This is a genomic window from Pseudogemmobacter bohemicus, from assembly GCF_003290025.1.
In the GTDB taxonomy this organism is placed as follows: domain Bacteria; phylum Pseudomonadota; class Alphaproteobacteria; order Rhodobacterales; family Rhodobacteraceae; genus Pseudogemmobacter; species Pseudogemmobacter bohemicus.
Genome location: NZ_QNHG01000006.1, coordinates 66,260 through 123,542, shown reverse-complemented (window position 1 = coordinate 123,542; position 57,283 = coordinate 66,260). Strand labels below are relative to the sequence as shown.

Sequence of the window (57,283 nt, the reverse complement as noted above, 5' to 3'; positions counted from 1 at the left end):
CCATCGGCGCGGCGGGCGGATCTGATTGCCGGGAGGGGGAGGAGAGACCATGGAACAGGACCAGATCCGTTTCCGCTATCTGATCGAGACGCCGGATGATCCCGAGCGGATGGCGGTGAAGATCGCGACTGATCAGTCGACCGGCACTTTCACCGACCTGCCGGGCGAGACGGCGGATGTGAAGGCGCGCTGCGCTGCGCGGGTGGTCTCGGTGACCGGGCTGGAACCGGCCGCCGCGCCGGCCTGGCCCACGGATACACCCGGCCCGTTCCGCCGTGCCGAAGTGGTGATCGACTTTCCGCTGGAAAGCATCGGCACTGATTTTGCCTCGCTTCAGACCATCGGCATCAACGCGCTTTACGCGACGCGCGGCCTTACGGCTGCGCGGCTTCTGGATATCGAATTGCCTTCGGCTTACGCCGTGCATCCCGGCCCGCAATTCGGGGTGGAGGGGTCTTACCGGCTTTGCGGTCTCGATTTTCCGGCGAAAGCGCCGATCATCGCCTCGATCATTAAACCGTCGCTGGGGCTATTGCCCGAAGAGGTCGCGGGGATGGTGCGCACGCTGTGCGAGGCCGGGGTCGATTTCATCAAGGATGACGAGAAGCTGACCTCGCCCGCCTATTCGCCCTTTGACGACCGGGTGGCGGCGATCATGCGGGTGATCGACGATCATGCGCAGAAGACCGGCAAGAGGGTGCTCTATGCCTTTGGCCTGTCCTCGGCCGACCCGGAGGAGATGGTTCGCCGGCATGATGTGGTGGTGAACCATGGCGGCCAGGCAGCGGTGGTGAATATCAATTCCATCGGCTATGGCGGCATGACGTTTTTGCGCCGCCGGTCAAACCTGGCGCTGCATGCGCATCGGAATGGCTGGGATCTGATGACCCGTCATCCGGCGATTGGCATGGCCTTTCGCCCCTACCAGAAAATCTGGCGCCTGCTGGGGGTCGATCAGTTCCAGATCAACGGCATCGCCGCGAAATACTGGGAGCCGGATGAGAGCTTCCTGCGCAGCTTCGCCGATATGGCCGAGCCGATTTTCTCGCCCGGAGACCGCGCGCTGCCGGTTTGTGGATCGGGGCAATGGGGCGGCCAGGCGACGGCGACATATCAGGGCACCGGCGGCGCGCTGGATCTGATGTATCTCGGCGGCGGCGGCATCCATGGCCATCCGATGGGCGCGGCGGGCGGTGTGCGTGCCATCCGCCAGGCCTGGGAGGCGGCGGCATCGGGCATTGCTCTGGAGGTTCATGCGAAGACGCATCCCGAGCTGGCAGCTTCGCTTGCCAAATTCGGGGGCAAATGATGGGTCTCGATTTTGCCTGGTATGGCGATGATTTCACCGGCGCGGCCGCGACGATGGAGGCGCTGGCCTTTGGCGGCCTGCCCGCCATGCTGTTTCTCGAAACGCCGACGGCTGCGCAACTGGCGCGGTTTCCCGGGCTGCGCGGTGTCGGTGTCGCCTCGACCGCGCGGACAGAAAGCCCGGACTGGATGCGGCTCAATCTGCCCGGGGCGTTCCGGGCGCTGGCGGCGCTTCGGCCGCGGGTGATCCATTACAAGGTGTGCTCCACCCTCGATTCCGCGCCGCATATCGGCAGCATCGGGGCGGCGCTTGAGATCGGGCTGGAGCTGTTCCGGAACCCCTGGGTGCCCATCGTGATCGCGGCGCCGCAGATGCGGCGGTATCAGGCCTTTGGCCATCTTTTCGCCGGGGCAGGGGGGGCGGTTTATCGGCTTGACCTGCATCCGGTGATGGCGCGTCATCCGGTGACGCCGATGGACGAGGCGGATGTTGCGCTGCATCTGTCGCGCCAGACCGATGTGGCGATTGGCTGCCTGACGCTGGAGGATTACGCCTCGGGCGCGGATGCGGCGCTGGCGCGGCTGTTGGCCCTGGGCGCAAGGGCGGTGACGCTGGACGAGATGGATCCAGGTTCCGAGGTCGAGGCCGGGCGGTTGATCTGGCAGGCGTCAGAACATGAACTCTTGTTCACAATTGGGTCGCAGGGCGTGGAATATGCGGTGCTCCGGCATCTGGTGGCCTCGGGTCAGCATGTCCTGCCACCGCCGCCGCCTGGAAGGGGACGGGCGCCGGCGCCGGTCCTGGTGGTCTCGGGCTCGGTCTCGCCGATCACGGCGGCTCAGATCGGCTGGGCACGGGGCCATGGCTTTACCACTTTCGCGCTGGATGCGGCGGCTTTGTGCCGGGGCGAAGATGTGGTGACGCCTTTGCGGGCCGTGGCGCTGGCGGCGTTGAATGCCGGGCAGGATGTGCTGATCCACACTGCCGAGGGGCCGGAGGATCCGGGCGTGGCGGCTTTGGCGCGCGCGCTGGCCGAGACCGGCCGCGATCCGGCGGCGTTCAACCAGCAGATCGGTGAGACACTGGGGCGCCTGCTGGCCGATCTGACCCGCGCGGCAGGGCTGAAACGGGTGGTGATCTCGGGGGGTGATACCTCCGGCCATGCCACGCGGCAGATGGGGATCTTCGCGCTTGAGGCGCTGGCGCCGACCATTCCGGGCGCCTCGCTGGCGCGCGCCCATGCGGTGGGCGATTTCGACGGGCTGGAAATCGCGCTGAAAGGCGGCCAGATGGGCAGCGAGGATTATTTCGGCTGGATCCGCGACGGGGGCGGCGCGCGCCCGTGAATACGGGCGCGGCAATCGTTCGGGAGGGCGGTCAGGCGGGCACTTTCAGCCATTCCCGCGCGGCGGAAGAGCGCTGGATGGTCTCCACCAGGGTCTGGATCCGGAGACCGGCACGGAAGCCGAAGGGCTCGGGAATGTCTCCGGCAATGGCGCGGATATAGCCCTCGACCTCGATGGCTTTCAGATCATTGAAGCCGAGCTGATGGCCGGGCGCCACGCAAAAACGCCCGTATGGCGCGTGATCGGGGGCCGCCTCGATCCGGCGGAAGCCACGGCGGCCGGGGGCGTCATCGGTCGAATAAAAATGCAGCTCGCTGAAGCGCTCCTGGCTGAAGGCAAGGGCGCCTTTGGTGCCGTAAACCTCGAAATCATGCTGCATCTTGCGCCCTGTTGCGATCCAGTTCCCTTCGATGGAGCCTTGCGCGCCGCTGGCAAAACGCAGGAAGGCGCGGCCTACATCGTCGACCTCGACCTTGCGGCTGCCGCCCTTGCCATCGGGACGGGACGGGATCAGCGTCAGGCAATCGCCCATCACCTCGGTGATCGGGCCAAGCAGGAATTCGGCAGTGGCGAGCGCATGGCTGCCGATATCGGCCAGCGCGCCGCCGCCTGCCGGGTCATGGCGGAAGGTCCAGGCTCCATTGGGATCGGCCATGTAATCCTCGGCATGGAGGCCGCGATAGCCACGGATCTCGCCCAGCTCGCCCGCCGCGATCATGTCGCGCGCCAGCCGCAGCATCGGGTTGCACAGATAGTTGAAGCCGACCTGCGTTTTCACCCCGGCCTTCTCGGCCGCCAGCGTCATCTCCAGCGCGTCAGCGGCCAGCGGCGCCAGCGGCTTTTCACAATACACATGTTTCCCGGCCGCAATCGCTGCCAGCGACATTTCCTTATGCAGCGCATTCGGCGCGGTGATCGAGATCAGGTCGATTTCGGGGTTCTTCACCAGGTCGCGCCAGTCGGTGGTGGCATGGGCAAAGCCCAGCTCGCGCGCGGCGCGTTGGGCGGCCTCGGGCGTTACATCGGCGAGGGTGTGGAGTTCGAGGTCATAGGGCAGTTCGAACACTTTCGGCGCCGAGGTGAAGCCGAAGACATGGGCCTTGCCCATGAAGCCGGTGCCGATCAGGCCGATCCGGAGCTTTGGTTTTCCGGTAGATTGGTTAGCTGGCATGGGCGAAATCCCGGTTGACGATGAGATGCGGGTCGATCTGGCCCGCAAGGAAATTGACCGCGTTCTCGACAGAGGAAACCGCCATCCGTGCCGCGCATTCGGCGGTGAGGCCGGCAATATGCGGCGAAAGCACCGCATTCGGGAGGTCGAAAAGCGGGATATGGCGGGCGGGCGGCTCTTCGGCAAAGACATCCAGTCCCGCAGCCCCGATCTGGCCCGAGACCAGCGCTGCGGTCAGAGCCTCTTCATCAACCACGCCGCCGCGCGCGGTATTGGCGAGGATGACGCCGGGCTTCATCAGCGCGATCTCGGCGGCGCCCAGTGTCGGGCGCTCGGATTTCGGCACATGGATCGAGATGCAATCGGCCCAGGCGAGGGCCTCGGCCAGGTCCTTCGCCTCGGCCACCGGCCCCTGGGGCCAGCCATTGCGCGACAGCCAGGGGTCATGCGCGCGGATCTTCATATCAAACCCGGCGGCCATTTTCGCCAGCCGCTGACCCGTGCGGCCAAAGCCGATGATCAGCAGGTTCTTGTCGGAAATCTCCTGCGCCTCAAGCTGGTTGCGCCAGTTCCACTCGCCCGGCTCGCGCACGGCGCGGTCAGCCAGCAGCACGCGCTTGGCGCCGGCCAGAAGCTGCATCATCGCATGTTCGGCAACCGAGACCGAGTTCACATCGCCCACGATGGTCAACGCGATGCCGCGCGTATTCAGCGCGTTCAGATCAACGGAATCATAGCCGACGCCATGGCGCGAGACGACTTTCAGCTTTTCCGCCTTTGCAATTGTCGCGGCGGAAAGTGGCTGCGTGCGGATCACCAGACCATCGGCCTTGTGGATCAGCGGCGCGTAGGAGGGTTCCGAGACCTCTTCGACATAGTCGATGGTGAAGCCTTTGGTTTGCAGCTCATCGAGCAGCGCGGTGCCGGAAGGGTGCAGCTTTCCGGCGATCAGGAGATGCGGCATCAATAGCCCCCTTTCGGGCTGGCAGGGGCGGGGGCGGCGCCGGTCAGCTCGCGCCATTTTGCGACCGAGGCCGAGGCGGCGGCGGCCAGCAGGCGGGAATCGCCCCCGACGGTGGTGAGGTCGAACCCCCACTGAATGGCGCGGGCGGCGTAATCGGGGGTGCCGCAATGGATGCAGGCGCGGATGTCGTTTGCCTTGCAGACGGCCAGGATGTGCCGGATCAGCTCGATCAGTTCGGGCTCCTCACGGTCAAAGCCGATGGGATGGCGGGTGCCGGTGGTGCCAAGTGTCAGATCGGCCGGGCCGATATAGATGCCGTCAAGCCCGGGTGTGGCGGCGATTTCCTCAAGATTGTCGACGCCGCTTTGCGTTTCGATCATCGCCAGCGCCAGCACTTCGTCATTGGCCGCGGCGCCATAGCCGCCATAGGCCACCGCCGCGCGGGTCGGGCCGTAGCTGCGTTGCCCATGCGGCGGATAGCGGGTGTAGCTGACGAATTCGGCGGCCTCAGTGGCGGAGTTCACCATCGGGCAGATGATGCCCTGGGCGCCGGCATCCAGCGCTTTCATAATCGCGCCCGGCTCGCGCCAGGGCACGCGGACCATCGGCGTCACCCCCGAGGCGCGCATTGCCTGCAGCATCGGCAGCACGGCAGTGTAGTCCAGCGCGCCATGCTGGGCGTCGATGGTGATGCTGTCATAGCCCTGCGCCGCCATGATCTCGGCGGTGAAGGGGTTGCCGATCGAGAGCCAGCCATTGATGGCGGCGCGCCCGTTGGCCCATTGTTGTTTCAGCCGGTTGGTGAACATGCCGGTTCCTCTTTGAGCGCGATCTGGTCAGAACAGGGAATAGTCAGAACAGGATTTGGGCGAGTTTGGTGTCGAGATAGTCCTGGATGCCCTCAGAGCCGCCCTCGCGACCCATGCCGGAATGGTTGGTGCCGCCGAAGGGCGCCTCGGAGGCTGCGAGCGCAAAGCTGTTGATCCCGACCATGCCGGATTTCAGCGCTGCGGTGACGCGGCGGGCGCGCTCGGGTGAGCGGGTGAAGGCATAGGCCGAAAGCCCCATATCCGAGGCATTGGCGCGGGCGAGAACCTCGTCCTCAGTCGAGAACCGGGTGATCGCGGCGATGGGGCCGAAGTTTTCCTCGGCAAAGACCCGCATGTCATCGGTGACTTCGGTGAGGATGGTCGGCTCGTAGAAATGGCCGGTGTTGAGATGGGCTGGGCGGCGACCGCCGTGTTTCAGCGTCGCGCCGGCGGCCAGCGCATCGGCGACGATGGCTTCGATTTCCGCCAGCCGCCCGGCATTGATCAGCGGGCCCATGCCGGTTTCGGGGTCAAGCCCGTCTCCCACCCGGATCTTCGCCGCGCGGGCGGTGAAGCCCTCGACAAAGGCGTCATGCAGGCTTTCATGCACGAAGAAACGGTCGGCGGTGACGCAGACCTGGCCCGCATTGGCGTATTTTGTGGCCACCGACAGATCCAGCGCGGCCTCAAGATCGGCATCATCGAAGATGATCAGGGGCGCATTGCCTCCGAGCTCCATCGAGACCTTTTTCACGGTTTCCGCCGCGTCGCGGATCATCTGCTGACCCACGCGGGTGGAGCCGGTCAGCGAGACCTTGCGCACCCGTTTATCGGCCATGATCGGCGCATAGGTGTCTGCGGTCGACCCCACCACCAGCCCGACCGAACCATCGGGCAGACCGGCGGCGCGCAGGCAGTCGACGATCACCATCGCAACGCCCGGTGTCTGCGACGAGGGCCGCAGCACCACCGGACAGCCCGCAGCCAGCGCCGGCGCCAGCTTGCGCGCGGGCAGGGCGGCGGGGAAATTCCAGGCGGTGAAGGCGCCGACCACTCCGACTGGTTCATGCGTGATCTCGAACCGCCCGCCGGGCACCCGGCTGTCGACGATGCGGCCATAGATCCGGCGGGCCTCTTCGGCATACCAGCGGAACTGGTCGCAGGCGAGCACCCATTCCCTTCCGGCCTGGGCGATGGGTTTGCCGGTTTCAAGGCTGATCATTCGCGCGCCTTCGTCAGTGCGGCGGATCATCTCATCCGCTGCACGGTGCAGCGCATCGGCCCGGGCGAACCCTCCGATGGCGCGCAGCGCTGCCTGAGCGGCCGCCGCCTGATCCAGCGCCGCGCGGGTCTGCGCTGCGGAGGCCAGCGCCACCTTGCCCAGCGAGGCGCCGGTGACCGGAGAATACACGTCTCCCGCAGCGGCGCCGGAGATCCAGCTGCCGCCCGAGAAAAGGCCGAAATTGTCGTACATGGGTTACCCGATGTCCTTCGTGAGGATGGTGCGGCCCTCGGCCACGGATCTGATCGCGGCTTCGGCCAGGATCAGCGCCTGGCGGCCGTCTTCGAATGTCATCGGCGGCGTGGTGCCGTTCTCGACCGCATCGACAAAGGCGCCGATCTCGGCGGCGAAGGCGTCGTCATAGCGTTCGATGAAGAAGTTCAGGAGCGGCGGGGCGGCTTCGGTGAAGTCGGCGCCGAAGAGACGCACTCTGGTCATGGCGTGGTTTTCCGAGATCGCCATGCCTTTCGAGCCGAATGCCTCGACCCGCTGGTCATAGCCGTAAACCGCGCGGCGCGAATTGTTGATGATCGCCTGCTTGCCCGATGCCGTTTTCAGCACCACGGTGACGGTGTCGTAATCACCCAGCTTCTCCATCAGGCCGGGCTTTACCAGCCGCGAGCCGGTGGCGGAAACCTCGGTCACATCTTCGCCCAGCATGAAGCGCGCCATGTCGAAATCATGGATGGTCATGTCGCGGAAAATGCCGCCCGAAACCTCCATATAGGCGTCAGGCGCCATATCGGGGTCGCGCGAGGTGATGATGACCTGGTGCAGATCACCGATCTGGCCCGAGGCGATGGCGGATTGCACACCGGCATGGCCTTTATCCATCCGGCGCACGAAACCGAGCATGATCGGAACGGAAGTGCCTTTGATCTTTGCGGCACAGGCATTGACGCGGGCCAGCGACAGATCAATCGGCTTTTCGCAAAGCGCAGGCTTGCCGGCGGCGACACAGGCCTCGATCAGATCGGCATGGGTCGCGGTTGAGGAAGCAATAAGAATGGCATCGACCTCTTTCGAGGCGATCAGCGCCTCGGCCGAGTCAAAGCGGGTGACACCCAGCTTTTCGGCCACTTCGGCCGCAGAAGGCGTATGAATATCATACACACCGGCCAGCGCCGCACGCGGATGCGCGGCAATGTTTTCGGCATGCATACGGCCAATTCGGCCAGTGCCGATCACTGCAACCCTGAGCATTGAGTCTCCTCCCCAACTTTGTTGCAATAATCATTGCTACGATGTTGCATTGTCAATATGCATTCCGTAAGCATTGAGAAAAGATACATCCGCAGGAGGAGGCGAGATGACCGGATCCACTATGCGCCTGACTATGGCGCAGGCCCTTGTTCGTTACCTTTGCAACCAGTTCACCGAGATTGACGGCGAGCGTGTTCCGCTTTTCGCCGGTGTTTTCGGCATTTTCGGCCATGGCAATGTGACCTGTCTGTCCGAAGCGCTTGAGACGGTGCAGGATCAGCTTCCGACCTGGCGCGGCCAGAATGAGCAGTCGATGGCGCTGGCTGCGATTGGATTCGCCAAGGCCAAACAGCGCCGTCAGATCATGGTTGCGGCAACCTCGATCGGGCCGGGTGCGGCCAATATGATCACCGCCGCCGGTGTGGCGATGGCGAACCGGCTGCCGGTGCTGCTGATCGCGGGTGATACATTCGCGAACCGTATCCCGGACCCGGTGTTGCAACAGGTCGAGCATTACAACAATCCCTCGATCACCGTGAATGACGCGTTCAAGCCGGTGGTGCGCTACTGGGATCGCATTGTTCTGCCGGAACAAATCATCCAGTCGCTGCCCCAGGCCGTAGCGGTGATGCTGGACCCGGCCGATTGCGGGCCTGCTTTCATCGGTCTGGCACAGGACACCCAGGAGGTGGCCTATGACTACCCGGAGGTCTTCTTCGAACCGAAGGTCTGGAAGATCCCGCGCCCGCGCCCGGACCGCGATTCGGTGGCCGCTGCTGTCGAGGTGCTGAAGGGCGCGAAGCTGCCGCTGATCATCTCGGGCGGTGGGGTGCGCTATAGCCGTGCCGAACAGGCGCTGGCCGATTTCGCCGCCAAACGCGGCATTCCTGTCGTTGAGACCGTGGCGGGCAAGGGGGCTTTTACCCATGACCATCCGGTGCATGTGGGGCCGGTCGGCATCCTTGGCTCGACCTCGGCCAATGAGCTGGCGCGGGAGGCGGATGTCATCCTCGCCATCGGCACCCGGTTGCAGGATTTCACCACCGGCTCCTGGACGGCGTTTTCAAAGTCGGCACAGTTCATCTCGCTGAATGCGGCGCGGTTCGATGCGATCAAGCACCGGGCGCTCTCGGTTGTGGGCGATGCGAAGGAGGGCATTCTGGAGCTCGACGCGGCGCTTGGCAGCTGGAAGGCCGATGCAGCCCTGCTGCCGCGCGGCAAGAAGCTCTTTGCGGAATGGAACAAACTGCTTGACGGCTTGCAGGCGCCGACCGACGCGGCGGTGCCGTCTTATCAGCAGGTCGTCAATGTGGTGAACCAGTCGGCGCGTCCGGGCGATACGCTGGTCACCGCCGCTGGCGGTCTGCCGGGCGAGGTGGTCAAAGGCTGGCGTGTCAAAGACCCGCATACTTTTGACTGTGAGTTCGGTTTTTCCTGCATGGGGTACGAGATCCCGGCGGGCTGGGGCGCGGCGATGGCGCAGGAAGGCCCGGGGGGAACCGGCGGCACGCCCATCGTGATGCTGGGCGACGGCACCTATATGATGGGGAATTCGGACATCTATTCGGCGGCGCTGACCGGCCATAAGATGATCGTGATCGTCTGCGACAATGGCGGTTACGCCGTGATCAACCGGCTGCAACAGGCCAAGGGTGTGCCGGGCTTCAACAACCTGTTGAAAGACTGCCGCATCCGCGACCGCAACAATCCGCTGCATGTCGATTTCGTCGCTCATGCCAAAGCCATGGGTGCGGCGGCGAAACATGTCGAAAGCCTCAAAGATCTGCCCGCAGCCCTGGAATGGGCCCAGGCCCAGGACGGCGTGACGGTCTTGTCGATTGTCACCGACGCCTGGACCTGGACGCCGGGCGATGCCGACTGGGATGTCGGCGTGCCCGAGGTCTCCAGTTTTGAATCGGTCCGCACCGCGCGGGCCAATCAGGAAAAAATCCGCAAACAACAGCGTATCGGGGTGTGATGCGATGAAGGCCAAACTTGGAATTGCCCCCATCGCCTGGTGGAATGACGACCTGGCGGAGCTCTCGGATGATGTGAGCCTTGAGGAATGTCTGCGCCAGGCCTCGGTCGCCGGGTTTACGGGCATGGAAACCGGCCGTCGTTTCCCGATGGATATGGCGGAGCTTGGGCCCATCCTGGACCGCTTCGGCATCTCGGTCTGTGGTGGCTGGTTCTCGGGTCTGCTGGTCGATGGCGATATCGAGGTCGAGAAGGACCGGATCGCCGAACAGATGGCGTTCTTCATCGCCGCAAGCGCTCCTTGCATCGTCTATGGTGAGACTGCGCGCTCGATCCAGGGCGTGCGCTCGGCGCCGCTTTCGAGCAAGGCGAAGCTGACCGAATCCGAAATGGCCGCTTACGGCCGCAAGATGAGCGATTTCGCGGACTGGTGCGCCAAACAGGGGATGCCGATCTCTTATCACCACCATATGGCGGCGGTGGTCGAGACCGAAGCAGAGATTGATCTCTTCCTGAAACATTCCTCGGTGCCGCTCTTGTTTGATGCCGGTCACCTCGCCTTCGCCGGCGGCGATCTGATGCGGGTGATCGAGAACCACCATGCGCGCTTCACCCATGTCCATACGAAAGACATCCGGCAATCGGTGATCGACGGGCTGGACCGCAGATCGGAAAGCTTCCTTGATGCGGTGATCAAGGGCGCTTTCACCGTGCCGGGCGATGGCTCGCTGAACTTTGAGGCTATCGTGAAAGCGCTGGCGGCAAAGGGCTATGAGGGCTGGTTCGTGGTCGAGGCCGAGCAGGATCCGAAGGTGTCCCCGCCGCTGGAAATGGCGGTGAAGGGCCATAAAGAGCTGATGCGCGTCATGGCTTCTGCCGGTTATGAGGTGGCGAAATGAACCGGATCGACGGGAAAGTCGCGATTGTCACCGGCGGCACCCAGGGGCTCGGCGCTGCGATTGCCCGGCTCTTTGCCGAGGCCGGCGCGGCGGGGATCGTGATCGTCGGGCGCGGCGAGGAAAAGGGCCGCGCGGTCGCGAAGTCGATTTTCGAGGCGACCGGCGTGCCGGTGGAGCTGGTACTGGCCGATCTGGGCAAGACCGAAGATGTCGCAAAGATCGTCCCGGCGGCGGATAAGCGGTTCGGGCGGGTCGATATCCTCGTGAATGCGGCGGGCCTCACGGATCGCGGCAATATGCTGAACACCTCGCCGGAATTGTTTGACCGCATGATCGCGGTCAATACCCGCGCGCCGTTCTTCCTGATCCAGGATGCGGCAAAGGTGATGATCCGTGAAGGCATCGAAGGCCGCGTGGTCAATATCGGCTCGATGTCGGGCCTGGCGGGGCAGCCCTTCCTTGCGCCCTATTCGACCTCGAAAGGCGCGCTCTCGACGCTGACGCGGCATGCGGGTTTCGCGCTGATGCGGCATAAAATCCATATCAACCAGCTCGATATCGGCTGGATGAATTCGGACCATGAGCGGAAACTGGTTCTGTCGGAAACCGGCGACCCGGATTTCATCGACCGGGCGGCGGCCGGGAAACCCTTTGGTCGCATTCTCGACCCGAAAGAAGTCGCGCGCGCGGTTTTGTGGATGGCATCCGACGATGGCGGCATGATGACCGGCGCGGTGATCCCCTTCGACCAGTCGGTCTATGGCGGCTATGACGACGCGCCGGTTCCGGCGGCGAAGCTGGGGGCGTGAGCCATGCGCACCATCAAGGGGCCGGGGGTCTTCCTCGCGCAATTCGCCGCTGACGAGGCGCCCTATAACACGCTTCCCGGGCTTGCGGCCTGGGCGGCGGAGAAGGGCTTCAAAGGCGTGCAGATCCCGACCTGGGAGACGCGGCTGATCGATATGGAAAAGGCCGCGACCTCGGATGCGTATCGCGACGAGATCAAGGGCCTCCTCGCCGATCACGGGCTGGAGATCACCGAGTTTGCCTCGCATATCACCGGCCAGCTGGTGGCGGCGCATCCGGCGCATGACGGGGTGCTGGATGCTTTTGCGCCAGCCCATGTGCGCGGCAATCCGGGCAAGCGCCGCGCCTGGGCCGAGGAACAGCTGCGGTTTGCGGCAAGGGCCTCGCAGCGGTTCGGGATCGACCGGCATGTGACCTTTTCGGGCGCGCTTTTGTGGCCCTATCTCTACCCCTATCCGCAATGGCCCGAGGGGCTGGTCGACGAGGGGTTTGACGAGCTTGCCCGCCGCTGGACGCCGATCCTGAATGATTTCGACGCGCATGGGGTCGATGTCTGCTATGAAATCCACCCGATGGAAGACCTGCATGACGGGCATTCCTGGGAGTATTTCCTTGGCAAGGTGAACAATCATCCCCGCGCCAGTCTGATGTATGATCCGAGCCACCTGGTCCTGCAGGGCATGGATTATCTCGCCTTCATCGACCATTACCATGACCGCATCCGCACCTTCCATGTGAAGGATGCCGAGTTCCGACCCGATGGCAAATCGGGTGCCTATGGCGGCTATATGCCATGGTCGAAACGCGCCGGGCGCTTCCGCAGCCCGGGCGATGGTCAGGTCGATTTCGGCGCCATTTTCACAAAGCTCTCGACTTACGGCTTTGACGGCTGGGCGGTGCTGGAATGGGAATGCTTTATCAAAAACCCCGAAGACGGCGCACGCGAGGGCGCGCAATTCATCAAAGACCATATCATCCGCGTCTCGGACCGGGCTTTCGATGATTTCGTGAAATCCGGCGCGGGTCGGACAGCCAACCGGGCGATGCTCGGGCTGGAGGAATGATGCGGCAGTTGCGACTGGGGATGATCGGCGGCGGCGAGGGGGCCTATATCGGCAATATCCACCGCCTGGCGGCGCGGCTGGATGGGGCCTGGACCCTGGTGGCGGGCGCGTTTGATGCGGATCCGGCAAAGGGGCGGGTCTTCGCCCTGTCGCAGGGCATCGCGGAAGATCGCAGCTATGGCACATATCAGGAGCTGATCGCAGGGGAACTTGCGCGCGAGGACCGCGTCGATGCGGTGGCGATCTGCACGCCCAATTTCACCCATTATCCGATGGCGAAGGCACTGATCGAGGCCGGCATTGCGGTGATCTGTGAAAAGCCGCTGACCGCCACGCTGGAGGAGGCGCTGGCTCTGGCGGAGCTGGCAAAGGCGCGCGGGGTTTTCGTCGGCGTCACCTATACCTATTCGGGCTATCCGATGGTGCATGAAGCCCGCGCCCGTGTGGCGGCGGGTGAGATCGGCGCGGTCAGGACGGTGCAGGTCGAATATCCGCTGGAATGGATGGCGACCGCGATCGAGGGGCAGGGCAATCAACAGGCCGCCTGGCGCACCGACCCGAAGAAAAACGGCCGTGGCGGCTCTGTCGGGGATATCGGCACCCATGCCTATCACCTTGCGGGCTTTGTCACCGGGCTGAGGCTGCAATCGCTGACAGCCGACCTTGCGACATTTGTGAACGGTCGTTCGCTTGATGACAATGCCCATGTGATGCTGCGCTATGAGGGCGGGGCGCGTGGGCTTTTATGGTCAAGCCAGGTCGCCATCGGCAATTCCAACGGGGTCAGGATCCGGGTCTTTGGCGGCAAGGGCTCGCTCGCCTGGTATCAGGAACAGCCCAATGAGCTGATCCTGACGCCGCTGGAGGGGCGCGTTCAGACGATCAAACGCGGCGCCGGCGATCTCTCCCCGGCGGCGAAGGCCAGGACCCGCACGCCTCCGGGTCATCCCGAGGGCTATCTGGAGGCCTTCGCGAACCTTTATCTGGGTTTTGCCGAGGTGATCCGGGCACGGGCCGAAACCCGCCAGCCCGGACCCATCGGCCAGGATCTGCCGCTGATTCAGGACGGGGTGAAGGGTGTCGCCTTTGTCGAGGCGGTTGTCGACAGCCATGAGGCGGCGGATCAGCCCTGGATCACACCCGTCGCTGTCTGAGACCATGAGGTAACCCCGGGGGAGGGGATTTGTGCGATGACGAAGAAACTGGATCTGGTGACCATCGGTCGCTCTTCGATTGACCTCTACGGCGCCCAGGTGGGCGGGCGGCTGGAGGATATGGGCTCGTTCCAGAAATATGTTGGCGGCTCGCCCACCAATATGGCGGTGGGGACGGCCCGGCTGGGGCTGAGACCGGCGCTGATCACCCGGGTTGGGGATGAGCATATGGGCCGCTTCATCCGCGAGGAACTGGCGCGCGAAGGCGTCGATGTCTCGGGTGTGAAGACCGATCCGGAGCGGCTGACGGCGCTGGTTCTGCTGGGGATCCGCGACGAGCATCAGTTCCCGCTGATCTTCTACCGCGAGAATTGCGCCGATATGGCGCTGTGCGAGGAGGATATCGACGAGGCGCTGATCGCCGATACCCGCGCGGTTGTCGCGACCGGCACGCATCTCTCGCATCCCCGCACCGAAGCGGCGGTGCTGAAGGCGCTGACCCTGGCGCGAAAGCATGGTGCGCGGACGGCGCTGGATATCGACTACCGCCCGAACCTCTGGGGCGTGGCCGGTCATGGCGACGGGGAAAGCCGTTTCGTTGAAAGCGCCGAGGTGACGGCAAAGCTGCAGACGACGCTGCATCTGTTCGACCTGATCGTCGGCACCGAAGAGGAATTCCACATCGCCGGCGGCTCGACCGATACGATCACGGCGCTTCGCGCGGTGCGGGCGGTCAGCCGCGCCACGCTGGTCTGCAAACGCGGCGCGGCGGGGGCGGTGGCCTTTACCGGCGCGGTGCCGGACAGTCTTGATGAGGGCGAGACCGGCCCGGGCTTCCCGATCGAGGTCTTCAACGTGCTGGGCGCCGGTGACGGGTTCATGTCGGGCCTGCTGAAAGGCTGGCTCGATGATGAGGCCTGGCCGAAAGCGCTGGAATATGCCAATGCCTGCGGGGCTTTCGCGGTGTCGCGCCATGGCTGCGCCCCGGCCTATCCTTCGCTGGCCGAGCTGGAGTTTTTCCTGAAACGGGGCGTGCAGCGCCCCGATCTGAGGAACGACCAGGCGCTGGATCAGATCCACTGGTCGACCAATCGCCGCGCGCTCAGGGGCGAGACGCGGGGCAATCCCTGGAAAGACATCCGCGTTTTCGCCTTTGACCACCGGATGCAGCTGGAACAGATGGAGGGCGCCACGCCGGCGAAGATCGGCGCCTTCAAGGCGCTGTGCCTCGATGCCGCGCGCGCGGTTCAGGCGGATCGCCCGGGCTATGGGATCCTGTGCGACAATCGGCTGGGCAAGACTGCGCTGCAGGCGGCGGCGGGGTCGGGCCTCTGGATCGGGCGGCCGGTGGAATGGCCGGGTTCGCGCCCGCTGACGCTGGAACCCGAGATCGGGCCGGATTTCGGCGGTCTTGATGAATGGCCACTGGATCATGTGGTCAAGGTTCTGTGCTTCTGTCACCCGGATGACGACGCCGCCACCTGGTCGGCGCAGGAGGCGGTCGTGCAGCGCCTCTTTGCGGCGGCCCGCCGCAACCGGCTGGAATTCCTGCTGGAAGTGATCCCCTCAAAAGTCGCGCCGGTCGATGACATGACCACCGCGACGATCATCCGCCGCTTTTACGACCTTGGCATTTATCCCGACTGGTGGAAGCTGGAACCGATGAAGACCGCTGCCGCCTGGAAGAACGCCGTCGCCGCCATCGGGGAAAACGATCCGAATACGCGCGGCATCGTGATCCTTGGCCTTGATGCGCCCGAGGCCGAGCTGGCGGCCAGCTTCCGCGTCGCCGCCGCCGAGCCGCTGGTCAGGGGCTTTGCGGTCGGTCGCTCGATCTTTGGCGATGTGGCGCGGGGCTGGATGACCGGTAAAACGGATGATCAGGGCGCGATCCGCGAAATGGTGGCGCGCTATGGCCGCCTGTGCGACATCTGGGATCAGGCCCGCCGCGACAGCGCCGGCTGATCCTCCGCCCCCATGCCGCCCTCGTGCCAGTGACAGGAGCCGTATCCATGAGCCATTTGCAACTGAAACCCTTTGGCACCACCGGCAAGGTGCATCAGGTCACCCCCGCCTCGGCCGGCTGGCGCTATGTCGGCTTCTCGCTCTACCGGCTCAGGCCGGGTGAGGTGGCGGCTGAGGTCACCGGCAGCGATGAGGTGATCCTTGTCATGGTCGAGGGCAAGGCGGCTTTCACCGCTGCCGGCCAGGACTGGGGGAGCCTTGGCGAGCGGATGAATGTGTTCGAAAAGACACCGCCGCACAGCCTTTATGTGCCGCCAGGGCATGACTGGCGGGCAGAGGCAGAGACCGCCTGCACCATCGCGGTCTGTGCGGCGCCGGGCAAAGGCAATTACCCGGCGCGCCGCCTTGGCCCCGATGGCATCACCCTGACCGAGCGTGGTTCGGGCGGCAATCTGCGGCTGGTGAACAATATCGCGATGGAGATGCATGACGTCTGCGACAGTCTCCTGGTCACCGAGGTCTATACGCCTGCGGGCAACTGGTCTTCCTATCCCAGCCACCGCCATGACGAGGATGATTTCCCCCGCATCACCTATCTCGAAGAGACCTATTACCACCGTCTGAACCCCGGTGATGGGTTCGCCTTTCAGCGCGTCTATACGGATGACGGGCTGTTTGATGAGGTGATGGCGGTGAAGGATGGCGATGTGGTGCTGGTGCCGCGCGGGCATCACCCCTGCGGCGCGCCTTACGGGTTCGAGCTTTACTACCTCAACGTCATGGCAGGCCCGCGCCGCAACTGGCGCTTTGTCGCGGACCCGGCGGTCGAATTCCTGATGAAGTGATGCCCAGGGATTGATCTGGCCCTGAACCCCGCCCATGTCGGATGGGTGTAAGGCAAGGGGGGCAGGGTGGAATTCGTTATCGGCGAGATCGCGGATTTTCTGTGGAGGAGGATCCGGCGGCCGCGTTTGCTCCGCTATGCGCTGGCGGCTCTGTTCATCGGTCTCGGCCTGGTCATTGGCGTTGCAAATCTGGCGCCGATGGTGATGGGGATGCTGTCTTTGTAACCACCGGGGCGGGCATGCAAACGGGCGCAGCATCCGCTGCGCCCGTTGCCGTTTTCCGGCTGCCCGCCCGGAAGGGCGCTTAGTAAGGGCTGTCGGGGAAGTAATATTCCGCCGCGTTCTCGGCAGTGATCAGCGGGCTGTCCAGCGTATAGACGCCATGCACCGGCGATTGCACCGCATAGCGCGCGGCGGTGACCGAGATGGCCGGGATGATCAGCGTCGGCGGGTAGAAGATATCGGCGTCGATCAGCGCGTCGCCATCCATGATCTGCTTGATCACCCGGTTCATGCCCGAGCCGCCCAGCAGCTTCATGCCCTCGGCGCGACCGGCCTGTTCGATGGCGGCCCTGGCGCCAAGCGCTGCGTCATCATCACCGGCCCAGACCCCGTCGATCTGGGGAAAACGGGTCAGGAAGTCCTGCATCACCTCGAAGCCCTTATCGGGGTTCCAGTTGGCATATTGCATATCGAGCACTTCGATCCCCGAGCCTTCCAGGGCGGCGTTGAACGCGTCGATGCGGATATTGTCGATGGCGGTCGGGATGCCGCGCATGACGACGATCTTGCCGCCATTGGGAAGCTTCGCCTTGAAGTAATTGGCGGCGATGGTGCCGTATTGCGGGTTGTTGCCGCCGACATAAAGGTCTTCGACGCCCTCTTCCGACAGGCCGCGATCCACGGCGGTGATGAAGATGCCGCGTGCCTTGGCGGCTTTGACCGGCTCGGTCAGCGGGTCGCTTTCCATCGGCAGGATCACCAGTGCGTTGATGCCCTGGGCGATCAGGTCTTCGACATTGTTGACCTGGGCCTGAACGTCGCCGGCGGTGGTCACCACGAAATCAAGCTGCGGGAAGGCTTCGCCAAGCTGTTTCACCGTGCGCTCGGTATGGTAGTTCAGACCGCCGGTCCAGCCATGGGTGGCGGCAGGAATCGCGATGCCGATTTTCGCGACTTTTTCCTGCGCGCGGGCGGGAACGGCGGCCAGCGGCAGCGCCATGCCGGCGGCCGATGCCACCAGCATATTGCGGCGGGAAAGTTGGGCTTTCATTGGGTTTCTCCTCCGGTTGAAAATCAGGTATTGCCGCGTCTGCGCTGCAAGAGGACGGCGATGACGATGATGGTGCCCTGGAAGGCGCCGTTCAGATGCGGGCTGAAATAAGAGGTGAGGTTGAGGATATTGGCCACGAGGCCAAGGATCAGCACACCCACCACCGTGCCCCAGACGCGGCCATAGCCGCCTGCCAGCGCCGTGCCGCCGATGATGACGGCGGCAATCGCCTCCAGCTCCCACAGGATGCCGGTCGAGGGGGTGACGGCGCCAAGGCGCGGCACATAGATCAGCGTCGCAAGCCCGACACAGGCGCCCTGCAGCACATAGGTCGCAAGCCGCACGCCGTTCACGGGAATGGCGGAATAACGCGAGACATCGGGGTTCGAGCCGATGGCGGTGACATGGCGGCCAAAGCGCATCCGGGTCATCACGAACTCGCCCAAAGCCGCCAGCACTGCGAAGATGATCACCGGCACCGGGATCCCCAGCACCGCGCCATAGTAAAGCCCGCGTCCGACATCCCTCAGCGCGAAATCAAGCGAGATCGAGCCGCCATCCGACATCCAGGTCACCAGAGAGCGCATGATTCCCATCGTGCCCAGCGTGACGATGAAGGCCTCGATCCGGGCGAAGACAACCAGCGAGCCGTTGACCAGCCCGGCAAGCATCCCGATCAGCAGTGCCAGTGTCATGCCGGTGACCAGCGCCGCCATTGGCGACATATAGGCCAGCAGCCAGTTCATCCCCATGATGCCCAGCCCCGCCACCAGCGCCGCCATGGCGCCGACCGAGAGGTCAAGCCCCCGTGCGGTGATCACGAACGTTGCGCCGATGGCGATGATCCCGATGATCGAGGAGCGGGTCAGCACGTTCAGCACATTCTCACTGGTCAGAAACGTATCGCTTGAGACCGCGCCAAGGATCACCAGCAGGATCAGCGCGATCAGCGGCCCGAGCTGGCCAATCCTCTGGCGGGCCGAAATGCCGGCGGGTGCGAGGGTTGCGTCGCTCATGCGGGGATTTCCTTTTCAGATGCTGGGGTAAGGCCCAGACCCAGGCGCAGGATCTCGGCCTCGGTGACCTGGCCGGTTTCGGGCTGGCGGATCACTCCGGCGATGCTGCCGCGATCCATAACGATGATGCGATGCGCCAGGCCGATCAGTTCGGGGAGTTCCGACGAGATGACGACGACCGCGCGGCCCTCGGCTGCAAGGCTGGCGATCAGGCGGTAGATCTGTGCTTTGGCGCCGATATCGACGCCGCGGGTGGGTTCATCCAGGATGACGATACCCGGGTTGCTGGCCAGTGTTTTGGCCAGCAGCAGTTTCTGCTGGTTGCCGCCCGAGAGCCGGCCGGCCGGGATCAGCGGATTGGCCGAGCGGATGTCGAAAGTCTCGCGCGCTTTGGCATAGCGCGCGCGTTCGCCGCCCGGATCCAGAAGCGGCCCGCCCGAAAGCGCGCCCAGTGTCAGATCGGCATTGAGGATCTGGCTGGCCTCGAGCAATAGGCCCCGGCTTTTGCGGTCCTCGGTCAGATAGGCGATGCCTTTCGCCCAGGCCTCACGGCTGCGGGGCAGGGGGCGGGTCTCGCCACGAAGGGTAAAGCGCGCGGCCTGGGCCGGGCGCAGGCCGACAAGGCCCTCGAACATCTCGGTGCGCCCCGAGCCGACCAGCCCCGCGACGCCGAGGATCTCGCCCGGATGCAGCGCGAAGCCGGCATCTTTTACCGGGGCGCCGATCTCGCGCGGGACGTTCAGACCCGTGACCTCCAGCACCGGGGCGGCGGCGGCGGGCGCGACGCGCGGCACGAAGAGGTCGGACATTTCGCGCCCGACCATCGCGGTGGCGATGTCATGTTCCGAGACTTCGGCGGTGGGGCGGTCCATGGTGATCAGCCCGTCGCGCAGGACGGTGACGCGGTCGGCGATCTCGCGCACCTCGTCCAGCCGGTGCGAGGTGAAGATCACCGCGCCGCCCGCCGCGCGGAAAGCGCGGATGCGGTCGAAAAGCGCGGCGGTTTCCTCGCGGCCCAGCACGGCGGTGGGTTCATCCATCAACAAAAGGCCAGGCGCAGTGCCGAAAGCCTTAGCAAGTTCAACCACCTGCCAGCTGGCCACCGGCAGGTCGCGCATCTGCGCCTCGGGATGGATCGCGGATCGAAGGAGCCGCAAAGCCGCCGCCGCCTGGTCGCGCATCTTCCTGCGATCCACCACGCCGAACCGGCCCGGCTCGCGCCCGAGATGGATATTCTCGGCGACATTCATATCGGGGATCAGCGCGAATTCCTGATGGACGAGGGTGATGCCCATCGATTCAGTGCGGTGGAGATCGGCGGGAACCGCCGCACCCTGCCAGTGAACCGTCCCCGAACCGGGCGCCTGATAGCCGCCGATGATCCGCATGAGGGTGGACTTGCCAGCCCCGTTCTCGCCGGCCAGCGCCACGACCTCGCCCGGCCGCACGCCCAGGTCGATGCCGGCCAAAACGCGGTTCGGCCCATAAAAATGCGTGACGCCGCGGATTTCCAGCCCGCTGCCGCTGGCAGAATGCTGCATCTTCCCCCCTTTATCCCGACCCCCGAACGGGCCGCAGCAGACCGGCCCTGCCCGGGGGTGCCGGGCAGGCTTCGCTCGCGCATGAGGCAGCCCCCATGCGCAAAAGATCGGTCTTTGGTGCGGTCCCCCCTCGGGTATCCCGGAGGCTGCGACTTCCCCGTGCGCAGCGATCCCGAATGCAACAGCCATAACAAGATCTGGCGGGAATGCAATATGAATTGCCAATGTACCCGTATGGCAATATCTCATTGCGGTCCGGGGCAGGGTCTGCCCGCCCCGGACCGCAGATCAGAGGCCGAGGCCAGCGCGGAAGGCCGCCAGTTCGGTCTCGCTGTCGGAAACCGAGTGCTGCGGGCCGGGATAGGCGCCGCTGCGCACATCCGCGACGAATTCGCGAAACGCGCCGATACGCTCTTGCTGCAACCGTGCGAATTCGGCGGCGAAGGTGCGATAGGTCTTCGCATGGCGCGGCTGATGGCCGCTGGTATAGCCCAGCACATCCTCGGCAAAGAGATATTGCGCATCCGCCCAGGGGCCGGCGCCCATGCCCAGCATGATCAGCGGCGTGTTCTCGCAGAGGATGCGGGCGACCCCGGAAGGGACGACCTCCAGCTCGGCGCCGAAACAGCCGATTTCCTCAAGCCGTTTGACATGATCCCAGAGGGCGCGGGCGCTGTCGGCGGTCTTGCCCACGGCGCGGAAACCGCCGGTCCAGGTCGCCTGAGACGGGATCAGCCCGACATGCGCCACCACCGGCACCCGGTTGTCGCAGAGCGCCTTCTGGATCTGCAATGAGGCCGCGCAGTAAAAGCAGTCGCCGCCGAGCCGGGTGAAGTGGAACGCCGCGCGCAGATAGTCCTCGGGCGTGACCAGAGTGCCGGCGGGGCCATAGGGCAGGCCGATCTGCACGAAGCAATCACCGGCGGCCTCGCGCATTTCGGGGGTGAAATACTGCCCCTCGATCGACAGCAGATCCACCCCGGCACTGGCGGCGGCGGCGGCCTCGTCGGGTGTGGTGACGAAAAGCATCGAGAGCCTGCGGCCTGCGGTCTTCATCGCGCGGATATCGGCCACGGTGGGCCTTGAGTTCTTATGGACCATGATGCCCTCCTTAACCGATCAGGATCTCGACCTGGCCGTTCTCGATCCGGGTCTGATAGGTGGCGAGGTTCTTGCAGGCCGGCAGCCGCACCGCCTCGCCATTGCGGTAATCGAACTGGCCGTTATGTTTCGGGCATTCGACGACGTAATCCATCACCAGCCCGTCAGCGAGATGGATCGCCTCATGGGTGCAAAAGCCGTCGGTGCAGAAATAGTCATCATCGGGGCTGCGATAGATCGCATAGCTGCGACCGCCATGATCCCAGCGGATCAGGTCTTCATTGTCGATATCATCAGCGGAACAGGCGGCAATCCAGGGCATGGCTTCTCCTCCGAAGGTCTCTGGCTGGCGGGTGGGGCAAGCGGGCGGGTTGCGGGATTATGATGCGGGATTATTCGGCGGCGACCGGGCGCAGCGCGTTGTCATAGCCCGCAATGCCGGGCGTGGGTGCGCCGGGCTCCAGATCGCCATGATATTCGGCGCGGTAGGGCTGGGCGGTCGGCGGCAGCTGGCGCTTGACGAACCAGTCGGGGTTTCTGAACTGGCGGATCAGCGTCGGAATGATCTCACGGTAAGCCGAGAGGATCGAGGGATGCGCCGGCGGCATGTCATGCTTCACCAGCTCATGCATCCGGGGCAGGGCATGCCAGGGCACCATCGGGAACATATGGTGTTCGACATGGAAATTCATGTTCCAGTAGATGAAGCGCGAGATGCGGTTCATATAGACGGTGCGCGAATTCAGCCGGTGGTCGAGCACGTTTTCCGCCAGCCCCAGATGCTGCATGTAGCCGGTCATCACCATATGCCAGCTGCCAAAGAGGATCGGCAGGCCCACCAGCATTAAGGGCAGGATCGACTGCATCCAGAGGGCCAGCGCAAGGGTGGCCAGATAGCTCAGCCCCCAGATGCGGGCGACCAGGAAGGCGCGTTTGCGCTCGGGCTCGGGTACGAAGGATTTCGTGGTTTCGGGCATATAGCCGGCGATCAGTTGCAGCGTGGTCTTTGCGTTGCCCCAGAGCTCGAATATCCCGAAGAAATTGAGGATCAGGCGGGCGACGACAGCCGGGCGCATGGCGATGATCTCGGGGTCATGGCCGACGATGATGGTGTCGGTATGGTGGCGGGTATGGCTCCAGCGCCAGGTCACCGGGTTCCGCATCATGCAAAAACAGGCGATCTGATAGAGGGCATCATTCATCCAGCGGGTTTTGAACGCGGTGCCATGGCCGCATTCATGCCAGCGCGAATCCATCGCCGAGCCGTAAAGCACGCCGTAAACCAGCCAGAAAGGCGCCGACCACCAGGAAGGCCAGAGCCAGATGCCCATGGAAGCCGAGGCGATCATCACCCCGAAAAGGATGATCGTGTCGCGGATCGCCGGCCGGTCCGAGCGCTGCATCAGCTCTTTCATCACCTTGCGCGGCAGATCGGTGTGATACCACTGGGCCGAGACCAGGCCGATCTCTTCGGCCAGTTTCGCATCCCGCCCGAGCAATGCGTAATCGCGGTTCGTATGGCTCATCTCGCTGGTTCCTCTCCTGTCACGACCGGCGCAACTGAGACTGTCCTGGCGGTTGAACCGGGGATCGCGCAATGAAAATTGCAGTTTTAAGATTTCGTTTATTGCAATTCACATCAGAATGCTGATGGTGATTGATGGAAAATGATGGAATGACGCCATGCGCCGCCGTGTGACGATCAGCGATCTGGCCGAGGCTGCCGGGGTCTCCACCGCCACGGTGGACCGGGTGCTGAACGGGCGCAGCACGGTTCGGCGCGCAACCGCGATCCATGTGCTGGAGGTCGCGCGCGAGATGGGTTTCCACGCCGCGCCTTTGCTGGAAAAGCGGCTGACCGGCGAGCGGGAAAACCTGACCATCGGCCTCGTGCTTCTATCGACCGAGCCGGAATTCTATCACAAATTTCAGGCTGAGGCCGAGGCGGCGGCCCAGGCGGAAAGCGGCATGCGGCTCAGGGTGCTGACCGAATATGCCGCCAATTCCAGCCCCGCCGCCACCGTGGCTGCGCTGGAACGGCTGGCGCCAAAGGTGCAGGCCATCGGCCTTGTCGCGGTGGACCATCCGAGGGTGAGCGAGGCGGTTTCCGGCCTGCATGCGCGGGGCATTCCGGTGATCGCGCTCTTGTCCGATCTCGCCCAGGGGGTGCGCCATGCCTATCTGGGGGTCAATAATCTCAAGGTTGGACGGGTGGCGGCTTCGATGCTGGCGCGAGCGATTCCGAAAGGGGCGGGTGGCGCGCTGGCGTTGTTTGTCGGCGGCCAGCTCTGGCATGGGCATGAGCTGCGCGAGACCGGATTTCGCAGCTATATCAGGCGTGAGCGGCCGGATCTGGTGCTGCTCGATACCCAGGTCAATCTGGATACCGACGATCTGACCTATGAGGCGGCGATTGCGCTGATGGCGCGGCATCCGGGGCTGCGCGGCATTTATTGCTGCGGCGGCGGGCGCAATGGCGTGATCCGAGCCATAAGGGAAGAGCGCCGCCAGGGGGCGGTCGATGTCATCGCCAATGAGCTGACCGAGACGACGCGGCGGGCGCTGGCCGATGGCATCGTCTCGCTGGTGATCGACACACCGGTGCGCGAGATCTGCGAGGCGCTGTTCGGCCTTGCGCGTGTGGCGGTGAAGGAGAGGGCAGGGCCGGGGGATGTGGCCAATATGCCGGCGGCTGGCGGGCCGGTATCGGCGAGAACAGCGTCGGGCGGGCCAGCGATGAGTGGGCCAGCGACGGGCGGACCGGGCCAGGTCTTTCTGCCGATGCGGCTGATCCTGCCGGAAAGCCTGTGATCGAATCAACCGGGAAGACTGCCGTGCTGCCGTGTCCTGCAAGGATCATTGCAGAAATGCAATCGCAGCCGGTCACGCTGTCTGCGCGCTGCCTCCGGGTGCCCGGTCATCGAAAGCTGAATGAATTTAATGGATTAATCCGGAACCAGCGCCGTTTCAGCCCGTCGGTGCCCCGCCGGCAGCGGCCGGGGATGCCGGAAATTCTGAATTAAAGGTTGACTCGCTGTAATTTCTGCAATCAATATTGCCAAAGTAATCAGGCTGCAATTTTCCTGAGGCAGACAGTCGGCATCGCGGGGAGGACGCGGGGCCGGGCTTGTCCACTCATGTCATGCGGCCCGATCCGACAGACCCGACGATGAAGGGAGAGCATCGTGAAGGATTTGGTCACCCAGATCAGTCTTGAAGAGTTCCGCGCCCAGGTTGAGACCGTGACCACCCTGGCGCAATGTCCCTCGGCCATTGCCATCGAGAAGAATATCCCGGTCTATGACGGGGCAAAGGTCAGTGCTGCGATTTCGCAGGAATGGGCCGATGTGATCGGCAAGGGCGCCGGTGTCTTCGTTGTCAAAAATGCCTTTACCGACAAGGGTGCGATTGATGTGGCCTCGGACGCGTTCCGTGCCATCATCGCCCATGAGCGCGCCACCGGCGTCGCTGCGGGCGACCATTTCGCCAAAGCCGGCGCCAATGACCGGATCTGGAACAGCCTGCAAAAGCTCTGCCTGCATGATCCGGCGGTCTATGCGCGCTATATGGCGAACCCGGTGATTGATATTGCCTGCCGTGCCTGGCTGGGGCCGGGCTATCAGATTGCGACCCAGGTGAACCAGGTCCGCCCCGGCGGCAAAGCACAGGCGCCGCATCGCGATTATCATCTCGGCTTCATGTCGCCTGAACAGATGGCCGAATACCCGGACCATATCCACGCAACCGGCCCGACGCTGATCCTGCAAGGGGGCGTGGCGCATTGCGATATGCCGGTCGAGAGCGGCACGACCAAGCTCCTGCCGCATTCGCAGCGTTTCCTGCAGGGCTATATCGCCGCCACCCGCCCCGAATTCCGCGAGTATTTCGAAGAGGCCTGTGTTCAGCTGCCGCTGGAAAAGGGCGATGCGATCTTCTTCAGCCCGGCTTTGTTCCATGCGGCGGGGGAGAATAAGACCAAAGATGTGGTGCGGATGGTGAACCTGATCCAGACCGCCAGCGCTTTCGCGCGGCATATGGAGGCGATCGACCGCAGCGCGATGTGCCGCGCCGTTTTCCCGCATCTCGCCGCGCTGAGCCCCGAGGGCCGCCATGCGGTGATCGCGGCGACCGCGGATGGCTATCCGTTCCCGACCAATCTCGACACCGATCCGCCGATTGGCGGCCTTGCGCCCGCGACGCAGCAGGATCTGCTGGCGCAAGCCGTGGCCGAGGGCTGGGATCCGGCGAAACTGGATGCCGCGCTGGATGCGCAGGAGGCGAAACGCCGCCCGTAACACCCCGCCAGAACAGAATCCGCCATGGCTTCCGGCGGTCAGACAGGGAAGCCGCAAAGGGAGGACTATCATAATGAAATCAATGCTGAGATCGGTCGCCATCGGGGCCGTCCTTGCCGTGACCGCGATGGTCAGCACGGCGAAAGCGGAAGGCGAGCAATTCGTCTGGATCAGCCACGGCCCGGACAGCGACAGCTGGTTCAACGTGATCAAGAACGCCATCAAGGTCACCAATGAACAGATGGGCGTGAACACCGAATACCGCAATCCCGCGACCGGCGATCTCGCCGATATGGCGCGGATCGTGCAGCAGGCCGCGGCTGCCGATGTCGACGGCATCATCGTCACCATCGCCGATTACAATGTGCTGGAAGGCCCGATCAAGGACGCCATCGCCAAAGGGATCCCGGTCGTCACCGTGAACTCTGGCACCGTCGAGGAAAGCAAGAAGCTCGGCGCGCTGCTTCATGTCGGCCAGCCGGAATATGAGGCGGGCCTCGGTGCCGGTGAGCGCGCGAAAGAGGCGGGGATCACCTCGTTCCTTTGCGTCAACCATTACATCACCAACCCGCAATCCGTAGAGCGCTGCCGTGGTTTCGCCGATGGCATCGGCCAGGAGCTGGGCAGCCAGATGATCGACTCCGGCATGGACCCGTCCGAAGTCGCGAATAAGGTCAAGGCCTATCTGACCGCGAACCCCGATACCGGCGCGATCCTGACCCTTGGCCCGAACTCGGCCGAACCCTCGATCCGCGCGGTCAAGGAACTGGGTCTCGACGGCGAGATCTATTTCGGCACCTTTGACCTTTCCGCAGAAATCTCTGCCGGGATCAAGGATGGCACCATCAATTTCGCCATCGACCAGCAGCCCTTCCTGCAAGGCTCGGTGCCGATCCAGGTTCTGACCGCCTATGTCCGCTATGGCGTGGCGCCGTCGAACTCGGTTTTCACCGGCCCGGGCTTTGTCACCAAAGACAATATCGACTTCGTCGAATCTCTGGCGGGCGAATATCGCTGATCCCGTCCTGACCCGTTGCTGACATGTTTCGGGGGCCGGGAGGTCCAACCCTCCCGGCCCGCCTTACCTGTGGGGATTTTCATATGACCGACGCAGCCAGTGCTGCCACCGACGAGCGCGTCAAAACCGTCTCGCCCTGGCGCCGCGCGCTGATCCGGCCCGAACTGGGCGGCATCTGCGGCACCATCCTTGTCTTCCTTCTGTTCGGCGCGATTGCCGGTGATTCCGGTATGTTCAAGGCCGAAGGCATTATGAACTGGACCGTGGTTTCCGCGCAGTTCATGATCATCGCGGTCGGCGCCTGCCTGTTGATGATTGCAGGCGAGTTCGACCTTTCGACCGGCTCAATGATCGGCTTTTCGGGCACGGTCATGGCGATCCTTTCTGTGCATATGGGCTGGCCGCTCTGGGCGGCGATCCTGTTCACCTTTGTATTCTGCATGCTGATCGGCGCGCTGAATGGCTGGCTGGTGGTGAAAACCGGGCTGCCCTCTTTCATCGTGACGCTGGCCTTCCTGTTCATCCTGCGCGGGCTGACGATCTGGGGCTCGGTCTATTTCACCCGTCAGACCATCATTGGCGGCGTGGCCGAGAAAGCCCAGGGCGACTGGCTGGCGCCGGTCTTTGGCGGCAAGATCCTGACCGGCTTTTTCACCTGGATGGGCGAGAATGGCTGGATTGCCACCTTCACCCGGGGCTCGCGGGCAGGTCAGCCGGTGGTTGACGGGATCCCGATGCTGATCGTCTGGGCGCTGCTTCTGGTGGTGCTGGGCCATCTGCTGCTGACCCGCACCAAATTCGGCAACTGGATCTTTGCAGCTGGCGGCGACGCCCAGGCCGCGCGCTATGTCGGTGTGCCGGTGAACCGGGTGAAGATCTCGATGTTCATGTTCTCGGCCTTCTGTGCCACCGTGTTCGCCACCGCCCAGGTGGTGGAGTTCGGCTCGGCTGCAGCGGATCGCGGGATGCTGAAAGAATTCGAAGCGATCATCTGTGTGGTGATCGGGGGTGCGCTTCTGACCGGCGGCTATGGTTCGGTGATCGGGGCGGCGCTTGGCGCGGTGATCTTCGGGGTGGTGCAACAGGGCCTGTTCTTTGCCAATGCCGAAAGCTCGCTGTTCCGGGTCTTCCTTGGCGCCATCCTTTTGATTGCCGTGATTATGAACACCTATATCCGCCGCATCATCACGGGAGAACGCTGATGACGACTCCGATCGTGGAAATGCGCGATATCAGGAAGCATTTCGGCCATGTTATCGCGCTGAACGGGGTGTCCTTTGATGTCCGGCCCGGGGAGTGCCATTGCCTGCTGGGCGATAACGGTGCCGGGAAATCGACCTTCATCAAGACGATGTCGGGGGTACACCGGCCCAGCTCGGGGCAGATGGTGATCGAGGGGAAACCCGTCACCTTTGAATCGCCGCGCGATGCGATGGGGGCGGGGATTGCCACCGTTTACCAGGACCTCGCGATGATCCCGCTGATGTCGGTCACCCGCAATTTCTGGATGGGGCGCGAGCCCGAGAAAGGCATCTGGCCCTTCCGCAATTTCGATCTGAAAATGGCGGCAGAGGTCACCATGTCAGAGATGAAGAAGATGGGGATCAACCTGCGCGGCCCCGATCAGGCAGTGGGCACCCTTTCGGGGGGCGAGCGTCAGACCGTCGCCATTGCCCGCGCGGTCTATTTCGGGGCCAAGGTGCTGATCCTCGATGAGCCGACCTCGGCTCTGGGGGTGCGCCAGACCGCGAATGTGCTCGGCACCATCGACCGGGTCAGGAAACAGGGGATCGGCGTCGTCTTCATCACCCATAACGTGCGCCATGCCATGGCGGTGGGGGATCGTTTCACCGTGCTGAACCGGGGCCAGACGCTTGGCACCGCGACCAAGGGTGATGTCGATGCCGCGCGGCTTCAGGATATGATGGCGGGCGGGCAAGAGCTGGCCGAGCTGGAATCCTCGCTCGGCGGCACGATCTGAGGAAAAGCGATGAGCTTTACGGACAGAAGCAACCTGCGTCAGCCCCCTCTGGGGCGGCGTCTCCGCCTTGGTTTCGTGGGTGGTGGCAGAGGCGGGCTGGTCGGCAGCTGGCATTTCGCCGGCGCCCGGCTTTCCAACCATTTCGACGTGGTGGCGGGGGCTTTGTCGTCCCGCCCCGACAATGCGGCGCTTTCGGCGGCGGATTGGGTGATCGCGCCGGATCGCAGCTATACCGACTTTCGCGAAATGGCGAAGGCCGAGGCCGCGCGCCCCGAGGGCATCGAAGCGGTCGCGATCTGCACCCCGAATGACAGCCATGCTTTGGTCGCGGTTGCGTTTCTGGAAGTCGGGATCGACGTGATCCTTGACAAGCCGATGACCGCGCTGCTCGGGGATGCCGAGGCGCTGGTGGCGGTGCGAGAGCGCAGTGGCGTCAGTCTGACCATGACCTATCCTTTCTCGCATCACGCCATGGTGCGCCAGGCCCGCGCGCTGGTCGATGAGGGGGCGCTTGGCCGTATCGCCCAGGTCCATGTCGAATATCTGCAGGACTGGAACCTTGCGGCGCAGCCCGATGACGGTGCGCCCTGGCGGCAGGATCCGGCGCGGGTTGGGCGCAGCTCGATCGTCGGCGATATCGGCACCCATGCCTATCACCTGCTCCATACCGTGACCGGCCTCGATGTGGCGCGGCTGCGCGCGGATATGTTCGTCTGCGGCGGCGCGAAACCACAGCCCGACACCGCCCATATCGGACTGCAACTGACCAATGGCGCGCCGGCGACGATGCAGCTTTCCAATGCTGCCATCGGGCAATATTGCGCGCTCAGGATCCGGGTCTGGGGCGATAAGGGCGCGCTGGACTGGGATCAGGAAAAGCCCGAAGAGCTGCGCTTTACCCCGGTCGGGGCCGAGGAACGCATCTTCCGCCGCGGTGCCGCCCAGGGCATCCGCCCGGGTGCCGAGGCGCTGATCCACCTGCCGCGCGGCCATGGCGAGACGCTGACCGATGCCTGGGCCAATCTTTACGCCGAAGCCGGGATCGTGATCGCCGCCCGTCGCTCGGGGCGTGATCTGGGCCAGGGCGAAACCCGGCTTTCCGGCGCTGAAGACGGGTTGCGCGGCATGGATTTTGTCGAGGCCTGCGCTGACAGTTCTGAGGCTGGCGGCATCTGGACCCCTATGGCGGATCGCGGCTGATCCGTCCTTTCATGTGGCCCGCTCCCTGGTCACATGGCGGCCCGGCGCACCCCTCGCGCCGGGCTATGCTTTTGATATGGTGCCCGAATGCCGATCCTTGATACCCCTGCGGCGCTGATCGCAACCGTGATCGCAGTGATCCTTGTCGGGCTGTCGAAAGGCGGGCTTGGGGGGATGAGCCTTCTGGGTGTGCCGATCATGGCGATGGTGATGTCGCCGGTCACCGCCGCCGCGATCCTCTTGCCGGTCCTTGTGGTGATGGATGTGGTCAGCGTGGCCAGCTGGCGGAAATGGGTCGACTGGCGGCTGATCGCTTTGTTCATGCCGGGCGCAGTGACGGGGATCGGCATCGGCTGGTTCACCGCCGAGATGGTCTCGGATTCCATGGTGCGGCTGATCGTCGGGCTGGTCTCGGCGGCCTTCGTGCTGCGGGTGTTGTGGCAGCACCTGACCCGGCGCGAGGTCGCGCGCAAGGGGCAGCGGCCGGTGGCGGCGCAGCTCTGGGCCGGGATTGCCGGCTATACCAGCTTTGTCGCCCATGCCGGTGCGCCGCCTTTGCAGATCTATATGATGCCGCTGAAGCTGGACCCTAAGCTTTATACCGGCACGCTGGTGATGTTCTTTGCCATCACCAATGCGTTGAAACTGATCCCTTATTTCGCACTTGGCCAGTTCGGGGCAGAGAACCTCAAGGCCTCGGCACTTCTGTTGCCGCTGGCCGTGGTTTCGACCTGGGCCGGTGCCTGGGCAGTTCGCCGGATGCGCGCTGATATCTTCTACCTGCTGACCTATGTGTCGGTTGCGCTGGTGGCGGTCAAACTGATCCAGGACGGGCTTGCGGGGCTTTAGGTCCCGGTCACCGTCGGAATGCGCGGCGCCTCGACATTTTGCTGCACCCGGGCCGCCACGGCCACTGTCAGCGCCTGGGCCAGACACATCGGCGCCGCCAGCGAGCGCGAGAAGGTGTAATCATGTTCCGGCACCGGGAACAGCACCGTCGCCGATTTCGCCAGCGGTGACAGCGTGCTGTCCGAGATCGCGACGATCCCCACACCCCGCGCGCCCGCCTCTTCGACGATGGAAACCACCTCTTTCGCGTAGAACCGGAACGAGACCGCCATCAGCACATCTTTCGGCCCCATGGTGCGGGCCACATAGGTCGAAAGCCCGCCGGCGGAATCCAGCAGGATGCAGCGTTTGCCGATCATGGTCAGCTGGTAGCGCATCAGCTCGACCACCGGCAGCGAGCGCATCTGGCCCACAAGGTAGACCGTCTCGGCCTCCTGGAAAAGGGTTGCGGCCTCTACCAGATCTTCCTGGCGGATATCGTTCAGCATCTCTTGCAGGGAGGCGATATCGCGCACCACCAGATCGCTGAGGAAGCTCAGCTCGCTGCGCCCGCCCGAGGTGTGCAGCTCGGTCTCCAGCAGTTTCACCCGCGCCTCGAATCCGGGTGCAGCGGTGGCGAGACGGCGCTGGAACAGCGCCTGCAACTCTTTGAAACCCTTATATCCCAGGGCCTGGGCAAAGCGCACAAAGCTTGACGCATGGATGCCGCAGCGATCGGCAATCGCATTGACCGACTGCACCGCCACCTCATTGGGATTCTGGGTCAGGAAAACCGAGATCCGCTGATAGGTCTTGCTCATCTGATCATGGCGCTCATGGATGAGGCGGATCAGCTCTTCATAGTCTTTCGGCGGCGTCATATCGGTCATGCGGCGGTCTCCCCCAGGGCCCAGATTGCAACAGGTTTTGCAAAAATCCAAGAGCCATTGCAGATTTTGCCGCAGCGTTGTTGCCCCCGCCCTGTGGCGGGGGCTGCACTGTTCCTATGGGCTTACTGGGCCGGGGTCAGGCGCCAGAGATTGTCGCCGGTCGGATCATCCTCTCCGCGAGCCTTGTTCACCGCCCAGATGCGGCCCTGACCATCGGCGCGCAGCTGATTGGTCGAATTGCCGGCATCGAGATTGGCGACGATCTCGCCTTTGCCATTGACGACCGTGATGGTGCCGGCGCCGCGATTGGCGATATAGGCGGCCTTCGATACCGCATCCCAGGTGACGTTCAGCGGCTGCGCGCCAACGGCCAGGTCATGGATCACCTCGCCTTTGGCCACATCGACCACCAGCACATTGTCGGATTGCTGCGAGACGACGAAAGCGAGGCCTTCCGCAGCGTCATAAGCCACCCCGGCCGCGCCTTTGGCGCCCGGCAACGCGATCACTTTCACGGCGCCGGTCTTCAGATCGACGACCGCCAGCTCATCGGTGCTCATCGAGACATTGACCAGCGTGCCGGAAGCCGTGTCGATATCCAGCGCCATGGCCGACCATTCGCCGCCCCGTTCGGCCGAGGTGATCACGATGGGTTCCAGCTGCTCCAGCGTCGCGGTGTCAAACACCTCGATATTGCCGGTGCGGGTGGCCGAGGCATAGGCGCGGCCATTGACCTCGTCGATCACCACATCGCGGGCATGGTTCACCGTGCCCGGCGCGAACTGTTTGACCAGCGAGAGGTCGGATTGTTTGTAAACCGAGAGCGTGTCCTGGCGGGTATTGGTCGCCCAGACGGTGCCGTTCACATCATCGACGCCCACGCCGTAAAGCGCGAAGAGGCCGGCATCCTCGCCATTCTCGCGGGGCGGCGCAGCCTCGGGCGAGACCTGTGCCAGCTGTTCCAGCGTATTCGCATCCAGCTTGGTCAGTGCCGATTGTTTGACCGGCGGGCGGCCTACGGCCGAGGTCACAAACACCGCATCCGAGGCTTTCGAATAAGCCACCTGATACAGGCCGCGCGTCACCGGGCCATTGGCGATGGCGAATTTCTCAGCCCCCGACAGAGGCACTTCCGGCGAGATTTTCAGCGTCACCACCTCGGCGGCGGCAGGCTTTTCGGCGATCACCAGCACCGGTTGCAGCCCGGTCGCGGCCTCTGCGTCGATATCCAGATCGAAGGTGAATTTGCCCCCGGCATCGACCACCAGCGGGGCGGCACTGTTCAGGACATGGGGGCCGCGCATCAGGGTGATCTCCTGGCCGGGGATCAGCCCTTCGCCCGAGATGACGACCTTGCTGCCCTTATAGACCGGCACGCCGCGTTCGGTGCTTGCGGCAGAGATGCGGCCGGTGAATTCGCTTACCGGGGTGAAGACGGTTTCGGCCGATGCCGTGCCGGCCAGCGTGAGCGCAAGGGCAGAGGCACCGATCAGCGGACGGAATGCTTTTGAAAACATGGGTTTTCTTTCTGACAGGGGGATGCTTGGCCGGAATGTCCGGCCAGGCCATTGGCATGGATCAGAAGGTCGTGGATCAGAAGGTTTTGGTCAGGCCGACATAGAAGGCGCGGCCCGGCTCGTTGAAGGTGTTCGAGCCGGCGGAGGTCTCGGTGCGGTAGATCTTCTTGTCGAAGAGGTTGGTCACACCGGCGGTCACCCGCGCCGTCCCGGACACATCCCAGTTCATGTCCAGGTTGAACAGCGTATAGCCGCCGCGCTCGTTCGGATTGGCGGTGACCGCATTGGTCACGGCGCTGACCGCCGAGGGCTGGATCGGGCCGTAATGGGTGGCCGAAAGGGTGAAGCCCAGATCGTCACGCGCCTGCCAGTCCAGCGAGGCGTTGATCGTGTAATCGGGCACCAGCGACAGCGGCTGACCGGTCGCCTTGATCTTCGAGTCGATCATATAGGTCAGGTTGGTGTTCAGGGTCAGCGTCTCGCCGATCCGGGTCGAGAAATTGCCCTCGATCCCTTCGACCACGGCTGGCCCGGTATTCTCCCAGCGGAAGAGCCGGTTCGACGTGGCGCCGGGGTTCTCCTGGATCTGGCCAGACTGGATCTTGTTCTTATAGTCGTTTTGGAACCAGGTCAGGCTGGCATTGATGCCGTTATCGCCCTCATAGGCGAAGCCGATCTCTTTGTTGACGCTGATCTCCGGGTCGAGATCCGGGTTGCCGACCACATAGCAGGGTCCGGTCAGACGCACGCCATTGACCCAGGGGCAGCCATTGCCGTTCGTGGTATAGACATAGCCCGGGTTCAGCTGGAAGACGTTCGGGGTCTTGAAGGCGCGGGCGATGCCGAGCTTCATCTTCCATTCGTCGGTGAAGCGGTATTCGGCATTCAGGCTGGGCGAGGCATTGCCGCCGAAAGCGTCCGAATAGTCATAGCGCAGGCCGGGGGTGATGATCAGATTGTCCGACCATTCGATATTGGCCTCGGCATAGAGGCCGACGCGGTTCATCGCCAGCACCGGATCGCGATCGGCGGCATTGTTGACCAGGGTGGGGTCGGTAATGGTGCCGGGAAGGCTGGTCAGGATCGAGACCGGATCGTTGATCTTCTCACGGCGGAACTCGCCACCCAGCGTTACCGTAGCGGCGCGGCCGAAGAGTTGCGTCGGCAGGATCCATTCGGTTTTTGCGGTGATGTTTTCCAGCGTGATCGTGTTGAAGGCCACGGTGTCATTCACACCGTCGCCGTCGGAGTCAAAGCAATTGGCGATTGCGCCTTCGCTCGCGCCCGCGCGGCCTTCGCAAAGCCGGGTATTGGCGGTGCTTTCATATTGCAGATAGCTGTTCGAGGTGCCGAAATCATATTCGCCGCGATGGGTGATCGCATAGGTGCGGCGGAACATGCGGTTGGTCTCTTCGCCCCAGTGCGAGGCGGGAACCGTGCCGATCGAGCCAAGCTGGGTGTCGCCGGCGAAGACGTTGCCCTGACGGGAGAAATTCGCCTCGAAGTCGATCTCGTGGCCATCGGCAACCGCCCAGGTGACCAGCGCGCCGATATCCTTGTTCACCACACCTTCGCGGCCGGCAAGAAGATTGGTGCCGCCATTGCCGGCAATGGCCTCCTGGTTGATATCCAGGGCGTCCGGGCTGGTCTTGTTATAGCCACCAAAGACGCGGAAGGTCAGACGCTCGCCTGCCGGGCCGGCCAGCATGAACGAGGCGCGGCGGCTGTCGCCTTCGTCATCGCTTTGCGATTTGGTGTAATGCAGCCCGACCTGGCCGGTAAAGGTGTCGGGGCGTTTGGTCACGATATTGACCACACCGCCCGAGGCACCCGAGCCGTAACGCGCGGCGGCCGGGCCGCGGATGACCTCGATCCGCTCGATCAGTTCCGCCGGCACCCAGTTGGAATCGCCACGGGAGTCGCGCTCGCCATTGCGGCCCATCTTGACCGCGTTGCGCGAATTGACCGGCTTGCCGTCGATCAGGATCAGGGTGTTTTCCGGCCCCATGCCGCGCAGGTCGATCTGGCGCTGGTTGCCGCGCTGACCCGAGGCCGAAGAGCCGGTCAGGTTCACACCCGGCATCTTGCGCACGACTTCCGAGATGTCGTTCATCACCGGTGTCTTCGCCAGGTCTTCGGCGGTGATGGTCGAGACGCCAAGCGCCTGTTTGATCTGCTCTTCAGCCGAAAGCACGATGGTGCCGAGTTCGACCACCTCGTCGTCATCCTCTGCCGACTGGGCAAATGCGGGCGTTACCGAAAAACCGGTGGAAAGGACCAGAAACAACGCCGTGCAGGATGCAAGGCGCGATGAATGGGTCTTCATCACAAGACTCCGTGGAATCGGGGTTTCTGGCTGGCGACAAGCGGGCTTTGCCGGGGTCTCATGCCGTCTCACCGGCCGGGGGCAAGCCGTTCGCGACAGAACTGTCGCAAACTGTCATGGGTTGCGGGGTTTTGCGGGGATTTTCCTGGAAATTCACTCAGGAATGTGGCAACCTCGCCACGTTGTTTGCGCGCTGGCGCGGGGCTAAGGTGCAAGAGGCTCCGCTCCGGGGGAATCCCCTGGAAATCCAGCGCCCGAGCCGCGCGCCAGGGGCCCTTTGCGGATGAACAGAACCGTCCCTCAGAAACAGTTGCCAAAGCTGCTGGTCGTTGACGATTCCGCAGATATCCGGGACTCGCTTTGCCAGTATCTGATCCGGAGCGGGCTGGATGCGGTGGCGGCGGCCTCGGCGGATGAGGCGCGCGCGGAGCTGCGGGCCGAACAGATCAGCCTGATCATTCTCGACCTGATGATGCCGGGCGAGGATGGCCTGAGCTTTTGCCGCGCGCTGATGAGCGGGGCAGGCGGCGCGCGGGTGCCGGTGATCATGCTGACCGCGCTGCACAGCGATGCGAACAAGATCCGGGGCCTCGATCTTGGTGCCGATGATTATGTGACCAAGCCTTTCAACCCGCGCGAACTCCTGTCGCGCATTCACGCCGTGCTGCGCCGGGGCAGCCTGGCCCGGCCCGGCCCCGCGACCGAGCGGCGCCGTTTCGCGGGCATCCTGCATGACCCCCAGGCCCAGGTGGTGCACCTGCCCGACGGGGCCGAAGTCGGGCTGACCTCGGGCGAGAACCGGCTGCTGGAGGCTTTGCTGGATCACCCGGGCGGCGTGCTCAGCCGCGATGACATCGCCCGGCTGATCAGCCGCAAGGGCGGCACCACCACAATGCGCGCCGCCGATAACTGCATCTTCCGCCTGCGCCGCAAGCTGGGCGACAATGCCCGCGCGCCCCGCATCCTGCTGACCGACTGGGGCGGCGGTTACCGCATCGTCGACGATGTGCGGCCGGATCTCTGACCGATGCGGGTCCGGCTTCCTGACAGCATCCACGGCCGTTTCGCGCTGTTGCTGATCGCCTCGCTCCTGTTTTGCAACATCGCGGCGGCCTGGATTCTGGCGCGGGAGGGCACCGCCTTTGACCAGGCGATCCGGGTGCAGCATGATATGGGCCGGCTGGTGGCGCTGATCGACACCATCGAGGAAACCGACCGCGAGACCGGCGAGGCGATCGTGCAGCGCTCGGCCACCGGCTATACCCGCTTTTCAATCGAGTCCAAACCGCTGACGCGCCGCGCCGGCGCCGAGCTGGGCGACATTGCCGATGAGATTCGCCGCGCCTTGCCTGGCCATGAGATCCGCGTGACGCGGCCCGGGCCTCGCCATCGCTTTGACGAGCGTGGCCCGGCGCTGTTGATCATCTCGGTCCGGCTGGACGAAGGGGTGCGCAAGGATGAATGGCTGAATTCGCTGGTCTATCCGCTGAGCGGCGCCAATGTCTGGCGGCAGAAAGGCACCTTTTTCATCCCGCTGATCGCCTCGCTGGCAGTGGCGTTGCTGATCGGGCTGTTCTTCCTGAACCAGATGACGCGGCCTTTGGAAAAGCTGGCCCGCGCCTCGCTGGCGGCGGGGAAGGGGGATCACTCGGTCCGGCTGGACGAGACCGGGCCGCGCGAGATCCGCGATGCGGCGGCGTCTTTCAACACAATGCAAAGCCAGATCGCCGATTTCGAGGAGGACCGGCGGCGGATGCTGGCCTCGGTCGGGCATGATCTGCGCACGCCGATCACCAGCCTGCGGCTGAGGGTCGAGGGGGTCGAGGATGACACCCTGCGCCTTCCGATGATCCGCACGCTGGAGGATATGACGGTGATGACCGAGGATATCCTGCGCTTCACCCGCGAGGGGGGCGAGGCAGAGGAGCGGCGCGACACCGATCTGCGCGATATGCTGGCCGATCTTTGTGGGCGTGCGGGGGTGAATTTCGCCGCCCATGAGCCGGTCAGCGCGCCGGTGCGGATGGTGGCGATCCGCCGCGCGGTCAGCAATCTGATCGACAATGCGCTGCGCTATGCCGGATCGGCACGGGTCAGCCTTGCGCGGATCGAGGGCGGCGCGGCGATCACGGTCAGCGACCGCGGGCCCGGCATTCCCGAGAGCCGGCTGACCGAGGTGCTGGAACCCTTTGTGCGTGGCGAGGAAAGCCGCTCGCGCGATACCGGCGGGATCGGTCTCGGCCTCGCGATCACAAGGCGGATCGTGGCAGAGCATGGCGGCAACATGGCGCTGCGCAACCGCCCGGGCGGCGGGCTGGAAGTGGAGCTCGTGCTGCCGGCCGGGGTCGCGCCGGTCGGGGGCCTGGCCTGATCCGGGCTCAGCTCTTGCCGCCGAACAGGCGTTTCCAGAACCCTTTCGGCTCGGCCGCATCGCCTTCGCCCGGCGCCGCAGGCGCGGGTTGCGGGCGGGACCGGCGGCCCCGGGGCTCCAGCGCGGCTTTGCCGGCATCGCTCAGCCGGTAGCGCCGCGCGGTGACGATGCGGAAAAGGCCCAGATCGGTCAGCCGCTCGGCCAGGGCGACCACCTCTTCGCCACGGGGATCATCTGTCAGCGAGAGGATGCCGTCAGGCGCCAGGGCGGCCTCGGACAGCAGTGCATGCAGGGCCGCAGAGAGCCCCCCGGACAGTTCCCTGTCAGTCATTGTGATCGGTCATTGCACCCCGCCCGAAACCAGGCCCGGACCCTGGCCCGGACTTCCCTCGACATTTGCTCCGGACAGAAGCTTAGCGCAAAGCGGCGTGGGCAGCAGTGCAAATCTGATTGATCGCTGCGCGGGTTCAGCCGATATCGAAGACCACGCCCTGGGCCAGCGGCAGGCTGCTGGAATAGTTGATGGTGTTGGTCTGGCGCCGCATATAGCCCTTCCAGGCGTCCGAGCCGCTTTCGCGCCCGCCGCCGGTTTCCTTCTCGCCGCCGAAAGCGCCGCCGATCTCTGCGCCCGAGGTGCCGATATTGACATTGGCGATGCCGCAATCAGAGCCGGCCGCCGAGAGGAACTGCTCCATCTCGCGCAGATCGGTGGTGAAAACCGATGAAGACAGCCCGGCGCCGACGGCGTTGTGCTGTTCGATCACCGCGTCGAAATCGCTGTATTTCATCACATAGAGGATCGGGGCAAAGGTTTCCTCGAGCACCGGGCCGGCCTGGGCCTGCATCTCGACCAGCGCGGGGCGGGCGTAAAAGGCGGTCTCGCCCTCGACCATCACGCGCTCGCCGCCGGTCACCCGGGCGCCGAGCGCGCGGGCGGCGTCCAGCGCCTTTTGCATCGTGTCAAAGGCCTGGCCGTCGATCAGCGGCCCGACAAGCGCCGGCGAGGTCAGCGGATTGCCGATGCTGACCGAGGCCCAGGCCTTGCGCAGCCCCGGCACCAGCGCGTCATAGAGGCTCTCATGCACGAAAAGCCGGCGCAAAGTGGTGCAGCGCTGCCCCGCCGTGCCCATGGCGCCAAAGGCAATCGCGCGCAAAGCCATATCAAGCCGGGCCGAAGGCGTCACGATGCCGGCATTGTTGCCGCCCAGCTCAAGAATGCTGCGGCCAAAGCGCGCCGCGACTTTCGGCCCGACGATGCGGCCCATCCGGGTCGAGCCGGTGGCAGAGACCAGCGCCACGCCGGGATCGTTTACCAGCGCCTCGCCGGTTTCCGGCCCACCGATCAGCAGCTGCGACAGGCCCTCGGGTGCGTCGCCGAACCGTGCCAGTGCGCGGGCGAGGATGGCATGACTGGCCAGCGCGGTCAGCGGCGTTTTCTCGGAGGGTTTCCAGATCACCGCATTGCCGCAGACCAGTGCCAGGGCGGTATTCCACGACCAGACCGCCACCGGAAAGTTGAAGGCGGTGATCACGGCGGTGACGCCCAGCGGGTGCCAGACCTCCATCATGCGGTGGCCGGGGCGCTCGGTCGCGATGGTCAGCCCGTAAAGCTGGCGCGAGAGGCCGGTCGCGAAATCGCAGATGTCGATCATCTCCTGCACCTCACCGAGGCCCTCGGAGAGGATCTTGCCGGCCTCGATCGACACCAGGCGCCCAAGGTCTTCCTTCGCGGCGCGGAGTTCCTCGCCCAAAAGCCGCACCAGCTCGCCGCGCCGGGGGGCGGGGACGAGGCGCCAGCTCTGAAACGCCGCCCGGGCGCGGGTTACGGCATCCGCGGCCGGCGTCACGGCCAGGCGTGCGATCTCTTCCCCGGTCACCGGCGAGAAGGAGGCGAGGCTGCCGCCGGTATAAAGCTCAGGCTCGACGCCGAGACGGGTCAGGATGGCAGCGGCCTGTTCGGCAATGGTCTCGCGGGCGGCGGTTTCGGTGGTCATGGGATCCTCTGCTTTTACCGGCGCCAGTTACGCCCCGGATGCGGTCGTGAATCTGGAGCGGCACCATAGCCGCACCGCGCCGCGCGGTCTTGTGCCGAATTGGGCTGAGGTGATGCTTGCCGGGAATGAACCGGCGCTCAGCGCTTTTCATCGTCTTTGTCGCCGCCTTCATCGCCGGCAAGCCGGGAAATACCGGCAAAGAGCTGCTGCCAGTCGGCGCCCTCCAGCCCGATCAGCCCGAAAGATTTCAGAAAGAACACGCCCTCGCTGGCCAGCAGCGCAATGGCGGCATTGCGGTCGGCCGGCTGCGAGAAATCCAGCCCGGCAAGGCGATTATTGTACCAGGCCCGGGTTTCCGCGATCAGATCGGGGCTCTGGATGATGGCGGTGATCATCACGCCCGAGCGGGTGAAATCGGCCTCGGAATCGACGGTATTCTCGCGGATATGGTTCCGGATCACCTGTTGCGGCGCCGGATCGGGGCCAAGCCCCTCATAGACGCGCGACTCAAATCCGGCGGCCCAGCGGTCGACCATGGCGCGAATCAGGTTCTCGCGGCTGCCAAAGGCATATTGCACGCCGCCGCGCGTGATCCCCGCCGCCTTTGCCACTGCGCCGAAGCTGAGGCCCGAAGCGCCCTCGGTGGCGACAATAGCCTCGGCAATATCAAGCAAATGGTCGCGGTCAATGCTGCGCGGACGTCCGGACATCTTCGGGCTTTCTTTTCGATACAGTTGTATTTATATTGGCAGGCGGGGCGCTGGCCGCCCTCATCCGACCAAACGGCTTTCCAATGTCTTCCTCCAATCGCTGGCTGATCCTTGCCATCATTTCCAGCGCTCTTTTCCTGATCGTCATTGATATGACGGTGCTTTACACCGCTTTGCCGCGTCTGACCCATGCTCTGGGCGCTACGGCAACCGAGAAACTCTGGATCGTCAATGCCTATCCGCTGGTGGTGGCGGGGCTGCTGCCCGGGCTTGGCACGCTGGGGGACCGGCTGGGCCATAAGCAGATGTTCCTCGCGGGGCTGGTTGTGTTCGGCCTTGCCTCGGCTCAGGCGGCCTTTGCCTCCTCGCCCGGGATGCTGATCCTGGCGCGCGTCGTGCTGGCGGTCGGGGCGGCGATGATGATGCCGGCGACGCTGTCGCTGATCCGGCTGACCTTTACCGATGAGAAGGAGCGCGCCTTCGCCATCGGGATCTGGGCGGCGGTGGCTTCGGGGGGCGCGGCGCTTGGCCCGGTGATCGGGGGCTCCCTGCTGGAGTGGTTCTGGTGGGGCTCGGTTTTTCTGATCAATGTGCCGGTGGTGGTGCTGGCGCTGATCTCGGGCGCCATGATGCTGGAGCGGCGGCCGGGCAATCCCGACAGTCCCTGGGATCTGGCGGGCTCGGTCCAGGTGATGATCGGCCTTGTCGGGCTGGTCTATGCGATCAAGGAGGTCGCGCGGCGTGACCCTGACCCGCTGGCTTTGGTGCTGAGCGCGGGCATTGGGGCGCTGGCCATGGCGGCCTTTGTGCGGCGGCAATTGCGCTCGGCCCGGCCGATGATTGATTTCGCCCTGTTCCGCAATGCCCGCTTTTCGGCGGGGGTGGCGACGGCGCTGACCGCTTCGGCGGCGCTGATCGGGTTCGAGCTGGTCTTCAGCCAGCGGCTGCAACTGGTCGACGGGCTCTCGCCGCTTGAGGCGGGGCTTTTGATCCTGCCGATCCCGCTGGCCTCTTTCCTCTCGGGGCCGCTGACCGGGCTGGCGCTGCCGCGGCTTGGGGCCTCCACGGTGCTTTGGGGGTCGTTGCTGCTGTCGGGGCTGGCGCTGGCGGCCTATCTGGCGCTGCATCAGGGACCGGCCTGGACCTGGCTCGCGGCGCTGACGGTGATGGGGTTCGGGATCGGCGCGGCAATGACCGGCGCTTCGGTCGCGATCATGCTTTCGGCACCGGAAGAGCGCGCGGGCATGGCGGCCTCGGTCGAGGAGGTCTCGTATGAGCTGGGCGGCGCGCTTGGCGTGGCGCTGCTGGGCAGCCTGATGTCGGCGATTTACACCCGCAGCCTGGTGCTGCCCGGCGGGATCAGCATCGCAGGCGAGGCGCGTGACAGTCTGGACGAGGCGCTGATCCTGGCGGCCGATCTGCCGGCGGATCAGGCCGGCCAGGTGATCGCGCTTGCCCGCGCCGCCTTTGAGCGCGCCTTTACCGGCGTCACCCTGGCCGCGATCCTGGCGCTGGTTGCGGTCGGGCTGCTGGTTCTGTGGAAGACACGCGGTCAGGCCGGGGCAGAGCGGGGGGAGGCTATCCGCCCGCATCACTGAGCCCCCATCACGGCGTTTGACAGCGCAGGCGCGACGGGTCCACCATTCGCCCGTTCCATGTGAGAAAGGGCGCTGCAATGCCATCTGATCAGGGTTTTCTGGATCACATCTCGGATATGCTGGTCACGATCCGCGAGGAGGGGCTGTGGAAGCGCGAGCGCGCGATCACCGGCGCCCAGGGCACCTGGATCGAGGCGGAGGGGCGGCGGATGCTGAATCTCTGTGCCAATAACTACCTTGGCCTCGCCGATGATCCGCGTCTGATCCGGGCGGCGACAGCTGCGATGGAGAGCCATGGCTATGGCCTGGCGTCCGTGCGGTTCATCTGCGGCACCCAGGACCTGCACCGCCAGCTGGAGATCCGGCTGGCGGATTATCTCGGCCAGGAGGACGCCATCCTCTTCGCCGCCTGTTTTGACGCCAATGGCGCTGTGTTCGAGCCGCTTCTGGGGCCAGAGGATGCGGTGATCTCGGACAGCCTCAACCATGCCTCGATCATTGACGGCATAAGGCTGTCAAAGGCCAGGCGCTACCGCTTTGCCAATGGGGATCCGGCGGCACTGGAGGCAGAGCTGCTGGTCGCCCGCAAGGACGGCGCCCGCCATATCCTGATCGCCACCGATGGCGTCTTTTCGATGGATGGGACCTTTGCGCCGCTGGCGGAAATCCGGGCTCTGGCGGATCGCTATGATGCCTGGCTGATGGTGGATGACTGCCACGCCACCGGCTTTGTCGGGCCGGAGGGACGCGGCACCCCGGCCCGGGCAGGGATCAGGGCGGATATTGTGACCGGCACGCTTGGCAAGGCGCTTGGCGGCGCGCTTGGCGGCTATGTTGCCGGGCCGCAGGGGCTGGTCGATCTGCTTCGTCAGCGGGCGCGGCCTTATCTCTTTTCCAACGCATTGCCGCCGGCGGTGACCGGTGCGGGGCTTGCCGCGCTGGATATTGTCGAGGCGGCGGATGATCTGCGCGGCCAACTGGAGGCCAATGCGATTTATTGGCGCAACGGTCTGGAATCACTGGGATTCCATCTGCTTCCGGGCTCTCACCCGATTGTGCCTTTGATGCTGGGGGATGCGGTTCTGGCGCAGCGGATGGCGGCTGGGCTGGCGCTGCGCGATGTGCATGTGGCGGGGTTCTTCTTCCCGGTGGTGCCAAAGGGCCAGGCCCGCATCCGCACCCAGATGAATGCCCGGCTGACGCGTGGCGATCTCGATTTCGCGCTTGACGCCTTTGCGGCAGTGGGCCGCGAGCTGGGAGTGATCTGATGCCTGCGACAACCCTGCCGGCCGGAACCATGCGCGCCCTTGTCAAATCCCGCGCCGCCCCCGGCCTCTGGATGGAGACCCGCCCGATCCCCGAACCCGGCCCCGATGACGTGCTGATCCGGGTGCGAAAGACCGGCATCTGCGGCACAGATATCCATATCTGGAACTGGGATGACTGGGCGCAGCGCACCGTTCCGGTCGGGCTGATCACCGGCCATGAATTTGCCGGCGAGATCGTCGGGCTTGGCCGCAATGTCACCGGGCTTGAGATCGGTCAGCGCTGCTCGGGCGAGGGGCATCTGATCGGCAAGGACTCGCGTCAGAGCCGCTCGGGGCGTTTTCACCTCGATCCGGCGACGCGGGGGATCGGCGTCAACGAGCCGGGCGCCTTTGCCGATTATCTGCGGCTGCCGGCCTTCAATGTGGTGCCGCTGCCCGATGCGATCCCGGATGAGATCGGGGCGATCCTCGATCCACTCGGGAATGCGGTCCATACCGCGCTGAGTTTCGATCTGATCGGCGAGGATGTGCTGGTCACCGGCGCCGGCCCGATCGGCATCATGGCGGCGGCGGTGGCGCGCCATGCCGGCGCCCGCCATGTGGTGATCACCGATGTGAACCCCGACCGGCTGGCGCTGGCGGGCAAAGTCGCCGATGTGGTGCCGGTCAATGTGGCGACCGAGGATCTGGCTTCGGTCAAGGCGCGGCTGAAACTGGCCCAGGGGTTCGATATCGGCCTTGAGATGAGCGGCAACCCTGCCGCCTTTGACCAGATGGTCGAGGCGCTGGTGATGGGAGGCCGCATCGCCATGCTGGGGATCCCGCCCGGCAAGACCCAGGTGGACTGGAGCCGGATCGTTTTTAAGGCTCTGACGATAAAGGGAATTTACGGCCGCGAGATTTTCGAGACCTGGTATAAGATGATCGCCATGCTGGAAAATGGGCTGAAGATCGCGCCGGTCATCACTCATCGCTTCGCGGCTGATGATTTCGGGACCGGCTTCCAGACCATGCGGGGCGGGTCTTCCGGCAAGGTGGTGCTGGACTGGGGTTGACTATCGGGGAGCGGGTATCGCCTTATGGTTGCCACAGTCCAAACAAAGTCCCACCCTTAATCTTTGAGATACCTCAATCTCCGGTCGTCATCCGTGCCGGGATTGGAGTTGGGTATGGCGAACAGACCAGGGACGGCAGGCAATGACAGCCTGACCGGAACCACAGCCGCAGACACTTTCTGGGGGTATGGTGGCAATGACACCATGGATGGCCTTGCCGGCAACGATACCATGTATGGCGGCACCGGAAATGATCTTGCCTATGGCGGTGCCGGTGCGGACAGGATCGAGGGCGAAGCCGGTGCGGATGTGCTTTACGGCGGCGCCGACAACGATTCCCTCTTTGGCGGCAATGATAATGACACGCTTTACGGCGATGCCGGCAACGATTCGCTGGATGGTGGCGCCGGCAATGATGTGCTTGATGGCGGCGACGGCAATGACACGCTGGTCGGGGGCGACGGCAATGACACGCTGATCGGCGCCGGCGCGGATTATTTCAACGGTGGTGCTGGCCTTGATATTGTCGATTATTCGGCCTCGGATGCGGCGGTCAATGTCAGCCTGACCACCTGGACGGGCTTGGGCGGGCATGCAGCAGGCGACACATTTGCCGGCGTGGATGGCCTGATCGGGTCGGGTTACAACGATACGCTGATCGGCTATGACGGTATGGGAACCGGCGCCGATGCCTATACGAACCATATCAGCGGCGGTATGGGCAATGACCATATCGAGGGGCTCAGCGGCGATGACTCCCTCTATGGCGGCGGCGATAATGACACGGTCTATGGCGGCATCGGCAATGACACCGTCGAGGGCGGTGACGGCAATGACTCGGTCTATGGCGATGACGGCAATGACATCGTCCGCGGGGATCGCGGCACTGACCAGGTCTTTGGCGGCGCAGGAAATGACACGCTTTACGGCGGCGATGACAACGATTCGCTCTATGGGGGTGCCGACAGCGACACGCTTTACGGCGATGACGGCAATGACCGGCTCTATGGCGGGGCAGGGGCGGATTCGCTTTACGGCGGCGCGGGGAATGACTCGCTTTATGCCGATGGCGGCAATGACACGCTGTTTGGCGGCGCCGGCAATGATGTCTTCTATATCAACACCACGACCGGCCAGATCCTGATCGCCGATTTCGGCGCCGGGAATACCGGGCCGATCACCGATGGCAGCAATCTCAACAACGATTTCGTCGACCTGACGGCGTATTACAACTATGACACGCTGCGTGCCTGGAATGCCGCACATCCGGGCCAGACCTATGCCGACCCGATGCAATGGATGCATGCGGATTTCGCGGATGGTGTGCTCAATGCGGTTGGGGGCGGCCTCAGGATCCAGAATGGCGGCGTTTCGGTCGGCGTTTCGGCGCTGAATACCGAGACGACCGGCGTGGTCTGTTTCACCCGGGGCACCCGGATTGCAACGCCGCGCGGAGAGATTGCGGTGGAGGATCTGGTCGCGGGCGATCTGGTGCTGACCCTGGATCAGGGGCCGCAAATGCTGCGCTGGATCGGCTCGCGCAGGGTGGCGGCGGAGGAGATGCAGGCCGATCCTGGTCTGCGCCCCGTCCGTATCAGGGCCGGAGCGCTTGGCCATGGCCTGCCGCATCGCGATCTGGTGGTCTCACAACAGCACCGCTTTTTGCTGGCATCGCGGATCGTCAGCCGCCTTTTCACGCCCGAAGGCGTGTTGCTGGCGGCAAAGCATATGACCGGCTGCGATGGGGTCGCGATCAGCGACGCGGCGGAGGGGACCGAGTATTTCCACCTGCTGTTTGACGCGCATCAGGTCGTGCTGGCCGAAGGCGCGGCGGCGGAATCCTTCCTGCCCGGCCCGGAGGCGCAGAAAATGCTGCGGCCGGGCGCGATGGAGGAGATCCTGGCCGTGCTGCCCTGGCTGGCCACGCGCCTGCCGGAACCGGCGCGGCCTTTGCTGAAGGGGCGCGAGGGGCGCGATCTGATGCGGCGCCACCTGCACCATGGGCTTGGCGCCTGGGATCCGACTGAAAGCGCTGCGCCGGATCTGCGGCATAGCGCCTGAATTCCGGCTCAGCCGGTGGCGCGGAATTCCAGCCGCCCGGCCAGCCAGATCGCGATGGTCGAGCAGAAGGCCCCCGACAGCAGGTAAAGCCCGGCCGCCGGCAATCCCAGCGATGAGGCAAGGAACAGTGCGGTGACCGGAGCGAAACCGGCGCCGAACATCCAGGCCAGATCCGAGACAATGGCCGATCCGGTATAGCGGTTCTTCGCGCCGAACAATGCGCCGACCGCGCCCGAGCTTTGCCCGAAGCTGAGGCCGAGGATGGTCCAGCCGACCAACAGATAGACCACCTCACCGCTGCGGCCTCCGGACAGCAGAACCGGCGCGGCAATGGCGAAAAGGCCGATCAGAATCGCGGTGGCCTGCAACAGCCTGCGGCGTCCGAATGTATCGGCCAGCCAGCCCGAAAGGATGATCGCAAGGATGCCGTTTCCGGCGGCCCCCGCATCCAGCAGCAGATAATCCCCAATGGTTTCCGTGGTATAAAGGTTAATCCAGGACAGCGGGAACACCGTCACCATATGGAACATCGCGAAAGTGGCCAGCGGCACGAAAATACCCAGCAACACCGTGCTGCCATCCTCGCGCAGCGTTTGCGTCACCGCTGTCGGCTGCAATTCGCGCGAGGCGTAAAGCTCCTGGAATTCATGCGAGGCGACGATCCTGAGCCGCGCGAACAGCGCCACCACATTGACCGCAAAGGCCACGAAGAACGGATAGCGCCAGCCGAACTCCATGAAATCCTGCAGACTGAGGCTATTCAGCAGATAGGCGAACAGCAGCGTCGCCACGATCAGCCCGATCGGCGCGCCCAGCTGCGGCACCATCGCATAAAGCCCGCGCTGATGCTGTGGCGCGGTCATCGCCAGCAGCGAGGGCATCCCGTCCCAGGCGCCGGCCAGCGCCAGCCCCTGACAGATCCTCAGCACCGCCAGAATCACCACCGACCAGATGCCGACCGTCTCGTATGAGGGCAAAAGCCCCATCGCCACCGTCGCCGTCCCCATCATAAACAGCGCGATGGTGAGCTTTGCCACCCGCCCGATCTGCCGGTCGAGCCAGATGAACAAAAGCGATCCGATGGGCCTTGCGACAAAGGCCAGCGCCAGCAGGCCAAAGGCCATCAGCGTGCCCGAAAGCGGGTCGGTGAAGGAAAAGACCAGCTTCGGGAAGACGATCACCGCCGCAATGGCAAAGACGAAGAAATCGAAGAATTCCGAAGCGCGCCCGATGATAACGCCGACGGCGATATCCGAGGGTGAAACCGAATGGATCGCCTCATTGCGGCTGTCGCTGTGGCCAGTGGCGGAAGGGTTCGACATCTGAGGGGTTCCCGGCTGGTTCATGCAATGAACAGAGGCCCGGCGCCGGATCTGCGCCACCCTCAGGGGGAAGCGGTGGGGCGCCTGCTCTCCCTTGTTCCTGAAAAAGGTATAACCGGGATATGGCAAAACGTCGCATGTTCTGCGGCGCCGCATAGGGCTAGGCGGTAAGGGTCCGGGAGCCTGCCAGCCAGACTCGCCCAGCATGACCACTTCGGAATATGAAGGCAGTCATATGAAATCATTTATAAAATCCTCGTCGCTTTCCCTGATGGCAGCCGTTCCGCTGCTGGCAGGATGCAAGGCCGAGGTGCTGGCGCCGGCCGGCGACGTTGCTGCGCGGCAACGAGATTTGTTGGTGCAATCGACGCTGTTGATGCTGGTCATCATCGTGCCTGTCATGGCTCTGACGGTGTTTTTCGCCTGGAAATATCGCAGCAGAAACAAAGCGGCAGAGTATCAGCCTGACTGGGATCACTCGACCAAGCTGGAGCTGGTGATCTGGGCCGCGCCGCTTTTCATCATCATCTGTCTTGGGGCGCTGACCTGGGTGGGAACCCATCTGCTTGACCCGTATCGCCCGCTGGATCGCGTGAGTGTAAACACGCCGGTGACAGGGGAACACCAGACCCTCAGGGTCGAGGTGGTCGCGCTCGACTGGAAATGGCTGTTTATCTACCCGGATCAGGGGATTGCCACCGTGAACCGCCTGGTGGTGCCCGAAGATACCCCGGTCGAGTTCAGCCTGACCTCATCCACCGTGATGAACGCTTTCTACATCCCTGCCATGGCCGGGATGATCTATGCGATGCCGGGGATGGAGACCAAGCTTCATGGCGTGCTGAACGAGCAGGGCGATTACAAGGGCATTGCCTCGCATTACTCGGGCGCCGGCTTCTCGGGGATGCATTTCGTGACCAGGGTGACCGACCAGGCCGGGTTCGACGCTTTTGTGGCCGGGACCAAAGCGGCGGGCGGCAGTCTCGACCGCGAGACCTATCTCGCCCTTGCTGCGCCCAGCCAGAACGAGGCGCCGCGCGGCTATGCGCAGGTCGATCCGATCCTGTTTGCCCGGGTGGTCAATCTCTGCGTCGAGGAAGGTCAGATCTGTGTCGCCGAGATGATGGCAATCGACGCGGCCGGCGGCGCCGGCCTGGCCGGCACCATGAACCTGATGCCGAAATATGCCCGCGCCGATGGCCGTGAACGCGTCATGCCGGTGCTTGGGGGCAATGTGAATATGATCCAGGGCTTTTGCGGCCCGGATGAAGAGGCCCGCATGCTGAGCCAGCGCGTGGTGATCGCCCCGCGCGAAATCACCGCCCCGGGCCCGATGCAGGGTGCCGGCCTTACGCCGCCCGTCGGACTCTTCGGCAAGAGCAACAACCAGTTCAGCCAGATCGCGACCCAACCGGCCGCCGGCGAAGACTTCTGAGAGGACGCGGCAGATGGCAGACGTGCCGGGCGCACAGCCCACAACCTTTCTTCTTGGTCGCCTGAACTGGGATGCCATTCCGAAAGACCCGATCATCTGGGTCACCTTTGCCGCTGTGGTGCTGGGCGGGATCGTCGTGCTGGGCGCGCTGACGAAGTACCGGCTCTGGGGCTATCTGTGGAAGGAATGGTTCACATCGGTCGATCACAAGAAGATCGGCATCATGTATATCGCGCTGGCGCTGGTCATGTTTGTCCGGGGCTTTGCCGATGCGCTGATGATGCGGCTGCAACAGGTCTGGGCCTTCAATGGGTCCGAGGGCTATCTGAACTCGCACCACTATGACCAGGTCTTCACCGCCCATGGCGTGATCATGATCTTCTTCGTAGCGATGCCCTTCATCACCGGGCTGATGAACTACCTGGTGCCGCTGCAAATCGGGGCGCGGGACGTGTCTTTCCCCTTCCTGAACAATTTCTCGTTCTGGATGACGGTGGGCGGCGCGGTGATCACCATGGCGTCTTTGTTCATCGGGGAATTCGCCCAGACCGGCTGGCTGGCCTTCCCGCCCCTCTCGGGGCTGCAATCAAGCCCCTATGTCGGCGTCGATTACTATATCTGGGGCCTGCAGGTGGCGGGCGTGGGCACCACGCTGTCTGGGATCAACCTGCTGGTCACGATCCTGAAGATGCGCGCGCCCGGCATGACGATGATGCGGCTGCCGATCTTCACCTGGACCTCGCTCTGCGCGAATGTTCTGATCGTCGCCTCCTTCCCCGTGCTGACGATGACACTGATCCTGCTGACGCTGGACCGCTATCTCGGCACCGCCTTCTTCACCAATGAGGCGGGCGGCAACTCGATGATGTATGTGAACCTGATCTGGATCTGGGGCCACCCCGAGGTCTATATCCTGATCCTGCCGCTGTTCGGCGTGTTTTCCGAAGTCACCTCGACCTTCTCGGGGAAGCGCCTCTTCGGTTACAGTTCGATGGTTTACGCCACGGTCTGTATCACGATCCTCTCTTATGTGGTCTGGTTGCACCACTTCTTCACCATGGGCTCGGGGGCAAGCGTCAACGCCTTCTTCGGGATCACCACGATGATCATCTCGATCCCGACCGGGGCCAAGCTCTTCAACTGGCTCTTCACCATGTATAAAGGCCGCATCCGGTACGAGCTGCCGATGATGTGGACCCTCGCCTTCATGCTGACCTTCACGGTCGGAGGCATGACGGGCGTGCTGCTGGCGGTGCCGCCTGCCGATTTCGTGCTGCACAACTCGCTGTTCCTGGTGGCACATTTCCATAACGTGATCATCGGCGGCGTGCTGTTCGGCCTGTTTGCGGCGATCAACTTCTGGTGGCCCAAGGCCTTTGGCTTCAGGCTGAACGTGTTCTGGGGCAAGGTGTCGTTCTGGTTCTGGGTCGTGGGCTTCTGGATGGCCTTCATGCCGCTTTATGTGCTGGGCCTTATGGGCGTCACCCGCCGTCTGCGCGTCTTCGAGGACCCGTCCTATCAGATCTGGTTCGGCGTTGCGGCCTTTGGCGCGGTGCTGATCGCGGTGGGCATCGCGGCGATGTTCGTGCAGTTCGGCGTCTCGATCTGGAAGCGCAATGATCCGGCCATGCGCGATGAGACCGGCGACCCCTGGGATGGCCGCACGCTGGAATGGGCGACCTCTTCACCGCCGCCGGATTACAACTTCGCCTTCACGCCGGTCAGCCATGGCCTCGACACCTGGTGGGATATGAAACGCGAGGGGGCGGCGCGGCCCGTCGGCAAATATCACGCCATCCATATGCCGAAAAACACCGGCACCGGTGTCGTCCTGTCGGCCATTGCGACCGTCTTCGGCATGGCGATGATCTGGTATATCTGGTGGCTTGCGGTGCTGTCCTTCGCAGGCCTGGTCGTCGTCGCGATCTGGCACACCTTCAACTACAACCGCGACTTCTACATCCCGGTCACCGAGATCGAGGCGAAAGAGGCCGCGCGCACCAAACAGTTGCAAGCTGCGGCGGGGGTCTGAGCGATGAGCGTTTTCTCCCCCGCAAATCCCGCCGCGCTTTACGCCGAGAACAACCCGGAAGCGGTCGCGAAATACTGGGACCAGTCCGAACATCACCCCGAAGAGGGCGCGTCCACGCCGCTCGGCTTCTGGGTCTATCTGATGTCCGACTGCCTGATGTTCGCGGTGCTTTTCGCGGTTTACGGGGTGCTGGGCACCTCTTACGCAGCCGGTCCGGGGCCGAAGGCGCTGTTTGACCTGAACCTTGTCGCGATCAACACGGCGATGCTTTTGTTCTCGTCGATCACCTTCGGCTTTGCCATGCTGGCGATGTATGCCGGGCAAAAGGGAAAGACGCTGGGCTGGCTGTTCGTCACGCTCTTGTTCGGCCTCGCCTTCCTCGGGATCGAGCTTTACGAGTTTTACCACCTGATCCAGGAGGGTGCCGGCCCCGGCCGCTCGGCCTTCCTGTCCTCGTTCTTTGTGCTGGTTGGGACCCATGGTCTGCACGTCACCTTCGGCTCGATCTGGCTGATCACGCTGATGGTGCAGCTGGCACAAAAGGGCATAACGGTGGCGAATATCCGCCGGATGAACTGCCTCTCGATGTTCTGGCACTTCCTTGACGTCATCTGGATCGGCGTTTTCACCTTTGTCTATCTGCTGGGGATGATCTGATGGGCGCGCATCACGACACGCATGACCACGGGCACAGCGCCGGCAGTCACGACCATGGCAGCCATGCCAGCTATATCAAGGGCTTCATCCTTTCGGTGATCCTGACCGCTCTTCCCTTTGGCCTTGTCATGGCCGGAGGGTTCGAAAACCGCTTGCTGACGGTTGCGCTGATTGTCGGCTTTGCGGTGGTGCAGATCCTGATCCATATGGTGTATTTTCTGCATATGACCGCGAAACACGAGGAAGGCTGGACCTTGATGTCCACCCTTTTCACGCTGATCGTGGTGGTGATCATGCTCGCCGGTTCGATCTGGGTCATGTATCACATGAACACCAATATGATGCCGAAGATGAACCATGAGGCCTTGCAGGGGTTCGGATCGTGAGCCCCGGGCGGGGTGGGGTGGGGCGCATCATCGCGCTTTTGCTGGCCGCGCTGGTGTTTCTGGGGCTGGTGGGGCTGGGCCTCTGGCAGATGCAGCGGCTGGCCTGGAAGACCGATCTGATCGCCAGGACCGAGGCGCGGCTTGCTGCCGCGCCGGTCGCCCCGCCCACCGAGGCCGAATTTGCCGAAATGGAGGCGCCGGAATATCTGCGCCTCGCGCTGACCGGCCAGTATCTTGAGGCGCCCCTGACCCTGGTGCAGGCCCTGACCGTGCAGGGGCGTGGTTACTGGGTGATGAGCCCCTTCATCAGCTATGATGGTCAGTTCATCCTGATCAATCGCGGCTTTGTCCCCGATGCCGCCCGCGACAATGTGCCGCCGCCGCCTGCGGGCGAGCAGCAGCTCACCGGGCTTTTGCGGCTGACGCAACCGGATGGTGCCTTTCTGCGTTCGAACGATCCTGGGGCGGGGCGGTGGTTCTCGCGCGATGTGGCGGCGATTGCCGGATCGCTGGACCTGCCGCCGGTTGCGCCCTGGTTTCTGGACCTCGGCGCGCCAGGGATGGCAGCCGAGCCGGGTCAGTTGCCGGTTCCCGGCCTGACGGTGGTGCAGTTCAGGAACAGCCATCTGGGCTATGCGGCGATCTGGTTCACGCTGGCGGCGCTCTGGGCCTTCGGGATTTTCATGCTGGCACGGCCCGACCGCAGCCGGGCCGTTCTATAGCGCGCAATTATACCGCGTATGCAGCAGGATCTGCGAGGCCGCCGGCTGCACCGTAACACCCCGCGCCGCATCGCGGATCCATTGCGCGGCCTGGGCAAGTTCGGCGGTGAAATCATGCGAGATGACGAAATCCATCACGCCGCTTTCCAGCAGATCGCGGGAATGCGGCGTCAGCTCATGCCCGACAAAGACCGGATCGCGCGCCTGGCCAAGCGCCTCCAGCGCCCAGGCGATGCCGCGATTGGCGCCGGCGACATTATAGACCGCGACCGGCACGCCGTGATCCCGGAAATGGCTGATCAGCTGCTGATGGGTGGTTTCCGGATCGTCATTGGCGATCACCTGCTCCTGGATCCTCAGATGCGGGAAATCGCGGCGCAGCACCCGGCGAAAGCCCATCAAACGCTCCTGCTGGCAGCGGAAGGGCACGCTTGAGACGATCAGGATACTGGCCTGCGCGCGCGAAAGCCGGTTGCCGATCAGAAGCGCCGCCACGCTGCCGGCTGCATATTGGTCATTGCCCACATAGGCCGAGCGGCGCGAGCTGGGCAGATCGGTGGTCAGGCAGACCACCGGCACCCCCTGGCCACCCAGTTTGCGGATCGCGGCATTGATCGCGGGATGCTCGCGCGCCACCACGATCACCCCATCCGAGCCGCTGCCCTCCTGTTCGATCTGGCGGGCGAATTGGGCGGGATCGGTCTCGCGGGTGGGCAGGTAAAAACCGCTGATCCGCAGCCCGGGCAGGGCGCGGTTCACCTGTTCTGCCGCCAGCGCCATGGCGGCGTTGAAGGTGGTGCCGGATTCGCAAAAGAGCCGCAGATCCAGCACATCCTCGCCGGACTGGTTCTCTTGTGACAGTTTCTCCAGCGCCGCCAGCACCCGGTTGCGGGTCTTTTCCCGCACACCGGGCCGGTTGTTCAGCACCCGGTCCACCGTCGCCGGTCCAAGGCCCGAAAGCCGCGCAACCTCTTTCACCGACGGGCCTTTCCAGCCCTGCAGCCGCAGGTTTGCCACCGGCCTGCCCCTCCTTTTCGCCCCCGTCCGCCCCGGTTTCGGAGCAGATAAAAATGATGCGATTCACATCAGAAACCGCCGTTCAATCATCTTTCGCAAAATTCCTCTGGTTGCAATATTTGTTGCACTCTTGGAGGAGGAGAAAAGATGATGACGCTCAAAGGCTGGATTCTGGCCGCGACCGCGCTTGCGACCACCGCGATCCCTGCAACCATTCCGGGTGCCGCCCTGGCGCAGGATGGCGAAAAACTGCGTTTTGTCGTGGTCTCGCATATCGGCTCCAATGATCCGAACATGAACTGGCTGACCATGGCGATGGAGGAATTCGGCAAGAAATACCCCGATGTGGAGGCCGAATACATCTCGACCAATAATTACTCGATCCAGGAACATGTGCGGCTGCTGGAGCAGGCAATTGCCACGCAGCCTGATGGGATCGCGGTGCCGATCGTCAGCCCGGATGCTTTCGAGGGACCGCTGCGCCGCGCGATTGATGCGGGTATCCCGGTCGTGGCGTTCAACATCGCCGATGGCCGCCCCGAGGGCGAACGTATTCCCTATGTCACCTATGTCGGCGGGGATGAGCTGCTGACCGGGCGCAAGCTTGGCGAATATGCGCTTTCCCAGGTTGAGGCCGGCGTGGTTCCGGCGCCGAAACGGGTGGTCTGTGCCAGCCACGATTCCGCGCATGAAGGGCTGAAAAAGCGCTGTGCCGGCATGCGTGAGGTGATGGAGGCCGCCGGTGCGCAATTTGACGAGCTGTTCATCGGCGCCGAACCCGCCACCGCGCGCAACACGCTGCAATCCTATCTCTCGGCCAATACCGACACGAATTACATCTTCACCGTGGCTGGCTGGTCCTCGCCCTGGGCCTGGGGTGTCGCGAATGAGATGGGGCTTTCCCCTGATGTCGATATGGAGGGCGTGACGGTCCTGACCGTCGATGAGGGCCCGGTTTCCATCGAGGGCGTGCGCAACAACCATGTGCTGGCAACCAACAGCCAGGGCTTCTGGCTGCAGGGTTATGCGCCGCTGGAATGGCTCTACTGGAATGTGAAATACGGCTATGCGCCGCAGCAGGACATTCTGACCGGCCCCATCATCATCACCAAAGACAATGCCGACAAATGGGCAGACCTTGTTCGCAGCGTCTTTGGCGAAGAAGCCTATAACCAGCAAAACACCTGGTAACCCTGTCGGCCGGAGGGCGCTGATCCGCCCTCCGGCTTCTCCTGCCAAGGGGCGAAGACCGCCCGGCTGCCAGAGGAAGACCCTCATGCGAACCCCCATGCGAGCGCTCGTCCGGAGCCAGAGTTTCGGCGCCGTGATCGGTGTCGTGCTGATGCTTGCCGTCTTCAGCATCGTTGATTTCTCCGGCTGGTGGCGCAGCCAGACGCTGGCGAATGTGGCGCATTTCAGTGCCATCCTGGGCCTCGTGGCCATGGGCCAGGCGCTGGTGATCATCACAAAGGAAATCGACCTCTCGGTTGGCTCGGTCTATGGGCTTTCGGGTGTCGCCTTCATTACGCTTGAGCCACAATATGGCGTGGCCGGCGCGATCCTGGCCGCGCTGCTGATCGCGGGGCTGGTGGGGCTGGTCCAGGGCCTGCTGGTGGTCAAGGGCAGGCTGCCCTCGATGATCGTCACGCTGGGCGGGCTTTTTACCGCGCGCGGGCTGATCTATGTCTGGACCGGTGGCACGGTGAACAATTTCTCGGAAGCCGCGCGCAGCAACCCGCTGACCAGGATGTTCGGCGGCGAGCTGTTCGGGATCGAGGCCGCGATCTTCTGGATGATCGGGCTGTGCATCGCGCTGAACATCATGCTCTGGGGCACGCGGTTCGGGAACCGGCTGCTGGCGACCGGTGGCGCGCAGGATTCAGCGGAATCGCGCGGTGTCCGGTCGGATCACGTCAAAATAGCCACCTTCACCCTTTGCGCACTGCTGGCGGGCTTTGCCGGGATCGTCACGCTGGCCGACAAGCCGCAGACCCATGTGACGCTGGGCGATCTGATGGAGCTGGAGGCGATAGCCGCGGCGGTGATCGGTGGCTGCCTTTTGTCGGGCGGGCGCGGCTCGCTGGTCGGGGCGGTCCTCGGCGCCTTTATCATCACGAGCTTTCGCTATGAACTGATCGCGCTTGGCGCGCCGTCCTCGTGGTTCATCACCTTTGTCGGCGTGGTCCTGATCGTCGCCGTTATCTTCAACCAGTCGCTGGCCCGCCGGGCCGGGCATTCCGTCTGACGCGAAAGGACCTTTCGATGGCTGGAACTCCGCTGATCCAGGTCAAGAACCTGCAACTCTATTTCGGGGCCTTTCACGCGCTGAAAAACGTCTCGGTCGATTTCCACGCGGGCGAGCTGATCGGGCTGGTCGGTGACAATGGCGCCGGCAAGACCACGCTGATCCGGGTGCTTTGCGGCATTCACAAGCCGACCTCGGGCGAGGTCTGGTTCAATGGCAAAAGGGTCGAAAAATTCCACCCGAAACTCGCCATTGACCAGGGGATCGAGACGATCCAGCAATCGGTGGGTCTTTGTGACAACCTTTCGATTGCGCGCAATTTCTACCTTGGGCGCGAGCCGGTGCGGCGCTTCCTCGGCATCCCTATCCTCGATTTCAAAACCATGCGCGAGATGTCGACAAAGGTGATCCGCGAATTTGGTCTGCGCGATAACGTTTCCGCCGATGATGAGGTCGAGCGGCTCTCGGGTGGCGAGCGGCAATCGGTGAAAATCGGCCGCGCGGTCGAATTCAAGAACCGCGTCGTCATCATGGACGAGCCGACCAACCACCTTTCCGTCCGCGAGCGCGAGCATGTGAATGAGCTGGCCGTCGCGCTGAAGGAACAGGGCCTGCTGGTGATCTACCCC

50 protein-coding genes are annotated in these 57,283 nt (G+C 64.0%); 31 read left to right on the top strand and 19 right to left on the bottom strand.

Annotation, left to right across the window (positions count from 1 at the left end):
- Positions 1 to 49 precede the first annotated feature (49 nt).
- Both DRF71_RS24550 and DRF71_RS24545 read left to right on the top strand, forming a co-directional pair.
- Entirely contained in the window at positions 50 to 1,309 is a 1,260-nt protein-coding gene (locus DRF71_RS24550) for a RuBisCO large subunit C-terminal-like domain-containing protein (RefSeq protein WP_112313087.1), read from the top strand.
- Positions 1,309 to 2,655, top strand: coding sequence for a four-carbon acid sugar kinase family protein (locus DRF71_RS24545; protein WP_198672356.1), 1,347 nt, complete (start codon positions 1,309 to 1,311; stop codon positions 2,653 to 2,655). Before DRF71_RS24550 ends, DRF71_RS24545 begins: the two co-directional genes overlap by 1 nt.
- A 31-nt stretch (positions 2,656 to 2,686) precedes the next feature.
- Here the strand turns inward: DRF71_RS24545 and DRF71_RS24540 are convergent, their stop codons facing one another.
- From DRF71_RS24540 to iolG, 5 genes are read right to left on the bottom strand one after another with little or no spacing between them, the layout of a single operon-like run.
- Positions 2,687 to 3,826 (bottom strand): Gfo/Idh/MocA family protein, encoded by a 1,140-nt coding sequence (locus DRF71_RS24540; protein WP_112313085.1) that lies wholly within the window; start codon positions 3,824 to 3,826, stop codon positions 2,687 to 2,689.
- Positions 3,816 to 4,790 (bottom strand): hydroxyacid dehydrogenase, encoded by a 975-nt coding sequence (locus DRF71_RS24535; protein WP_112313084.1) that lies wholly within the window; start codon positions 4,788 to 4,790, stop codon positions 3,816 to 3,818. The genes DRF71_RS24540 and DRF71_RS24535 overlap by 11 nt, the downstream gene beginning before the upstream one ends.
- A complete protein-coding gene (locus DRF71_RS24530) occupies positions 4,790 to 5,599 on the bottom strand; it encodes an HpcH/HpaI aldolase family protein (RefSeq protein ID WP_112313083.1) in 810 nt (269 codons plus the stop codon). The genes DRF71_RS24535 and DRF71_RS24530 overlap by 1 nt, the downstream gene beginning before the upstream one ends.
- Before the next feature lie 43 nt (positions 5,600 to 5,642).
- Positions 5,643 to 7,073, bottom strand: a complete 1,431-nt coding sequence (locus tag DRF71_RS24525; protein WP_112313082.1) for an NAD-dependent succinate-semialdehyde dehydrogenase — start codon at positions 7,071 to 7,073, stop codon at positions 5,643 to 5,645.
- Positions 7,074 to 7,076: 3 nt separating this feature from the next.
- Positions 7,077 to 8,084: an inositol 2-dehydrogenase gene (iolG, locus tag DRF71_RS24520; RefSeq protein WP_112313081.1), complete on the bottom strand. Its 1,008-nt coding sequence runs from the start codon at positions 8,082 to 8,084 to the stop codon at positions 7,077 to 7,079.
- 106 nt (positions 8,085 to 8,190) lie between these two features.
- Between iolG and iolD the strand changes: the two genes are divergently transcribed.
- The 8 genes from iolD to DRF71_RS27750 all read left to right on the top strand — a co-directional run bounded on the left by iolD (position 8,191) and on the right by DRF71_RS27750 (position 17,020).
- Entirely contained in the window at positions 8,191 to 10,062 is a 1,872-nt protein-coding gene (gene iolD, locus DRF71_RS24515) for a 3D-(3,5/4)-trihydroxycyclohexane-1,2-dione acylhydrolase (decyclizing) (protein ID WP_112313080.1), read from the top strand.
- Positions 10,063 to 10,066: 4 nt separating this feature from the next.
- Positions 10,067 to 10,960: a myo-inosose-2 dehydratase gene (iolE, locus tag DRF71_RS24510; protein ID WP_112313079.1), complete on the top strand. Its 894-nt coding sequence runs from the start codon at positions 10,067 to 10,069 to the stop codon at positions 10,958 to 10,960.
- A complete protein-coding gene (locus tag DRF71_RS24505; protein ID WP_112313078.1) occupies positions 10,957 to 11,769 on the top strand; it encodes an SDR family oxidoreductase in 813 nt (270 codons plus the stop codon). Before iolE ends, DRF71_RS24505 begins: the two co-directional genes overlap by 4 nt.
- 3 nt (positions 11,770 to 11,772) lie before the next feature.
- Positions 11,773 to 12,831: a sugar phosphate isomerase/epimerase family protein gene (locus DRF71_RS24500; protein ID WP_112313077.1), complete on the top strand. Its 1,059-nt coding sequence runs from the start codon at positions 11,773 to 11,775 to the stop codon at positions 12,829 to 12,831.
- 20 nt (positions 12,832 to 12,851) lie between these two features.
- Complete coding sequence (locus tag DRF71_RS24495; protein WP_112313076.1) at positions 12,852 to 13,985, top strand: Gfo/Idh/MocA family protein; 1,134 nt, start codon at positions 12,852 to 12,854, stop codon at positions 13,983 to 13,985.
- 36 nt (positions 13,986 to 14,021) lie between these two features.
- The gene (locus DRF71_RS24490) at positions 14,022 to 15,950 is read left to right on the top strand and encodes a bifunctional 5-dehydro-2-deoxygluconokinase/5-dehydro-2-deoxyphosphogluconate aldolase (RefSeq protein WP_112313075.1); all 1,929 of its coding nucleotides are present in this window, start codon (positions 14,022 to 14,024) and stop codon (positions 15,948 to 15,950) included.
- Positions 15,951 to 15,997: 47 nt separating this feature from the next.
- The gene (gene iolB / locus DRF71_RS24485) at positions 15,998 to 16,795 is read left to right on the top strand and encodes a 5-deoxy-glucuronate isomerase (RefSeq protein WP_112313074.1); all 798 of its coding nucleotides are present in this window, start codon (positions 15,998 to 16,000) and stop codon (positions 16,793 to 16,795) included.
- 66 nt (positions 16,796 to 16,861) lie between these two features.
- Positions 16,862 to 17,020, top strand: a complete 159-nt coding sequence (locus DRF71_RS27750; RefSeq protein WP_157971271.1) for a hypothetical protein — start codon at positions 16,862 to 16,864, stop codon at positions 17,018 to 17,020.
- Positions 17,021 to 17,099: 79 nt separating this feature from the next.
- Here DRF71_RS27750 and DRF71_RS24480 read toward each other — a convergent pair whose 3' ends face one another.
- From DRF71_RS24480 to DRF71_RS24455, 6 genes are all read right to left on the bottom strand, one after another.
- On the bottom strand, positions 17,100 to 18,068 hold the full coding sequence (locus DRF71_RS24480; RefSeq protein ID WP_112313073.1) for a substrate-binding domain-containing protein: 969 nt from the start codon (positions 18,066 to 18,068) through the stop codon (positions 17,100 to 17,102).
- A 23-nt stretch (positions 18,069 to 18,091) separates the two neighbouring features.
- Complete coding sequence (locus DRF71_RS24475) at positions 18,092 to 19,084, bottom strand: ABC transporter permease (protein WP_112313072.1); 993 nt, start codon at positions 19,082 to 19,084, stop codon at positions 18,092 to 18,094.
- Complete coding sequence (locus DRF71_RS24470) at positions 19,081 to 20,625, bottom strand: sugar ABC transporter ATP-binding protein (protein WP_112313071.1); 1,545 nt, start codon at positions 20,623 to 20,625, stop codon at positions 19,081 to 19,083. Before DRF71_RS24470 ends, DRF71_RS24475 begins: the two co-directional genes overlap by 4 nt.
- 288 nt (positions 20,626 to 20,913) lie before the next feature.
- On the bottom strand, positions 20,914 to 21,726 hold the full coding sequence (locus DRF71_RS24465) for a 3-methyl-2-oxobutanoate hydroxymethyltransferase (protein WP_112313070.1): 813 nt from the start codon (positions 21,724 to 21,726) through the stop codon (positions 20,914 to 20,916).
- Positions 21,727 to 21,736: 10 nt separating this feature from the next.
- Positions 21,737 to 22,048 (bottom strand): MocE family 2Fe-2S type ferredoxin, encoded by a 312-nt coding sequence (locus DRF71_RS24460; protein ID WP_112313069.1) that lies wholly within the window; start codon positions 22,046 to 22,048, stop codon positions 21,737 to 21,739.
- Positions 22,049 to 22,118: 70 nt separating this feature from the next.
- Positions 22,119 to 23,252, bottom strand: a complete 1,134-nt coding sequence (locus DRF71_RS24455; protein ID WP_112313068.1) for a fatty acid desaturase family protein — start codon at positions 23,250 to 23,252, stop codon at positions 22,119 to 22,121.
- Between the two features lie 157 nt (positions 23,253 to 23,409).
- On the opposite strand from DRF71_RS24455, the gene DRF71_RS24450 reads away from it, so the two are divergent.
- The 7 genes from DRF71_RS24450 to DRF71_RS24420 all read left to right on the top strand — a co-directional run bounded on the left by DRF71_RS24450 (position 23,410) and on the right by DRF71_RS24420 (position 31,069).
- Complete coding sequence (locus DRF71_RS24450; RefSeq protein WP_112313067.1) at positions 23,410 to 24,537, top strand: LacI family DNA-binding transcriptional regulator; 1,128 nt, start codon at positions 23,410 to 23,412, stop codon at positions 24,535 to 24,537.
- A 374-nt stretch (positions 24,538 to 24,911) separates the two neighbouring features.
- Positions 24,912 to 26,021, top strand: coding sequence for a phytanoyl-CoA dioxygenase family protein (locus DRF71_RS24445; protein ID WP_232831673.1), 1,110 nt, complete (start codon positions 24,912 to 24,914; stop codon positions 26,019 to 26,021).
- Between the two features lie 73 nt (positions 26,022 to 26,094).
- Positions 26,095 to 27,039 (top strand): sugar ABC transporter substrate-binding protein, encoded by a 945-nt coding sequence (locus DRF71_RS24440; protein ID WP_112313065.1) that lies wholly within the window; start codon positions 26,095 to 26,097, stop codon positions 27,037 to 27,039.
- Positions 27,040 to 27,122: 83 nt separating this feature from the next.
- Complete coding sequence (locus DRF71_RS24435; protein ID WP_112313064.1) at positions 27,123 to 28,241, top strand: ABC transporter permease; 1,119 nt, start codon at positions 27,123 to 27,125, stop codon at positions 28,239 to 28,241.
- Positions 28,241 to 29,020: an ATP-binding cassette domain-containing protein gene (locus tag DRF71_RS24430; RefSeq protein ID WP_112313063.1), complete on the top strand. Its 780-nt coding sequence runs from the start codon at positions 28,241 to 28,243 to the stop codon at positions 29,018 to 29,020. Before DRF71_RS24435 ends, DRF71_RS24430 begins: the two co-directional genes overlap by 1 nt.
- Positions 29,021 to 29,029: 9 nt before the next feature.
- Positions 29,030 to 30,220, top strand: coding sequence for a Gfo/Idh/MocA family protein (locus DRF71_RS24425; protein ID WP_112313062.1), 1,191 nt, complete (start codon positions 29,030 to 29,032; stop codon positions 30,218 to 30,220).
- An 87-nt stretch (positions 30,221 to 30,307) separates the two neighbouring features.
- Entirely contained in the window at positions 30,308 to 31,069 is a 762-nt protein-coding gene (locus tag DRF71_RS24420) for a sulfite exporter TauE/SafE family protein (protein WP_112313061.1), read from the top strand.
- Here DRF71_RS24420 and DRF71_RS24415 read toward each other — a convergent pair.
- From DRF71_RS24415 to DRF71_RS24405, 3 genes are all read right to left on the bottom strand, one after another.
- Positions 31,066 to 31,938, bottom strand: a complete 873-nt coding sequence (locus tag DRF71_RS24415; RefSeq protein WP_112313060.1) for a MurR/RpiR family transcriptional regulator — start codon at positions 31,936 to 31,938, stop codon at positions 31,066 to 31,068. The genes DRF71_RS24420 and DRF71_RS24415 overlap by 4 nt on opposite strands.
- 122 nt (positions 31,939 to 32,060) lie before the next feature.
- Positions 32,061 to 33,455 carry a YncE family protein gene (locus DRF71_RS24410; RefSeq protein WP_112313059.1) on the bottom strand — a complete coding sequence of 465 codons (1,395 nt, stop codon included), beginning with the start codon at positions 33,453 to 33,455 and terminating at the stop codon, positions 32,061 to 32,063.
- Positions 33,456 to 33,531: 76 nt separating this feature from the next.
- A complete protein-coding gene (locus DRF71_RS24405) occupies positions 33,532 to 35,781 on the bottom strand; it encodes a FepA family TonB-dependent siderophore receptor (protein ID WP_112313058.1) in 2,250 nt (749 codons plus the stop codon).
- 283 nt (positions 35,782 to 36,064) lie between these two features.
- Here DRF71_RS24405 and DRF71_RS24400 point away from each other — a divergent pair, with 283 nt between their 5' ends.
- Together DRF71_RS24400 and DRF71_RS24395 are read left to right on the top strand one after the other, a co-directional pair.
- Positions 36,065 to 36,805 carry a response regulator gene (locus tag DRF71_RS24400; RefSeq protein WP_112313057.1) on the top strand — a complete coding sequence of 247 codons (741 nt, stop codon included), beginning with the start codon at positions 36,065 to 36,067 and terminating at the stop codon, positions 36,803 to 36,805.
- A 3-nt stretch (positions 36,806 to 36,808) separates the two neighbouring features.
- The gene (locus DRF71_RS24395; protein ID WP_112313056.1) at positions 36,809 to 38,152 is read left to right on the top strand and encodes an ATP-binding protein; all 1,344 of its coding nucleotides are present in this window, start codon (positions 36,809 to 36,811) and stop codon (positions 38,150 to 38,152) included.
- Positions 38,153 to 38,159: 7 nt separating this feature from the next.
- On the opposite strand, the gene DRF71_RS24390 is transcribed toward DRF71_RS24395, so the two are convergent.
- From DRF71_RS24390 to DRF71_RS24380, 3 genes are all read right to left on the bottom strand, one after another.
- Positions 38,160 to 38,483, bottom strand: a complete 324-nt coding sequence (locus tag DRF71_RS24390; protein ID WP_112313055.1) for a hypothetical protein — start codon at positions 38,481 to 38,483, stop codon at positions 38,160 to 38,162.
- Positions 38,484 to 38,619: 136 nt separating this feature from the next.
- Positions 38,620 to 40,146, bottom strand: coding sequence for an L-piperidine-6-carboxylate dehydrogenase (gene amaB, locus DRF71_RS24385; protein WP_112313054.1), 1,527 nt, complete (start codon positions 40,144 to 40,146; stop codon positions 38,620 to 38,622).
- A 137-nt stretch (positions 40,147 to 40,283) separates the two neighbouring features.
- The gene (locus DRF71_RS24380) at positions 40,284 to 40,856 is read right to left on the bottom strand and encodes a TetR/AcrR family transcriptional regulator (protein ID WP_112313053.1); all 573 of its coding nucleotides are present in this window, start codon (positions 40,854 to 40,856) and stop codon (positions 40,284 to 40,286) included.
- 83 nt (positions 40,857 to 40,939) lie between these two features.
- On the opposite strand from DRF71_RS24380, the gene DRF71_RS24375 reads away from it, so the two are divergent.
- The 4 genes from DRF71_RS24375 to DRF71_RS24360 all read left to right on the top strand — a co-directional run bounded on the left by DRF71_RS24375 (position 40,940) and on the right by DRF71_RS24360 (position 46,838).
- Positions 40,940 to 42,454 (top strand): MFS transporter, encoded by a 1,515-nt coding sequence (locus DRF71_RS24375; RefSeq protein ID WP_112313052.1) that lies wholly within the window; start codon positions 40,940 to 40,942, stop codon positions 42,452 to 42,454.
- A 77-nt stretch (positions 42,455 to 42,531) separates the two neighbouring features.
- On the top strand, positions 42,532 to 43,722 hold the full coding sequence (gene kbl, locus DRF71_RS24370) for a glycine C-acetyltransferase (RefSeq protein ID WP_112313051.1): 1,191 nt from the start codon (positions 42,532 to 42,534) through the stop codon (positions 43,720 to 43,722).
- 29 nt (positions 43,723 to 43,751) lie between these two features.
- A complete protein-coding gene (tdh, locus tag DRF71_RS24365; RefSeq protein ID WP_112313175.1) occupies positions 43,752 to 44,777 on the top strand; it encodes an L-threonine 3-dehydrogenase in 1,026 nt (341 codons plus the stop codon).
- A 114-nt stretch (positions 44,778 to 44,891) separates the two neighbouring features.
- Complete coding sequence (locus DRF71_RS24360; protein ID WP_112313050.1) at positions 44,892 to 46,838, top strand: Hint domain-containing protein; 1,947 nt, start codon at positions 44,892 to 44,894, stop codon at positions 46,836 to 46,838.
- An 8-nt stretch (positions 46,839 to 46,846) separates the two neighbouring features.
- Here DRF71_RS24360 and DRF71_RS24355 read toward each other — a convergent pair whose 3' ends face one another.
- Positions 46,847 to 48,160 carry an MFS transporter gene (locus DRF71_RS24355; protein ID WP_112313049.1) on the bottom strand — a complete coding sequence of 438 codons (1,314 nt, stop codon included), beginning with the start codon at positions 48,158 to 48,160 and terminating at the stop codon, positions 46,847 to 46,849.
- 235 nt (positions 48,161 to 48,395) lie between these two features.
- On the opposite strand from DRF71_RS24355, the gene cyoA reads away from it, so the two are divergent.
- From cyoA to DRF71_RS24330, 5 genes are read left to right on the top strand one after another with little or no spacing between them, the layout of a single operon-like run.
- The gene (gene cyoA, locus DRF71_RS24350) at positions 48,396 to 49,595 is read left to right on the top strand and encodes a ubiquinol oxidase subunit II (protein WP_112313174.1); all 1,200 of its coding nucleotides are present in this window, start codon (positions 48,396 to 48,398) and stop codon (positions 49,593 to 49,595) included.
- Between the two features lie 13 nt (positions 49,596 to 49,608).
- Positions 49,609 to 51,627 (top strand): cytochrome o ubiquinol oxidase subunit I, encoded by a 2,019-nt coding sequence (gene cyoB, locus DRF71_RS24345; protein WP_112313048.1) that lies wholly within the window; start codon positions 49,609 to 49,611, stop codon positions 51,625 to 51,627.
- 3 nt (positions 51,628 to 51,630) lie between these two features.
- Entirely contained in the window at positions 51,631 to 52,284 is a 654-nt protein-coding gene (gene cyoC / locus DRF71_RS24340) for a cytochrome o ubiquinol oxidase subunit III (protein ID WP_112313047.1), read from the top strand.
- Complete coding sequence (gene cyoD, locus DRF71_RS24335; protein ID WP_112313046.1) at positions 52,284 to 52,670, top strand: cytochrome o ubiquinol oxidase subunit IV; 387 nt, start codon at positions 52,284 to 52,286, stop codon at positions 52,668 to 52,670. The genes cyoC and cyoD overlap by 1 nt, the downstream gene beginning before the upstream one ends.
- Complete coding sequence (locus tag DRF71_RS24330; protein WP_232831672.1) at positions 52,667 to 53,392, top strand: SURF1 family protein; 726 nt, start codon at positions 52,667 to 52,669, stop codon at positions 53,390 to 53,392. Before cyoD ends, DRF71_RS24330 begins: the two co-directional genes overlap by 4 nt.
- On the opposite strand, the gene DRF71_RS24325 is transcribed toward DRF71_RS24330, so the two are convergent.
- Positions 53,387 to 54,409, bottom strand: coding sequence for a LacI family DNA-binding transcriptional regulator (locus DRF71_RS24325; RefSeq protein WP_198672354.1), 1,023 nt, complete (start codon positions 54,407 to 54,409; stop codon positions 53,387 to 53,389). The two genes, DRF71_RS24330 and DRF71_RS24325, sit on opposite strands and share 6 nt — an antisense overlap.
- Positions 54,410 to 54,556: 147 nt before the next feature.
- Here DRF71_RS24325 and DRF71_RS24320 point away from each other — a divergent pair, with 147 nt between their 5' ends.
- The 3 genes from DRF71_RS24320 to DRF71_RS24310 form a co-directional block, all read left to right on the top strand.
- Positions 54,557 to 55,600: a sugar ABC transporter substrate-binding protein gene (locus tag DRF71_RS24320; protein ID WP_232831671.1), complete on the top strand. Its 1,044-nt coding sequence runs from the start codon at positions 54,557 to 54,559 to the stop codon at positions 55,598 to 55,600.
- Positions 55,601 to 55,697: 97 nt separating this feature from the next.
- Entirely contained in the window at positions 55,698 to 56,654 is a 957-nt protein-coding gene (locus DRF71_RS24315) for an ABC transporter permease (RefSeq protein ID WP_112313045.1), read from the top strand.
- A gap of 17 nt (positions 56,655 to 56,671) precedes the next feature.
- Positions 56,672 to 57,283, top strand: a 612-nt coding sequence (locus DRF71_RS24310; protein WP_157971277.1) for an ATP-binding cassette domain-containing protein, incomplete at its 3' end; no start/stop codon positions are given.

Bases quoted from the DNA above. Each gene is read 5' to 3' on its own strand.
- DRF71_RS24550 (WP_112313087.1), top strand. From the start codon at position 50: ATGGAACAGGACCAGATCCGTTTCCGCTATCTGATCGAGACGCCGGAT.
- DRF71_RS24545 (WP_198672356.1), top strand. From the start codon at position 1,309: ATGGGTCTCGATTTTGCCTGGTATGGCGATGATTTCACCGGCGCGGCC.
- DRF71_RS24540 (WP_112313085.1), bottom strand. From the start codon at position 3,826: ATGCCAGCTAACCAATCTACCGGAAAACCAAAGCTCCGGATCGGCCTG.
- DRF71_RS24535 (WP_112313084.1), bottom strand. From the start codon at position 4,790: ATGCCGCATCTCCTGATCGCCGGAAAGCTGCACCCTTCCGGCACCGCG.
- DRF71_RS24530 (WP_112313083.1), bottom strand. From the start codon at position 5,599: ATGTTCACCAACCGGCTGAAACAACAATGGGCCAACGGGCGCGCCGCC.
- DRF71_RS24525 (WP_112313082.1), bottom strand. From the start codon at position 7,073: ATGTACGACAATTTCGGCCTTTTCTCGGGCGGCAGCTGGATCTCCGGC.
- iolG (WP_112313081.1), bottom strand. From the start codon at position 8,084: ATGCTCAGGGTTGCAGTGATCGGCACTGGCCGAATTGGCCGTATGCAT.
- iolD (WP_112313080.1), top strand. From the start codon at position 8,191: ATGACCGGATCCACTATGCGCCTGACTATGGCGCAGGCCCTTGTTCGT.
- iolE (WP_112313079.1), top strand. From the start codon at position 10,067: ATGAAGGCCAAACTTGGAATTGCCCCCATCGCCTGGTGGAATGACGAC.
- DRF71_RS24505 (WP_112313078.1), top strand. From the start codon at position 10,957: ATGAACCGGATCGACGGGAAAGTCGCGATTGTCACCGGCGGCACCCAG.
- DRF71_RS24500 (WP_112313077.1), top strand. From the start codon at position 11,773: ATGCGCACCATCAAGGGGCCGGGGGTCTTCCTCGCGCAATTCGCCGCT.
- DRF71_RS24495 (WP_112313076.1), top strand. From the start codon at position 12,852: ATGATCGGCGGCGGCGAGGGGGCCTATATCGGCAATATCCACCGCCTG.
- DRF71_RS24490 (WP_112313075.1), top strand. From the start codon at position 14,022: ATGACGAAGAAACTGGATCTGGTGACCATCGGTCGCTCTTCGATTGAC.
- iolB (WP_112313074.1), top strand. From the start codon at position 15,998: ATGAGCCATTTGCAACTGAAACCCTTTGGCACCACCGGCAAGGTGCAT.
- DRF71_RS24480 (WP_112313073.1), bottom strand. From the start codon at position 18,068: ATGAAAGCCCAACTTTCCCGCCGCAATATGCTGGTGGCATCGGCCGCC.
- DRF71_RS24475 (WP_112313072.1), bottom strand. From the start codon at position 19,084: ATGAGCGACGCAACCCTCGCACCCGCCGGCATTTCGGCCCGCCAGAGG.
- DRF71_RS24470 (WP_112313071.1), bottom strand. From the start codon at position 20,625: ATGCAGCATTCTGCCAGCGGCAGCGGGCTGGAAATCCGCGGCGTCACG.
- DRF71_RS24465 (WP_112313070.1), bottom strand. From the start codon at position 21,726: ATGGTCCATAAGAACTCAAGGCCCACCGTGGCCGATATCCGCGCGATG.
- DRF71_RS24460 (WP_112313069.1), bottom strand. From the start codon at position 22,048: ATGCCCTGGATTGCCGCCTGTTCCGCTGATGATATCGACAATGAAGAC.
- DRF71_RS24455 (WP_112313068.1), bottom strand. From the start codon at position 23,252: ATGAGCCATACGAACCGCGATTACGCATTGCTCGGGCGGGATGCGAAA.
- DRF71_RS24450 (WP_112313067.1), top strand. From the start codon at position 23,410: ATGCGCCGCCGTGTGACGATCAGCGATCTGGCCGAGGCTGCCGGGGTC.
- DRF71_RS24440 (WP_112313065.1), top strand. From the start codon at position 26,095: ATGAAATCAATGCTGAGATCGGTCGCCATCGGGGCCGTCCTTGCCGTG.
- DRF71_RS24435 (WP_112313064.1), top strand. From the start codon at position 27,123: ATGACCGACGCAGCCAGTGCTGCCACCGACGAGCGCGTCAAAACCGTC.
- DRF71_RS24430 (WP_112313063.1), top strand. From the start codon at position 28,241: ATGACGACTCCGATCGTGGAAATGCGCGATATCAGGAAGCATTTCGGC.
- DRF71_RS24425 (WP_112313062.1), top strand. From the start codon at position 29,030: ATGAGCTTTACGGACAGAAGCAACCTGCGTCAGCCCCCTCTGGGGCGG.
- DRF71_RS24420 (WP_112313061.1), top strand. From the start codon at position 30,308: ATGCCGATCCTTGATACCCCTGCGGCGCTGATCGCAACCGTGATCGCA.
- DRF71_RS24415 (WP_112313060.1), bottom strand. From the start codon at position 31,938: ATGACCGATATGACGCCGCCGAAAGACTATGAAGAGCTGATCCGCCTC.
- DRF71_RS24410 (WP_112313059.1), bottom strand. From the start codon at position 33,455: ATGTTTTCAAAAGCATTCCGTCCGCTGATCGGTGCCTCTGCCCTTGCG.
- DRF71_RS24405 (WP_112313058.1), bottom strand. From the start codon at position 35,781: ATGAAGACCCATTCATCGCGCCTTGCATCCTGCACGGCGTTGTTTCTG.
- DRF71_RS24400 (WP_112313057.1), top strand. From the start codon at position 36,065: ATGAACAGAACCGTCCCTCAGAAACAGTTGCCAAAGCTGCTGGTCGTT.
- DRF71_RS24395 (WP_112313056.1), top strand. From the start codon at position 36,809: ATGCGGGTCCGGCTTCCTGACAGCATCCACGGCCGTTTCGCGCTGTTG.
- DRF71_RS24390 (WP_112313055.1), bottom strand. From the start codon at position 38,483: ATGACTGACAGGGAACTGTCCGGGGGGCTCTCTGCGGCCCTGCATGCA.
- amaB (WP_112313054.1), bottom strand. From the start codon at position 40,146: ATGACCACCGAAACCGCCGCCCGCGAGACCATTGCCGAACAGGCCGCT.
- DRF71_RS24380 (WP_112313053.1), bottom strand. From the start codon at position 40,856: ATGTCCGGACGTCCGCGCAGCATTGACCGCGACCATTTGCTTGATATT.
- DRF71_RS24375 (WP_112313052.1), top strand. From the start codon at position 40,940: ATGTCTTCCTCCAATCGCTGGCTGATCCTTGCCATCATTTCCAGCGCT.
- kbl (WP_112313051.1), top strand. From the start codon at position 42,532: ATGCCATCTGATCAGGGTTTTCTGGATCACATCTCGGATATGCTGGTC.
- tdh (WP_112313175.1), top strand. From the start codon at position 43,752: ATGCGCGCCCTTGTCAAATCCCGCGCCGCCCCCGGCCTCTGGATGGAG.
- DRF71_RS24360 (WP_112313050.1), top strand. From the start codon at position 44,892: ATGGCGAACAGACCAGGGACGGCAGGCAATGACAGCCTGACCGGAACC.
- DRF71_RS24355 (WP_112313049.1), bottom strand. From the start codon at position 48,160: ATGTCGAACCCTTCCGCCACTGGCCACAGCGACAGCCGCAATGAGGCG.
- cyoA (WP_112313174.1), top strand. From the start codon at position 48,396: ATGAAATCATTTATAAAATCCTCGTCGCTTTCCCTGATGGCAGCCGTT.
- cyoB (WP_112313048.1), top strand. From the start codon at position 49,609: ATGGCAGACGTGCCGGGCGCACAGCCCACAACCTTTCTTCTTGGTCGC.
- cyoC (WP_112313047.1), top strand. From the start codon at position 51,631: ATGAGCGTTTTCTCCCCCGCAAATCCCGCCGCGCTTTACGCCGAGAAC.
- cyoD (WP_112313046.1), top strand. From the start codon at position 52,284: ATGGGCGCGCATCACGACACGCATGACCACGGGCACAGCGCCGGCAGT.
- DRF71_RS24320 (WP_232831671.1), top strand. From the start codon at position 54,557: ATGATGACGCTCAAAGGCTGGATTCTGGCCGCGACCGCGCTTGCGACC.
- DRF71_RS24315 (WP_112313045.1), top strand. From the start codon at position 55,698: ATGCGAGCGCTCGTCCGGAGCCAGAGTTTCGGCGCCGTGATCGGTGTC.